Below are 57,671 nucleotides of genomic sequence, written 5' to 3'. Positions count from 1 at the left end.
CGCTCCATGCACGTTTGCCCCAGACTTCCTGTTCGAGGCGCGCCATGGCTTGGACGACGGTTTCTCGATTGATGCGATTAGCGTTAAGAATGATCATCGTTCCGCCTTGGTGGCGCCGGCATGACCGAGGACATGTTTGAGCGGATTGGGGACGGACACGTCGGGGCGACGCAGGTACAGCGGCTCGATCGGCGCGCTCGAATCGCCGTGTTCGCTGAGCTGCACGAATGTGGCGAGGCCTGCCGCTCCTGCGTCGAGCAGGGATTGATCGATGATGCTACCGTATGCGGCCAACGCGTCCCATGCAGCGGCGTATTTGCGCGCACCATGGCCTGCGACGTCGATGATGATGTGCCGGTCAGGATTGACTGCGCTCAGACGTTCTACGACTTCGTTGACACGGGTTGCGATGCTGTCGGGATAGTCGATGTCCATGTCGATCAGCGTTGTCGGCTGCCGATATGGGTCGTCGGCAGCGTCAGCGTCGTCATACAGTGCAAAATACAGTTGTTTGCGACGCGCATCATTGACGGCGAGCGTCAGATGGCGATTCTCACCCGGTTCCACGCTATCGGCATCATCGCAATGCAGCCCCTTAAGGAATGCGCATTCCGACAAAGGGCCGTTTTCCTGTCGTGCAAGGCGAAGCATCACCGCTTGCGGTGCAAGAACGTCCTGCCCGATCAATGTGGCTCCGGTTGCGAAAGCGAGCGCTTTCGCCGCGACGATGCCGGCTCGCAGTCCGGTGAAGGGAGCCGGTCCTGTGCCCACGACGATGCGGTCGAGGTCGGCTGGGGTGAGGCCGGCCTGCTGTACTACCGTGGCGATGTTGCTTTGCAGTCGTTCCACGTGGGTTCGTGAATCGGTTTCGATGATGGGCTCATGCCCGACAATGCCGACTGCCGAACCGTATGAGGTGTCGATGACCAGCGTATGCATGTGAGAAGCTCCTTCGTAAAATCTGCTAGCCACTGTACATCGTGGGCTTGCATGTTGTTTCGAACCGGATTTTCAAGACAGGGTCAGCGTGTGCCGTTCTCATAGTCGAAGCCTTGCCAGGCTTCGCCGACGCCGATAACCGTGACGATGCGATCACCGTCGCCGGTCAGCGTGCCGTCGGCGTCCGTGGCGCTGTGATCATGCGGACGGTCGATATGGATTTCAAGACGTTCCGGCGCAAGTGCCGCGGCCATTTGTTCGCCCCATTCCATCAGGATGATGGTGTTGGCTCCCGGATCGTCAAGTTCTTCATCCAATCCCAAGGATTCAAGTTCGTCGAGCAAGCGTTCGGCCGCATCCTGTCCAGGCGCGTAATCGTTGCCTCCCAAGCGGTATGCGTCGACGTGCACAAGATGGGCGGGCCGCCCGTTCGGGAAACGTCCGTCGAGTTCGCGGGCGATGGTGAATGTCGGAGACACGATGGGCTCGTCAATGCCGAGTCCAGCGCCGAAGCCTTGCGCGAACGTGGTTTTGCCGGCGCCGAGCGAACCAGAAAGCAGAAGCACGTCGCCGCCGCGGGTCATGCGTGCAATGCGCTCGCCGATGGTGCGCATGTCTTGGGCCGTTGCTGCGATGATGGTGTATTTCACGAGTGTTCCTTATGTGTTTGTATGCGTATCGGGTCAGGCGACGCGGCCTTTTTGGCTGATGAGCGTGATGGAGCGTTCCAAAGCGTAGACGGGGTCGCCGCCGTTGGTTTTGTTCTGTTCGTCGGCCCATGCGAGCGTTTGGATGCATTGCGACAGGCCGTCAGAGGTCCATCCGGAAAGTTGCCGCATGGCGTTTTTCAGAACCCATGGGTTGGTTTTCGCTTCGGCTCGGGAGATTTTTCCGCTTCTGACCGCGGAGGCTTTGGCAAGCGTGCGTAGTTTCATGGCGAGCGCACCAATCAGCGCGATGGGCTCGTTGCCTTGTTCGATGGCTGAACGCATGGCGATGATCGCTTCGGCTGTTTTTCCCTCGAGCGCTTTGTCCGCGATGAAGAATCCGTTGACTTGCGGGTTTGCGGTCAGGTACTGGTTGACTCGTTCTAAGCCGATTGGATCGTCGTCGAAGTCGAAGCATAGTTGTTTGGCCATGGCTGCGAGTTCGCCGGTTTTGTCGCCGAGTACTGCGATAAGCTGTTGGGCCGCCGCGGGGTCGACGCGGCGGTGTTCGCGTTCGAAGCATTGGTAGACGAAATTGAGTTTCGCCTCCGGCTTTTTCAGGTCGGGAACGTCCTGTTTGCCGGCGCCTGCTTTGACGAGTTGTTCGACGAGTTTCTTGCCTTTGACGCCGCCTTCGTGCTTGCAGATGACGATGCTGGAGTCGGCGGGATTCTTTTGGGCCTGTTTGCAGTATTCAAGTATGGCTTCGCCGAGTTTCTCGTCCGCGTTCTGCAGGTTGGAGATGATGACGATTGCCATGTCGCTGAGCAGGGATGGGCTGACCGCTTCGTCGAATGCGTACCGGTCGATACTGCCTGCGTCCAGTTCGATGATTTCCGCGTCGGGATGCGTTTGACCGGCTTTGGAGCACAGGTCGCGTGCCATCATATCGCTCAGATACGCGTCAGCGCCGGATACGATGCGTACCGGAGATTTCGTCGAGGCTGTTCTTGGCATGTACTCAATTTCGCCGTATCGGTGGACAAGCCCAGTCCATGTCGTGCAACCATCGCATGGTGTATTTCCACCATTGGCGCACGCCTGTCATAGGAGCGTCCACCCACGCTTCGCCGTCGGCATCGTCGGCATCGGCGGCATCTTCCTCCGCGCGGCCATGTTGTGCCGTGTATGTGGCGTCACGGTTCCCGGCTGCGTTTTCATCGAACAGGTGAACGATGCGTCGTCGTGCAGTGGCGTGCAGCCATTTGCCAATCATGCGACAGATGAACCATATCCCCGCCTCGGCCAGAACCATGATGACGGCTCCCCGCCAGCCGTCAGACCAAGGCAATACGGCATGGCTGTCTGAACCCAACATGTTCGCGCAATATTCCATAACGGCCGTGCCTAATGATGCTATGCGTGCGAGCGCATATCCGATATCCGCATTCAACCACGAGACGGCGAGCGCGCCCAATCCGCATATGGTGGCGAATCCTACGAACGGAGATACGAGCAGATTGGCGGGGACTGAGAGAACCGGCAGTTCGGGTTCCATCAGCACTTGTATCGGCAAGGTTGTCGTTTGCGCTGCGACGGTCATGCCGGCGGCTTGTGCGACAGTGGACGGCGTCACCGTTTCGAGGCGTTGCGCTATAGGCTCGGCGAAAAACATGATGCCGAATACCGCCGCGCATGATAGCGCGAATCCGTAACTGTATGCCATATCCGGTTTCAGAATCAGCGTGCCGATGATGGTCCAACTCAATGTGGAGCATATCTGCTGTCGTCTACCCAACCATAGGCATGCAGCGCCGAATAGACTGGATACCAGTGCGCGATGCACCGAATCCGCGGGATACATGCCGACCGATAGTACAATCGCTCCTGCCGCCATGCATATGGCCGTCGGATGTCTTGGCAACAGTACGTGAGCACACAGGCGACGTATACCTGCGACGACCAGTACGAAATGCCCTCCGGATACGGCCATGAGATGCATGATGCCGGATCTGCGGAATCGGTTTTCCAAGAGTCCCGCATACGTGTCATTGATGGGTTGCGCCCGTTCCCCTTCTTGCGTGATTGTCACATGGTCTTGCCCAAGAATGCCTAATGTGAGGCCTGGAACCAGTACACGCCCCTGTTCGGGCAGTCGTTGGCTGACCGCGAAGAAGGATTCCTGTGCCGCCGTGACCATGCGACGTAGCGAATTAGCCGCTTTGACGGTATGTATGCCGGTTTCCGGATATGCGATAAGCCACAGTGGCTCACTGCCGTAGTCTGCCGGCTGGAGTCTGCCTGTTATGGTTTGTACCGCGCCGTATTCGATGGTCGAACAATCGTCGCCGTCCGCATATATGCGAATGCTTTCATGCGAGGGACTGACTGTCAGTCCGTCGGAGACGGTATGTAATACGGCGTCCGCCTGGCAGTCGCGCTGTCGACTATCCGACGCGGTTACCGGCGTTCGGATACCGGCCGTAACGATTGCGTAGCCGGCATTGTTGTGGGCTTGCAACGTTGCGGCATCATGCTGCCGCCTCATATCATGCACAATCGTCACGCTAACGCCGACCAGCATCGCGCCAATCATTATCGTCAATCCCGCAAGCGTGCAGTATCGGGCGAAATCACGAACCGCGGTGCCATGGTTGCGCTTATCACGATTTCTGCATGAGCGAATCCGACCGTGCATGCGGCCAGCCAGCGTAAAAGCGACAAAAACCATCAACAGCAGCGCGACAAGTCCGACGGCAATCCAGACGGCGACAGGCGTCGCCAGATGCGCCAGCAAACAAGAGCCCCACATAATCGCAGCAACCGGCAGCATGCGCAGGTCACGACTCCCCTGTTCACGTTGCGTATATGCGAATATGGAAGGCATTGCGATCATTGGACCGTCACCTGCGCTCGCATCTTGTCCAAGGTTTTCTCGCCTATGCCTTTGACGTCCAGTAATTGTTCGACGCTGACGAAACGTCTAATTTGCGCGCGATGATCGATTATGCGCTGTGCGATAACCGGGCCGATTCCTTTGATGGAATCCAATTCGGCCAAGCTGGCCGTGTTCAGGTTTATTGGCGACGGTTGCGTAATTGCAGTGCCGTCTGATGAGATGGCATCGGACGAAACGGGTGGTGACGCCCCATCTGACATGGCGGCGTCTGATGATGAATCATCTGATGCCGCACTATCGGTTTGTGAGCCGTTCACTGACGTCGCGTCTTGATTCTCCGTGGCGGCAGTGCTTGTTTCGGTCACGGATGCCATCATCGAATAATTGGAGGCCTGCCGTATCAGCATGGTCAGGCTGGCGCATAACGCGGCGACAAGCAGCATCATCGCCACTATCGCGTGCATGGGGCGGAACACGAGGCGAGGCCTGTTTCTTCGGACTTGCTTACCCTCTTGCAGTCTGGCTTCCACGCTATCGCAATCGTGCACGCCGGTCAGATTCGATAATGTCGTTTTGGCTTCGCGCCGATGTTTGCCGGCGGACGCTAAGGGAGATGATTCCGAAGAAGAGGAAAACGAGGAAAAAGCCGGCACGGATTCAGACTTTGTCATTGCTGATTGTCGGTTCGCCATTCCCGGTGGCGGCGGGGGCGGAAGCATGACAGGATACGCGTCGCCTTGTAATGATATCGACAACGAGCCATCCGACAGTTCCATACCGTTCCGCGCATCCATCGTCCCACTATGGGCGATGCTCATGTACGTGTCCAGTCGAACCGGGCTCTGTGGACGAAGAGATGAGGTTATCCACAGGCTCCGGGTGTGTCGCGGCATCATATAAAGTGGACGCCACCATGCAGGTGACGTCCACTTCACAACGTGTCGCGTACGATGCCGCTTGCGACATTACGGTCAGCGTCGCGAGCCGTTACCGCTTATTCAGCCGGAACGATGGACACGATCTTCGGAGCCTTGACGATGACCTTGCGCGGCGCCTTGCCGCCCAGACGGTCGGCGACGGCTTCCAATGCCATCTTCTCAAGCTCGGCCGGGTCGATGTCCGGGGAGACCTCAAGCTTGGCGCGTACCTTGCCCTTGATCTGCACAACGGCGGTGACGGTGTCCTGCCCGACGTAACGTTCGTCGGCGACCGGCCACGGTTCGTGAGCCAGGGATTCGGCGTGTCCCAGACGGTTCCACAGTTCCTCGCAGATATGCGGGGCAATCGGAGACAGCATCAGGATCAGCGGTTCGACGGCGGCACGCGGCACGGCGTCGAGGCCGGTCAGATGGTTGTTGAGTACGATGAGCTTGGCGATGGCGGTGTTCGGCCGCATGCCTTCCATTTCCACGGTCACATCGGCGATCGTGTTGTTGAGGAGCTTCAGCGTCTTCTCGTCCATGTCGGTGTCGACGACGCGCACCTCACCCGTATTTTCGTCGATGACGTTACGCCACAAGCGCTGCAGGAAACGCATGCTGCCCACGACGTTGCGCGTGTTCCACGGGCGGGATTCGGCAAGCGGCCCCATGCCCATCTCGTACAGGCGGAACGTGTCGGCGCCGTAGTTCTCGTACATGTCGTCCGGCGTGATGATGTTCTTCAGGCTCTTGCCCATCTTGCCGAATTCACGGTTGGCGTGTTCGCCGTTCCAGGTGAACGTCGGTTCGCCGTTCTCGTCCGGAGCGCCTTCGACCACTTCAGCGGCCGGCACATACTGGCCACGGTCGTCGGTGTAGGCGTAGGCCTGGATCATGCCCTGGTTGAACAGCTTGTGGAACGGCTCGGCCGAATCCACATAGCCTAGGTCGAACAGCACCTTGTGCCAGAAGCGCGAATACAGCAAATGCAGCACCGCATGTTCAACGCCGCCGATGTACAGGTCGACGCCGCCGGACTTGCCGGCGGTGGCGTTGTGGTTCGGGCCCATCCAATAGTCGAATTCGTCGGATTCGACCATGTTCGCGGTGTCGTTCGGGTCGATGTAACGCATGTAGTACCAGCAGGAGCCGGCCCAGTTCGGCATCGTGTTCGTGTCACGATAATAGGTCTTCACACCGTCGCCCAAGTCAAGTTCAACCTTGACCCAGTCTTCGTTGCGGCTCAGCGGAGCTTCCGGATTGGATTCGGCGTCCATCGGGTCAAAAGTGCGCGGGCTGTAGTCCGGCACGTCCGGCAAGTTGATCGGCAACGCGGAATCCGGCAGCAGATGCGGGGTGCCTTCCTCGTCATAGACGATCGGGAACGGTTCGCCCCAGTAGCGCTGACGGCTGAACAACCAGTCGCGCAGACGGTAGCTGACGGTGCCCTTGCCGACACCGGCCGATTCCAGCCACGCGTTGACTGCAGCGATGGCGTCATCGACGCGCAGGCCGTTGATGGACAATGCGTCGCCCTTGGCATGCGTGGATTCGACGGAGGAATTGATAACGATACCGTCGTGGGAAACGAACGGAGCCTTGCCCTCATAGTTGGACAGGTCGTCGCCGGATTCCGGCAGAGGCTTGACGGTGTAGATGACCGGTAGGCCGAACTTGACGGCGAAATCGTAATCGCGCTGATCGCCGCCCGGTACGGCCATGATGGCACCGGTTCCATAATCCATCAACACGTAGTCGGCGGTGAACAGCGGCAGCTTGACGCCGGTGATCGGGTTGACGGCGTACAGGCCAGTGAACAAGCCGGTCTTTTCCCCGGCTTCTTCGACGCGGTCCTTGGCGGTTTTCGCTTCGGCGGCCTTACGATAGGCGGCGACGGCTTCGACCGGATTGGCGTAGCCGCCCTTCCAGGATTCCGGAACGTCGGCGGGCCATTCGGCCGGCACGTTCTCCAACAGGTGGTGTTCCGGGGAGACGACGGCGAATGTGGTGCCGAACAGGGTGTCGGGACGGGTGGTATACACTTCCATGTCCTTGACGCCGTTCGAAGTCTCCACTTCGAAATGGACGGAAGCGCCGTGGGATTCGCCGATCCAGTTGCGCTGCATCAGCTTGACCTTCTCCGGCCAGTCGATGCTGTCAAGATCTTCGATCAGACGATGGCCATAAGCGGTGATGCGCATCGACCACTGGCGCAGTTCACGCTGGAACACCGGGAAGTTGCCGCGTTCGGACTTGCCTTCGGCGGTGACTTCCTCGTTGGCGAGCACGGTGCCCAGGCCCGGGCACCAGTTGACCGGGGACTTGGAGATATAGGCCAGACGGAAATCGTTGAGCACGTCGGCCTGTTCGGCTTCGGAAAGATTACCCCAAGTTTTGCCTTCAAAACCCGGGATGGCACGTTCGCCGGATTCGAACTGGGCGACCAGCTCGCCGATCGGGCGCGCGGAGCCCTTGGTACCGGACGGGTTGGTGGCCTCCGGATCGTACCAGGCGTCATAGATACGGGAGAAGATCCACTGGGTCCAACGCACATAGCCCGGATCGATGGTGGCGAAGGAACGACGGTTGTCGAAGCTCAGACCCATACGATGCAGCTGGCGTCGCATGTTGGCGATGTTCTGTTCGGTGGTGATGCGCGGATGCTGGCCGGTCTGCACCGCATACTGCTCAGCCGGCAGGCCGAAGGCGTCATAGCCCATGGCATGCAGCACGTTCTCGCCCTTCATACGGTGATAACGGCTCACCACATCGGTGGCAAGGTAACCCAGCGGGTGGCCGACGTGCAGGCCCTTGCCTGACGGATACGGGAACATGTCCATCGCGAAATAGGACGGACGGCCTTCGGCATTGCGGCCTTTGCCGTCCTTCAAATCGCCATGGACGTTGGCGGCCCAGAACGTGCCTTCATCGTCCCACGTCTTCTGCCACTTGGTTTCAATGTCCTGCGCCATCGCCGCATTGTAGCGGAACGAGGGCTCAGCGGGTTCGGTCGACTGCGCCTGCGCGCTCTTCTCAATGTCACTCATAATCATGCAAAGTAGCCGCGCAACTGGACACGACACAAGTCAGTATTCGCATGTCGGGAAGCATTGCGCATCCCGCTTCCCGACATGCCATCAAACAGGCCATCCGGCAAGGCAGCAGGCAATCTGGCAGACGGCTCATCCAACGAGCGAATCGACAGATGTTCCATCCGATGCCCCGGCCAACGAGGGATCCGTCATCATCGCGTGCAAATCGTCAACCATCCGCGTAAACCATGCGGAATGCACATCACGAGGACGCGCGACGTCAATCGCGATATCAGCAACGATCCGGCCGGGATTCGCTCCAAGCACGACAATCCGGTCTGCCATTTCCACGGCTTCCGCGATATTGTGCGTCACCATCACCACCGAACGGACGCCACAATGCTCCCCGCATACACGCAGCACCTGCTGGCGCAGGCTCTCCGCCGTCATCACATCAAGCGCGGAGAACGGCTCATCCATGAACAACGCCTTCGGCTTCAGCACCAAAGCCCGTGCAATGCCGACTCTTTGACGCATGCCGCCGGACAATTCGCGAGGATACGACCGTTCGAAACCATGCAGACCGATCATGTCAATCGCATCCGCCGCCAGACGGCGACGTTCCGCACGCGGCACTCCCCTGGCTTCCAGTCCCAATTCGACGTTCGCCTGTACGGTCAGCCACGGCATCAACGCGAATGACTGGAACACCATGGCCACATCCGGATTCGGACCGACAACAGGACTCCCCTGATACAGCACGTCGCCGCCGTCCGGCGTGATCAAACCGGCCAGCACGCGCAAAAACGTGCTTTTCCCGCTTCCGGAACGACCCAGTATCGCCACGATCTGTCCTTCGTGCAAGGTCAGACTCATGTCATGGAACACCGTTTTGCGTTCTCCCGCATCGGTGCGGAACATCTTGGAAACATGGCGTGCTTCGATAAAGCTCATAATCAATTCCCTTACATACTGACGATTTCAACGTTGGGCAAACAACAAAAAAACAAACCGAAGATGGCCGGACACGGCCGGAGGGCTCGCCGGTACGAATCATGCGAGCGCGAAACGCTTCGACGCGAAACGCTGCAACGGCTGCCATAGCAGGCGGTTCAGCGCCACGACGAACAACGACATCACCAGCACGCCGATCAGAATATGGCCTCCGTCACCTGTTTCCGTCGCGTTCGCGATATAGGCGCCGAGCCCGTGCGCGGTGAATGTCACGGAACCGTAGGTGACGATCTCCGACACGATGGAGGCGTTCCATGCGCCGCCGGCCGCGGTGATCGCGCCTGTGCACCATGCGCCGAATACAGAGGGCAGAATCAGCGTGCGCCACTGCTGCCATCGGCTTAATGCCAAGCTGCGGCAGGCTTCGCGCAGGTCATCGGGGATGGCGGACGCGCCTGCGATCACGTTGAACAGGATATACCATTGCGTGCCGAGCGCCATCAGCAGGACACTGCCCCAGTCAAGATCGATATGCCAGGCAATGAACCACAATGCCACGAACGGGAAGGTGAAATTCGCGGGGAAACTTGCGCATACCTGCACCAACGGCTGCATGATACGCGCCAGTTTCGCGTTCATGCCGATACGCACGCCGACCGGTACCCAAATAATCGAGCAGACCAACGTCAATGCGAGCACACGTGTGAAAGTGAGCAGGCCCAAAACCATCACGTTGCGTACTTCCGTCAGCCCTCCGTCCGCGCGGATATCCGCCACCACAATGAAAACTCCCCATGTGAGCGCCGCGGCGAGCGTCGTGCCGAACAGCAGGTCTCCTATGCGACGTCGCCTTGCGGATGTGCTATGCACCGTTCCGGTGACACCCAACGGGCGCATGCACCGGTCGAACAGGTCTGCGATCGGCCTTGCGCAGGCCGACAGCCATTCGTTGAGGTGCGAGCGGCGGATGATGGCCAATACAAGGCTGCGTCGCGGCTGCACATCACCGGCCGTGACGGTGGTGACACGGAATTTGTCGGCCCACACGGTGACCGGCTTGAACAGGAGCGTGTCGACAAGGATGATGACGATAATCATAGTGCCGATGGCGTATGTGACGTTGCGCAGCTCCTCGTTTTGGATGGCGGCTCCGACGAAGCTGCCGATGCCGGGCAACACGTAGGTTTCGTTATTGACGGAGATCATTTCGGATGCGGTCAGGAAGAACCAGCCGCCACCGACGCTCATCATGGTGTTCCACAGCAGCGGAATCATGGCATGGGGCACATCGAGTTTCCAGAAACGCTGCCATTTGGTCATGCGCAGGGAGATGGCCGCTTCCACAAGGTCGGCGGGCTCCTCGATCAGCGACTGGTAGAACGAGAATGCCATGTTCCAAGCCTGCGAGGTGAAGATCGCGAAAATCGAGGCCGCTTCCACACCCAGCATGCTTCCTGGGAACAGTACCATCCAGATGGTGATGGTCGCTGAGAGAAAACCAAGAATCGGCACCGATTGCAGCACGTCCAGCAAGGGCACGAGCACGAGGCGCAGACGGCGCGAACGTGCTGCGGCCAGCCCATAGACGAAGCTGAAAATCAGCGAGAACAGCAGCGCCACCAGCATGCGCAGCATGGAACACAGCGCGTAATATGGTAGCTTCGCCGGATCAGTGACGATGCCTGTCGGAACGCCGTCGACGCCGATGGGCGCGATGAATTCGGGAATCAGCCACGATAGCAGGCCGAATATCGTGATGGCGCCGCCGGCGACGATAGCGTCACAGATCATGCGAATATGCGGATTTGTCGGAGAACACCAGGATGCCGGCATGACGGTCGTGGTGTGTGACGGCGACGCTTCGCCGCCGGCAGCGCGAGTCTGCATGTTGAAGAAGGTACGGATGGTCCACGTCATATTCGGGTTGCCCCCTGCACGAATCGGGCACGACGACGAGACCGATCATCATGTGGTTACTCGTTACTCGATGTGGTCTCTCGCGTGCGACGAACGATTTCAGGCGACCGCAACAATCATAAATATCAGGAACGCTTCACCATGCTGGAAATCAGCGATAACACAATCAGCAATACCGAAAATCAGCAACGCCGCGCATCAGCAAAATCGTAAGCAGACGATACCGAAACGGCTGCAATCAGCAATGCATATCGCAATATGTATGGGAAGCGCCCATCATGGGTCGCCGTTGGCGTCGGGCATGCACGGCCCGACGCGTAAGCCGCCGCTCATCGGCGGCGCAACATAACACGCCTGTACTACAACAATCGTCTCCCATGACGTTCACCTCCTTACATCACACGAAAAACAGCGAAAAAATACGACAGAACACGGCACAATCATCCGCGTCACATACACGGACAAGACGCCACCGATTTACTTGAACATTCGGGTACGTGTCAGGAACCACGTGACGACGGCGGCGAGCGCCACCGACACAATCACAACGAACGCGAAGCCCCACGACTGGCCCGTCAACGGCATCACGTCGAAATTCATGCCATACAGGGAGAAAATCAACGTCGGAATCGAAATCGAAATCGAAATGATCGTGAAGATGCGCATTACGTTATTCAGATTATTCGATACGATCGAAGCGAATGCGTCCGTCATATTCGCCAAAACGCCGGAGTAGATGTTGGCCATCTCGATGGCCTGCTTGTTTTCAATAATGACGTCTTCCAGCAGGTCCTCGTCTTCCGGATACTGTTTGATGCGCGGCAGCGTGGTCAGCTTTTCCATCACGATTTCATTCGATTTGAGCGACGTCGTGAAATAGACCAAGGTTTTGCTCAGCTCAAGCAGCATCAGGATTTCGCGATTCTGCATGGAATGGCGCAGTTTCATTTCCAGTCGGTCGCTTTCGCGGTCGATGATACGCAGGTAACGCAAATACATGGTGGCGTTGCGATACAGGATCTGCAGAATGAAACGCGTTTTCATGAACGTGTTGAAACCGCGGATGGTACCTTCCATGAACGGATGCAGTACAGGTGTATCCTGCATGCACACGGTGATGATCAGGCTTTGTGTGATGATAATCGACAACGGGATCGTCTCATACCAGTTGCGACCGTCACGTTCTTCAACCGTCGGGATGTCGACGATGATCATCGTGTAATCATCTTCGACGTCGACGCGCGAACGTTCCTCGTCGTCCAAAGGCGCGCGCAGGTCGGCGAGTTCAACGCCCGTCTCTTGGGCGACCGTAGCCAATTCCACGTCGGTAGGTTGGGTAAGACATAACCATGATCCGTTTTCCGGTTTTTCGATCTGCTCCACCTGGCTATTGATGGTTCGGAACATTCTCAACATGACTGTCACCCGCCTTCCGCGCTGTCTTACGTTCTATCGCTGTACGGTATCGATCGGCGGTGTCTGTGCTCGTAAAACATTGCTCAAACCCTACTTGGTTGAGGCATGCCAGACGTACCGCGCGTGTAAACCTTACCTAGGATAATCCCAGGCTAGGAATTCGGCCAGCGGCGAGTCATAAGGGATTCTGAACACATGGCGAACGCGGATTGAACGCGCTTCAAATCCTTCACACAGACACCGCAGGACTGCAACCTCAGCCTTGCAATACACGCCACTTCGGCATATCCGGATTACGCAGATAATCCGGACCGTTCTCCCAATCCGTCATCGCCGCCGCTTGCGGCCTGCAATTGAACTCCTCCAACAACCATTGCACGCCGTCCTCCTTATATACAGGAGTCAAGCGTGACCAACAAGCGTTGCCCACCGCACCCAAATTGCTCAAGGAATCAGGATCCATGTTCAACAGCGTTTCGATTGTGGCGACGATCCACGAGCCATGACCGACGAGCATCAGTGTCTGCTGCGTAGGATCGGACTGCGAGCGAGCGATCATGTCATGCACCGCTGCGGCACCACGCGTACCGACCTCCACACGTGTTTCCACGCCATGCCGCGTTTCACCGCCCGTATGTGCACGCCAAGACGCGTAATCTTCAGGCCAACGCTCGCATACCTCTTCACGAGTCATGCCCTCCCATTCACCGAAACTGCGCTCACGCAAACGTGCATCCGATTCCACGGGAAGTCCCATAATATCCGCGAACGCATGCGCGGTCTGCTGCGCACGATACAAATCGGACGACACAATATGCATCACATGCTTTGCCGCAGAGCATTCACGCACATCCGCAACGCCACGCTCAGACAGTTGTTCCGTGCAATCTTTGGCCTGCATATCCTGCAGCATTTCAGGATGCGCCGCAATATGCGACGCCTTCGCCCAATAATATCGACCTGCCAATTCATAGGCACTCTGGTCCACCTGCCATCGGCCGATGATATCGAGCGGAATGTCGATCTGTCCCTGCAATCGACGCAGCAAATTGTATGCAGTGCGCCCGTGACGCAGCATCACCACTTCATTGATCATGCATCCGCTTTCTTGTTAACGCTTCCAATACTCCAAACTATACTGGCATCCCCCACCGAGCGGCCTTGTTATGCATCCATGTCATGCCTCTGGACGCCCTGTGACAAACCAATATGCGAGTGCTACGAACACCGTTCCGCCGATGACATTGCCCAGCGTCGCAGCCGACAGATTGATGATAATGCTTGGGAACGTGATGGCCGCAGCCTGCGTGGCGTCTCCGTAGCCAAGCATTCCACCGACCATGCCGATGGGAAGGAAGAACATGTTGGCCACGCAGTGTTCGAAGCCCATGGCGACGAATCCCGCGATGGGCAACAGGATGCCAATGACCTTATCTGCAACTGATCGTGCCGCGAACCCGATACGCACAGCGAGGCAGACAAGGATGTTGCATAGGATGCCGCGTACGAAAAGCGTGCCCCATCCAGTGCCGACCTTTGCCGAAGCGGTGGCCACCGCGACCGCACCCACCGCGCCATCGTTCAGTCCCAAGGTTCCGGCAAGCGCGATCAACATTACCAGCATGAGGGCTCCGGCGAGATTACCGCCCCATACGATCGCCCAATTCTTCAGCATGGCCGTCCACGCGATGCGTCGCCGAGGAAGGTCGGACGCCATCAGCGAATTGCCCGTGAACAATTCAGCGCCGCAACATAGGACCAGTATGAGCCCCATGCAAAATGCAAGACCTCCCATGAAGCGTTGCGGCCCCCATGGCAAGGAGGAGTCCGAAGTGACAATGAGGAAGAACAATGCGCCAAAGCCAATGAACATGCCGGCGAACATGGCTGAAAGAAAGGTTCTTGCGCTGGATAACCGCGTCTTGTTCTCCCCCGCGCGCTCCACGGCTTCCTCGGTCTGCGCCGGTGTCAAAGCGTCGATGTTGATGACCGTCGGCGCACCGTTGCCGGCACCTGTCTGTGCAATTTTGGATGGTGTGGATTCACGCATGTGCGACATCGTCGTCCCCCTATGGATATGCTCACGTCATTGTCAGTGCGGATTTCAGCCCTCCGTAATGGGCCGTTCCGACAGCGCACAAGCATAGCTGGAACGATGACGGTTCAACGCAAAACGGCGCTTCACCGGCATGTCGATACATGCTCGAATGAAACGCCGCCTCAGATTGCCCCGTTAGATAACGCACCACGCATGGACGTCATCTGACGGCTTATGAAACGTCGGTCAGTCCTTTTCGATGGTCTTGCCGGCGGTGGCGCCGGAAGTCAGATCCTGGATTTCGGTGATTTCCATGACCGGAATGGCGACCGGCTTCTTCGTGCCCTTTTCTTCGGCGATCTTGACCTGCTCGTCGTAGATGGCGTCATCGGTGTGCAGGGTCACGGTGCCGCGGAAACGGTAGCCTTTTTTTTCGGCCAGGTTGGCAACGGCGATGACCAGCGGGCTGCCGTCGACCAAATTGCGATAATGCTGGCCTGCGGTGCGCTCGTGGTATGCGAGATGATTGTCGTCCAGCACGAACATCGACATCTTCGGACCGAGGTCGAGTTCGCCGTCCTTGTTGATGGTGGTAATCCAAACGAGATTGTTTTCGATGAAGGTCTTCATCTCAGCGGTGAGTGTTGCCATAGCGTCCATCCTTTCAAATTGGTGCTGTTTCAAGGGTACTTCACTTTTGCCGCATTCACGCGCGGACTCGCTGTGAGCAATGTCACGCCGCAGCCGACGAACGCTGCAGGCGCGGCGTGCTCTACTCGTTGACGCGCAAGCTGCACAATCTCGGTTTTTTCATCACCCAACGCGGTTCCCGTTATCGGATTCGCTGAATTTGTTCCGTCCCGTCCCGTGATGCGATGCTATAGTCACGTTTTATGACCGATTTAGTTACTGAACGCATGATTTTGCGCCCCTGGCATGTTGACGATGACGCTGATGCGCGTGCGCTGTTCCGCTATGCAAGCAGTCCGAATGTCGGCCCAGCAGCCGCTTGGCCGGCGCATCGCAGCGTTGCGGATAGTGCACGGATTATTCGCGATACGCTAAGCGCGCCGGAGACGTATGCCGTTGTGTTGAAGGAAAGCGGAGAGCCTGTTGGCAGTGTCGGATTGAAACCGCTGTCGTCGGATATTGCAGGTGATTACGCCGATGGGCCCCGCCCCCAAACCAAACATGCGCTGGAGCTTGGATATTGGATTGGCGAACCCTATTGGGGGCAGGGGCTGATTCCTGAAGCGTGCCGCGAATTGCTGCGCCACGGTTTTGAAGATCTTCAATTGGATGCGGTTTGGGGCACACACGATGTTGAAAACATTAAATCTTCCCGTGTGATGGACAAGCTTGGCCTGAAACGAATCGGAATCGCCGAACATGTGCATATGGAACTGCTCGGCGATGTCTACCGGGACGAGGTCATCCGCCGCATCACCCGTAACGAATGGAAGGCTTCCGTATAAATCGGAATCCCAACGACATACGGGAATCCCGTTGCAAACTAGTTTGTTTTGGTTTGCAGGACACTCTTGCGGGTGTCCGCTCCAAGCCTTATGCGTTTCTCGCTGCCTGGTTCGTGTTTCCTTCCCGTGTTTGAGGACGGGTCTTTCGGATGTCCGCCGGGGTTCCCCGGTCTTACGCATCCTCCGCACGCGTTTAGAGTCTCCGGGGCACTCCCGGCGACGTCGATGTTGATGGCCGCGTTATGGTCGCGGTCGATGACCAGTCCGCATTGGTCGCACACGTACACGCGTTCCTTAAGGGACAGTTTGGCTTTCACCGCCCCGCAGTTCGAGCATGTCCTGCTGCTTGGATACCAACGGTTGACGATATGGAGTCGTGCGCCGGTTCGGACGCACTTGTATTCGAGCATGCGACGGAACATGCCGAAGCCCGCGTCTAGAATCTCCCGGTTCAATCCTGCCTTGGCCTTGCGTCCGTTGGGAAGGTATCGTCCGGGGTTGTTCGTGTCCGCTTTCGCTTTCGGTCGTTTCGTCATGCCTTTGACGTTCAGGTCCTCGACGCTGATGTCCGCGTAGGTCGTGGCGAGCATGGTGGTCAGCTTGTCCATGCGGTCGCGGCGTTGACGGGCGACGCGGGCCGCGACCTTCTGCAATTCCCGTTTGGCCTCCAGCCACCGTCTAGACCCTTTCCTGCGCCGGTTCAGCTTGCGTTGGATTCGGCGTTGCCGTCGCATGCTCGTCTTCAGGGTGTGCGGGTTCTCGACCATGGCGCCGTCGCTGAACGTGGCGATGCGTTTGACGCCCAGATCCACGCCCACATGGCCTTGCAATGTGGTGGACGGCTGCGGGTCGGGGACTTCGATGAGCAGGCTCGCGTACCAGCGTCCGTCATGCCTGCTGATGGTCATGCGTGAGGGTTGGATGCCGCCGGTCAGCTTCCCGACGTTCTCCATGCAGTGCACGCGGCCGATGCGCGGCAGTTTCAACCCATATGGGTCGGCGACGCCGAACGAGCCGGTCGTGTACGTGAACTTCGGGGTCGTCCTGCGTTTGCTGCGAGGCTTCGGCCAGCCCATCCGCTCCCCTTTGCGGTCGCCGTCACGGGACGCGAAGTAGTTGGAGAACGCGTCGGACAGTGATTGCAGTCCGCTGGTGTACGCCTCCTTGCTGTTCTCCCGCCACCACGGGGCGATTTCGTCCTTCCATTCGTTCCACCAGCGTCGCAGCGCGGGCATGCTCCAGTCCGCCTTGCCTTTGCCTTCGCAGGAGGTGAGTCCGTTCAACTGGCTGGCAACGTGCATCAGACCGAGGTTGAACACGAAGCGGGCCGCGCCCGCATTGGACGCGAGCATCCGGGTCTGTCTCGGCGTCGGGTCGAGCGCCACTTTGACTCCCTTACGCATCACGCACCGCCCTTAACGCGGCCTCCGCCTTATGCTTGGCCGCGCGACGCCCATACAGCCGCGCGCAGAACGAGGTGAGGACTTCGGTCATATCGCGCACCAGATCATCATCCGGCTCAGCGTCGTCCACCACGATTATCCGCCGCCCCTGCGCCTTCAGCGCGCTCTCCACCAGTCCGGCGTTCATGCGGGCGAGACGGTCACGATGCTCCACGATGATACGGGTCACGGTCGGGTCGGCGAGCAGACGATTCAGCTTGCGCCGACGGTCGTTCATGCCGGAACCGGTCTCCGTGACCACCTCCGGGTTCTCGACGCCCATGTTGACGGCGAACGCCTTCAACCTATCCGCCTGCCGTTGCAGGTCGGCCTTCTGGTCGGCGGACGACACGCGAGCGTAGCAGACCGTCCGGCCCTCGCCTCCGACCGGCGCGGAGGTCTCGTACTTGGGGTCGTGAACGAGCCACATGCCCGAAGGCGTATGCTCCACGGGCACGGGCATTCTCCCGGTGCGGCACCATTTCCACACCGTCTGGGGATTCAGACCCTCACGGGCAGCCCATTCACGAACCAACATGATATCAATTATAACAAACTAAACAGTAATAAAACAAACAAGAAGTGCAGCAGATTACAACCCCTCTTTAGGAATCAGGCAGGCCGTATCAGCGCCATTCCCTCCGCAGGATGGCGTACTGATACGTATTTTCATACAGTGGGTTGCCATTCGAATCGTTCACGAAAGAGATGAAGTCCAGAAACAGTCCTTCCCTGCGCATGCCCAGCCTTTCGCACAACCGTTGGGACGAAATGTTATAGTCCTCGGTGTAGGCGTATATGCACCGCGCGTCCTTTTCCTTGAAGAGGTATTCAAAAACGCGTGAGCGGCCTCACATGCGTATCCCTCGCCTTGACATATCTCATTCAGCATCCAGCATGGGCTGAACGTGTCCATCTCTGCATCATTCCGGTCAGGCGAGACGAACTCCGGCGCCGCATCGATTTCGCCGATGACCTTTCCCGTCTCCTTAAGCACAATGGGCGAATGTATATTCCTCATCTTTGCCGCGTTCCAAAGCCACCCCTCGCTTCTTCCAACGAATTCAGCTTCATGCAGGCAAAGCAGTTCACGACGGGCTCCCTCAAATACTCATATATGTCCGCCGCGTCGGATTCTTGAAATGGGCGAAGGATCAACCGCTGTGTTTCGATCATTTGTTTATGGCTCCTTTATCCGCAACAATTGCGACGCTTCATGGCATCCGGACCGTTACGTTACAGATCCCCTTAAGACCGCATCTGCCGACTTCGAGAGACATTATTCCGTCCCGTCCGTTCGGCAAAAGCTTACTGCCTTTCAACGCCCGCCCGCGAATCCAGTTCCAACCTTCACTCATACGATAATTCACGGATGACGATATTCGGTAAAGTCCGCTATAAAAACCAGACCCGATGCAGGGAACGGTTGTTCAGGATGTCATGAAACGCACCGATCGCGTACCCGGATGAAATGCACTTCTGTTTTCTATCCCAGAATGCCGGGGTCTCCCTTAACAAAAAACCTTGGACAGTGTCCAAGGCTTAATGCGTGGAGCTAAGGGGATTCGAACCCCTGACCCCCTCCATGCCATGGAGGTGCGCTACCAGCTGCGCTATAGCCCCAATTAGCTACCAGCGTTCGTCGTCGTCATAAAATCACACGACCAACAACAACGACTATCGCCGTAAAGACTTCCGAAAACCGGAATGCCTTCGTGGAGCTAAGGGGATTCGAACCCCTGACCCCCTCCATGCCATGGAGGTGCGCTACCAGCTGCGCTATAGCCCCGTTACAACACTTCCGTGTCGAACCTGAGATAGGTTACAACGGGACCCTGATTTACGCAAGTTTCGGCATGTCGCAACAAGCAACCAGCGAGCGCACTAGCATCCACATCGCCTTATAGGCCGGTACCTGAGCCACTTGTGGAAGACGACGAAGAGCTGCCCGAACCGCCGCTGCCGGCGGTTCCACCGCTGGCACTGCTGTCTGTTGTTCCGGAAGACGCATCGTTCCCGTCACTGGTCGATCCGCTTGGCAGTGAACCGTCCGTGCTATCTCCAGTGTTTCCGGTCCCGTTATTCGCCGCGCCTGAATTATCGGTTGTTGAATCCGAACCATCCGTGCCGGTGCTTCCCGAGGTGTTGCCTTGTGTTGCATCGTTTGTGGAATCCGCCGACTCCCCCGTGCCGCCGGAATTGTTGTCCGAGTCCTTAGATGCATCCTGATTGGCATTGTCGGCATTCTCGTCACTGGTGCCGGACGGATCTTCCTCTGATGGAGACGACGGATATTCCGTTCCTGACATATCCTCCGATCCAGGCGCCGGCACGACCACGCTGGTGTTTGGATGAACAATATCGCGCACCACACTGTCGGTGCCTTCACCACCGGTGACAAGCAGAATCACTCCCGCCGTGGCGCCGACAGCGACCAAGGCGCTGACGACGGCAACGATAATCGCAAGACGCTTGCTGCGACGCTCCACCGCCAGTTGGGCCGAAGTCGGGCTCATATGTGCGCGGGCACTGTTCTTCGACACCTTCGAAACCTTTGGCGACGCCCCCGCCGAGTCCCCCGTCGTTTCATCCGCGCGTCCGACGGCCGAACGAATGCTTCTACCTTCTGCGTCGCGAATCACACTCGTCTCATCGGATGCAGGCATAGCGACCGTATCATCAGACAGCCCGTCCTTATTCAAATCCGCATTCGCCACATCGTCATTGGCGATGGCGTCAGCGCCAATGACGATGGTCTCATCCACCGCGGCGTCCCGCGTCTTCTGCGCACCGTCCGAATTGGCTTCGGCCTTAGAGTCCGACCCATCCAGACCGCCGATTGACAGCGGCGATGTTTCCCGCAGTTTCGCTTTCGACGCTTCCAACATATTCTTATAGATCTGCGACGCCGCCGCGGATACGACAGAACCGACGGCAACGCCAATCACAGATCCCGCTATGCCGATTTTCGCAGACAGCAGGAATGATGTGACGGCCGCCAACGCGCCGGCACACAACTGCGAAAATGATAATCCCTTGAAAAAATTCCTCACATGTCCGAACTTAGCGGCAATCGTTGTACCCCAGCTGTGCTGACAGTGAAAATTGCTTAATCCGCACATCTTCGTCAAATATCGCCCTGCAATGACGTCCCTTCACAGGATTCCGCCAAACGACATGCCAACGAGTATCGCGATATGCTTATGGCGGTACGCGAGCGAGAGGATACCCAATGAACGATTTTCCAACGCGGGATGGCTATGCAAGAAATAATGCGGCGCGGCATGCCACGACGCGAATTCGCCGTCGCCGTTATCCGCTTGTTATCATCGTCGCAGTGGCTGCGGTGATGATTGCGTCGATTATTGCTGTCGTCGTCGCTGCGCCGCATCTGCAGTCATCCGGCATTGTTTCCGGCCCGTCGCCGTCGGAGGAAACAAGCCAAGCGTATCCGAAAATCACGAGTACGATTGATTTCGATGGCGACGGCATCGATGATTACACGGATTTGCTGGAGGGCGCACGCCAGGATGCTGAGAATCATCCAACGTATGATGACGGCTATTATCAGGGCGGTTACCCTCCGGAGGATCGCGGCGCCTGTACGGATGTGATTTGGCGGGCTTTTCGCAACGCCGGATACGATTTGAAGGCGATGGTGGATGCCGATATCGCCGCCGACCCCGCTTCATACGCGCAGGTTGTTTCCGTGCCCGATCCGAATATTGATTTTCGCAGGACGGGCGTATTGAATGTGTTCTTTTCAAAATATGCGACGTCGCTGACGACGGACACTTCAGCCAAGGAGGAATGGCAGCGCGGCGATATCGTCGTGTTCGAATCAACACGGCATATCGGCATGGTGTCGGATAAGCGCGACGCGGACGGCAACGCGTTTATCATTCACAATATGGGCCAGAAGGAGCGCGAAAACGACTATCTGGCGTTCAAAACGCATATGACGGTAACCGCGCATTATCGATTTGACGCGTCGAAGATCGATCGGAATATTCTGATCAAGTGGACGGATTAGTCTGCCGTCATTCGTGATTGTTCAATAGCAGATTGCCGCAATCAACGCGCCATGCATGCTGCGATTTCGCCGCGGAATAGCATGAAAAATATTTGCCGCTGGCGATTAATGCGATTCCTGTGAACGCGCGGACAATATCATGGCGACGAAAATCATGGCGAAGCCGATAAGCGCGTTCCATCCGGGGATTTCGCCCCAGAAGATTGCGGCGAAGACGACGGAGAACAGGCTTTCCGTGCACATGATGATTGACGCACTGTCGGCGGGCACATGTGCGAGACCAATGTTTTGCATGATTTGCGCGGCCGTTGTCGCTCCGAACAGCAAGTACAGGAAGCTTGCGATAACACCCGGCTCAAGCCATGCGGCGGTCGGCGCGGGCTCCGTCAACAATGCGCCGGCGAAGAACAGGACGCCGGCGACGGCGAATTGCACGAAAGTCACAGCAATCGGATTGTGTGCACGCGAGTAGACGCCGAGCAGCGTCAAGTTAAAGGAGAACACCACTGCGCACAGCAAGGTCAGCCAATCTCCCGACGACAATGCCAATCCGCCGGAACCCGGCTTCAACGCGACGAAGCCGACGCCGGCCAGACAGATGACTCCGGCGACCAGATTGATGGCGCGTGGCTTATTTTTGGAAATAAGCCACGCCGCGAACGGCGTCAGCACGCAGTATGCGGCGGTCAGGAAAGCACTTCGACCTGGATCGATGGTTTGCAGACCGATGTTCTGCGGTACCAGCGTACCCCAGTAGGTCACGCCCGTGAGCAATGCCGGCACGATGATGGAACGATTCAGACTCGGCAGAATGCTTTTGCGAAACAAAATCAGCATCACGATGCAAGCGCCGAACATGCGCAGGGCCATCAGTGATTGCGGCGCGATAGTGCGCATCGCCATTTTGGATACCAGATAGCTGCCGCCCCATAATGCGGCGCAGCATAGCAGCATCAGGCGTGCAAGATTGGGCGGGAACGAACGGGAAGCCTTGCTTCGCAAATTCTGAAAGAAACGCATCTCACCTACGCATATCAAATGTGTGAATCAGCCTGTAAACATTCGGCGAACAATTCAAAGATTCATATGTTCCCATTGCGGGGTGTCTGCTTCGGCCGGACCATGATTGTAATCCGTCAAACGCCAACGCAGCGTGCCATCATCCATTTCCAATGGCACCAAACGCGCCCAATGCGCGTTGCGCATCGACATCATCGATGCATAATCCGAATGCGCCAGATTCATACCAAGCAACGTCTGCAAGGTCAGTGAAATCCACGCTCCATGCGAAAACACATACAGGTCGGTGTCGGTGTCGTAACGGGTCGACCAATCGTTTAAAGCCTCCACGCCGCGACGACCGACCTCCGAAGCTGGTTCAGCACCGTATTTAAGCTCGCCGCCTGCAAACTGCGTCCAGGAATAGTAATCCTCCGGATACCGTTCGGCCAATTCCTCTACGGAAACGCCCTCCCATTCGCCAAAACTGCGTTCGCGCACGCGCTCATCGGTGGCCACATCCAGCGAAAGCCTGTCTGCGAACGCGTGAGCCGTGGCCAATGCACGCCCCAAATCCGAACTGACGACAACCGGATGCGTGGCGGGCCTTTGGTCGACATATAACGTTTTCAGGGCTTCGCCTGTGCGGGTAACCTGCCACTGGCCTGTCTGGTCAAGCGGAATATCAATCTGGCCTTGCAGACGATGTGCGGCGTTATATGCGGTACGGCCGTGACGAACCAGCGTCATCGAACGGACGTGCATTGGCGTGGTCCTTTTCTTCGAGTCTGTAGTGATTTACTGTTACGCTTGTTCGGCCTGCGGCACGCTGGTTTCAGGATGTTCCAACTGCAGGTCGATGGTTGGGCAATCGCGCCACAGGCGTTCAATGCCGTAGAAATCGCGGGATTCCTGGTGCATGACGTGGATGAGGAAATCACCGTAGTCAAGAAGCACCCACTGGCCTTCGGCGAGGCCGTCGCGCGAACGCGGTTGGCGCTTGTTGTCCTTCAGGTACAGGTCCTTTTCGATTTCCTCGGCCACTGCGAGCACCTGACGCTCGTTCGAAGCGGAGGCGATCAGCATGATGTCGGTGATGGCGAGCGGTTCGCTCACATCAATGGCGACGATGTCGGTGGCCTTGACTCGGTCGGCCGCTGCTGCGGCGATACGTACGGAATCGATGGATTCTTGCAATGCGGTCATATTTCAGCGCTCCCAGGCGGGCTTCCAGCCCTCGATATTGTGCTGCGTGTTTTCGGAATACACCATGGTATCAGCAGGCACGTCGTGACGGACCACGGATCCTGCGCCGGTGGTGACGCCGTCACCGACGGTGACAGGTGCGACGAACAGGTTTCCGGCTCCCACGTGCACGTCGGAGCCGATGGTGGTGTGGTGCTTGTGCACGCCGTCATAGTTGGCGGTGATGGTGCCGCCGCCGATATTCGTATGCTCTCCCAGATCGGCGTCGCCGACATAGCTCAAATGCGGCACCTTGGTGCCGTTGCCGATGTGGGCCTTCTTCATTTCCACGAAAGCGCCGGCCTTGCTTCCCTCGCCTAAGTCGTTGCCGGGGCGCAGATACGTCCACGGGCCGATATTCGCGGCGCGTCCGATATGCGTTTCCTGTACGCGGGAGCGTTCCACGACGGCTTCTTCATCGATGGTTGCGTCGATAAGCGTCGTGTACGGGCCGACGACGGCGTTTTCGCCGATGACGGTGTGCCCCTGCAGAAAGCAGCCCGGCAGAATCGTCGCGTCACGAGCGATTTCCACTTCGTCTTCAATCCACGTGGTAGCGGGGTCGAGAATGGTGACGCCTTCGCGCATCCAATATTCGCAGATGCGTGTGTTGTGGGCTTTGGCGAGGGCCGCGAGCTGCACGCGGTCGTTGACGCCTTCCACGCTCAAGGGATCCGGAGCCGCGAACGCACCAACCTTGCCTGTGGCCTTGGCCATTTCCAGCGCATCGGTCAGATAGAACTCACCCTGCGCATTATTGGATTTCAGATCGCGGATTGCGGCAGTCAACACCTTCGCGTCGAACACGTATACGGAAGTATTCACTTCCTGTACAGCCAATTCGCTACGATTGGCGTCCTTCTGTTCAACGATACGCAGCACATCACCGTCACGATCGCGAATGATGCGACCATAACCGTTGGGATCGTCCAACACGGTGGTCAACACGGTGGCGCCATTACCGCTATCGTTATGGAACTCGAGCAGCTTGCTCAACGTATCGCCGTCCAACAACGGCATATCGGAAGCCGCGATCAACACAGCACCTTCCGCTTCCCCCTGCCCCTGCAGCTGTGCCATCGCGCACTGCACGGCGCGACCGGTACCGGGAATGTCGTCCTGATTGACGATGACGGCCTGTGGATTGTATGACAGAGCGGCCTTCGCGACGCGTTCCGCCTGATAATGTACAACCACGGCAAGCGTCTGCGGATTAAGCGAGGCGACGGAACGCATAACCCGTTCGAGGAAAGTGCGTCCGGCAAATGTGTGCAGCACTTTCGGCTTCGAGGAACGCATGCGGGTGCCTTCACCTGCGGCAAGAATAATCGCGGCTGATAATGCCATGGATGTCTCTCCAATTCAATTCTTTGGATAACACAAAGGCGTTCGTTTCGCGTAAGCCGCGTAACGAACGCCCTAACGAGCTCCCCCACCTGGACTCGAACCAAGACAAAGGGTTCCAAAGACCCGTGTGCTGCCATTACACCATGGGGGAACGGCGGAACGAATTCCGCCAAGTGTTAATTATGCCATAGGTCGGGACTTTACGCGCCCGCCGTGTCGTTGGAGCATGCCATCGTCAGGCGAACAGGAATCCCTGGCCGTGATGTTCCGGATACGTATCGAACAGTTCGGCCACCGAACCGTCTTCGAACACCGCACGGATGGCGCTTGCCAGCAGCGGAGCGATGGACAGCACGGTCAGACCGCTCCAACGCTTCGATTCCGGAATCGGCACGGTGTCGGTCAACACGACTTCCTTCGCACCGCAGGCACGCAGACGCTCTACCGCCGGGTCGGACAACACGCCATGCGTGGCGACAACGGTAACGGACTTCGCGCCGGAATTCTTCAATACGGTACATGCGCCGGCGATCGTGCCAGCGGTATCGATCAAATCGTCGACCAGCACGCAGTCCTTGCCTTCGACGTCGCCGACGACACGGTTGGCTACAGCCTGGTTCGGACGGGTGATGTCGCGCGTCTTGTGCACGAAGGCCAAGGGGCCGCCGCCGAGACGCTGTGCCCACTGTTCAGCCACGCGAATACGGCCGGCATCCGGGGAGACGACGGTGACATTGTCGAGCTGATTGGAGAAACGGTCACGAATATAGTCGACCAGCACCGGCATGGCGATCAGATGATCGACCGGGCCGTCGAAGAAGCCTTGGGACTGAGCGGCATGCAGGTCGACGCTCATGATACGGTCGGCGCCTGCGGTTTTCAGCAGGTCAAAAATCAGGCGGCAGGAAATGGGCTCGCGGCCGCGATGCTTCTTATCCTGACGAGAATAGCCGAGCAACGGGCAGACTGCGGTGATGGATCGTGCGGAAGCGCGCTTCAACGCATCAATCATAATCAGCTGTTCCATGATCGACTGGTTGACGGGATTGCTGTGGCTCTGCAGGACGAACACGTCGGCGCCACGCACCGATTCGGTGTAGCGCACGTACATCTCGCCGTTGGCGAAGTCGTACGCCGTCGTTTCCAACACATCAATACCGAGCTGCTTTGCAACGTCCCCGGCCAGCTTAGGGTGCGCCCTGCCGGTGACGAGGATGAGATTCTTATCTGGCTTTCCTTCAAGGATTGCGCTCACCGTGTCTCCAAACGTTCGTTTCGCCAAAGTGGACTTGACTCATTTTAACCGCCCGCGCAGACCGCTCCATGCCGAGCGTTGCACCGTGAAACGAATCAGCGATACAAGCCGTGCTTGCCGATATACTGCACAACGCCATCAGGAACGAGGTACCATACCGGTTCTCCCTCACTGGCACGACGACGCACGTCCGTCGACGAAATCGCCAATGCGGGAATCTCCAACGTATCCACTTTGCCTTCAGGCAAACGCACGCCATTGGGCGATGAATAGCCAGGACGCGTGACGGCGACGAAATGCGCCAGGTCCCACATCAGATCGGCGTCCTTCCACTCCATGATCTCCGCGACCGCGTCGGCGCCGGTAATGAAGAACAATTCGGCATCCGGATGTTGTGCACGAACGTCACGCAAAGTATCAATCGTGTACGTCACTCCAGGGCGATCGATATCGACGCGGGACACCGTGAATTTCGGATTCGAAGCCGTGGCAATCACCGTCATCAAATAGCGGTCTTCGGCATTCGTGACTTTCTTGTCCAATTTGAAGACCGGCCGACCCGTCGGCACGAAAATCACTTCGTCAAGGTCATACACCCAAGCGACTTCGGAAGCGGCCACCAAATGCCCGTTATGAATCGGATCGAACGTGCCGCCCATAATGCCGATACGCGGTCGGCTGTGCCAATTGCCGCGCGCCGAACGCCTGCCGCTGCTCACAGCATCCGAATGCGTCTCATCCAACGACAAATCGGACATGCGACGTTCTTCGTCGTTCATGCATTCCTCCCCTGCTGCGCGGAATTATCGACAGCGTCCGACGAGCCATGCGTTGTAGCGGACACATCGGCATCAGCATTCACCGCGACGTCCACATTCGTGTCATGCGAATCAATCTCATCCATGTCGGCATCCCATTCGTCCTGCACGACCCGGCGGATCTCAGCGAATGTCGGCAGCGGGAAACCAGGCTGATATGCGCTGCGCACTTCAGCCGCACGCTCGGTAACGCGAATCAGCGTGTCGGTCATGCCATCAAGATCATGGTCATGTTCCATCGCCGAAAAGCGGGCAATGTACTGTTCCATCATCGTGATCTGTTCACGAATCTGCTTACGCTGATCCTCATCCAACTCAACGACTTCATCGGAATCGTTATCGGGCCAGCCGATTAGTACAGCGTCGGCGTATTCCAGCGAAGCGCGCTGTGCGGCGGATGCGATGCCGTCTTCGACCTGTACAAGAAATACGTAGCGAACGATGCTCAAACGCTCGGCCGCGATTCCGAGCCAAACACGCTCGTCATCCAAATCCACGTTCCACGGATTGTCTTCAACGCTTATGCCGTCCTTGGCACCAACGGAACTAACGTTGGAATCAGTCATAACGGTTTTGTCATTCATTTCACTCATATCGCTCATTCTCGCACCTGACCCATTCCGTAGCCAATCCATTTCGTCGTGGTCATTTCACGCAATCCCATCGGGCCACGCGCATGCATTTTCTGCGTCGAAATGCCAAGCTCAGCACCAAAACCGAATATGCCGCCGTCGGTGAAACGCGTGGACGCATTGACCATGACCACCGCCGAGTCGATTTGAGAAGTAAATCGTTCAATACGCGAATAATCCTCCGCCACAATCGACTCGGTATGCCCGGTGGAATGCGCGTTGATATGCGCAATGGCGTCATTGATGGAATCGACGACCATAATGCCCATACGCAGCGCAAGATATTCGGTGTCCCAATCCTCAGGCTCAGCCAGACGCATATTGAGGTGCTGGATATTCGCGCCTGAAATAATCGACTGCGCCCTCTCATCGACGATCAATTCCACGCCCGCAGTGGTCAACGCCTGCGCGATAATCGGCAGGAACGCTTCCGCCACATCGCGGTGGATAATCAGCTTTTCTGCGGCATTGCACACGCCGACGCGCTGCGTTTTAGAGTTAAGAATAATCGGAATCGCCTTTTCCGGATCACCCGTACGGTCGACGTAAATATGCACATTGCCGGCCCCCGTTTCGATGACGGGAACCCTCGATTCACACACAACCGCTTGGATTAATCCAGCGCCGCCACGTGGAATCAGCACATCGATATGCCCACGTGCCCGCATCATCGCGGTCGCGCCATCGCGGCCGAATTCATCAACCGTTTCGACCAGTTCACGCGCGAATCCCTGGTTTTCAAGCACGTCGCCGATAACAGCCAGAGTCGCCGCATTCGTGCGTTCCGCCGCATGTCCTCCGCGCAGAATCGCGCCATTGCCGGATTTCAGACACAGCGACGCCACGTCAACGGTCACATTCGGGCGAGCCTCATAAATCATGCCGATGACACCGAGCGGCACACGCGTCTGCTGCAGGCGCAGACCATTGTCCAGTGTGTACCCGCGCACGATTTCACCGATCGGATCGGGCAGAGAGGCCACATGGCGCACGCCTTGCGCGGAAGTGATGACACGCGACGCATCGAAGCACAGACGGTCGAGTTTCCCCGCGTCCATGCCTGCACGTTCCGCCTGCGTCAGATCTTCCGCATTCGCGGCGGCGATATCGTAGGCATGGTCTTCCAATGCCTGCGCGATGGCCAACAACAGCCTATTTTTGGCTTGGGCGTTGGCTTGGGCAAGAGCATGCTGCGCCCGCGCGCAGGCGTCGGCCTTATCGCATACCGCTTCGAACACAGCGGCGCTGAGGTTGTCCTGCGGCATCTCGGTATTCGTCATAGTTGTTCAGCGTACCATCAGGAAGCCGTGATATGTGGCTTTCGTCCATAGTTATGCCGCGAACGCATTTCATACGATGTATTCGTCGCGTATTCGCAATCATGATTCGTCATCGAGTTCGCTGTTATATTCATCGTAGTCGTCATGTGTGTTCGTTTTACGTTCCGTTGCTTGGACGGGCATCGAACATCAGCGCGCCCGACCGCTACACTGAAAGGGCAATTACCATTCGTTTCAAGCTTTCAAAGGATGTTCCCGTGACCACATTCCATAGCACGCGAAGCACTACTGATTCCCTGACATCCAAGCAGGCCATTCGCAAGGGCATCGCCGATGACGGCGGCCTGTTCGTCACCGATTCGCTTGGTGAGGTGAAGGTCGATATCGCACACCTTGCGGGCAAGTCGTATCAGCAGATCGCCTTCGACGTATTGAGCGTGTTGCTACCGGACTTCAACGAGAAGGAGTTGGAATCCTGCATCGCCGAAGCGTATGGTGAGCAGTGGTCGGATGAACGCATCACGCCGTTGAAGCCGCTTGGCGACGATTACATTTTGGAATTGTTCAATGGTCCGACCTCCGCGTTCAAGGATGTCGCTTTGCAGATTCTGCCGCGTTTCATGGCGCGCACAACGCCGACGGACGGCGCCGAGGACGAGACGATCATGATTCTGACGGCCACGTCGGGCGACACCGGCAAGGCCGCATTGGCTGGTTTCGCGGATGCGCCGGGCACCGCCATTACGGTGTTCTACCCGGAAGGCAAGGTCAGCCAGGTGCAGGAACTGCAGATGACCACGCAACAAGGCGCCAATGTTCAGGTGTGCGCGGTGAAGGGCAATTTCGATGATGCGCAGTCCGCAGTCAAGAAGATCTTCGCTGACCGCGGGCTTGCCGAACGCTTGGCCAGCAACGAACATGTGGTGCTGTCTTCGGCGAATTCGATTAATGTGGGCCGTCTGGTGCCGCAGGTCGTGTACTACTTCTCCGCTTATGCGCAGCTGGTCGAGCGTCAGGTCATCAACGTCGGCGACGAAGTCGAATTCTGTGTGCCGACCGGCAATTTCGGAGATATTCTCGCCGGTTATTATGCGAAGATGCTCGGCCTGCCGGTCAAACATCTGATCGTCGCCTCAGACAAAAACAACGTGCTGTTCGAGTTCCTCAACACGGGTACGTATAACCGTCAGCGTCCGTTCTTCCAGACGATCTCCCCGTCGATGGACATTCTGATCTCCTCGAATCTGGAACGCATGCTGTATTACATGTCCGACAAGGACACGCGACTGATCGCCATGCTGATGAACGATCTGAAGCAGTGGGGCGCATATGAGATTCCGGAAACCATGCTGGCGAAGATCCGTTCATTGTTCGGATGCGGATGGGCCGATGAGGACCAGGTGCGCGAGATGATCGCCGATTGCTGGCAACGCAACCGCTACGTGATCGATCCGCACACCGCCTGCGGCTACTTCGTGCTGCAGCAGATGCCCCGTGATCCCCTGACCCCGCGCGTACTGCTGTCGACCGCCAGCCCGTACAAGTTCCCTCGCGTCGTGAACGAATCGCTGGGCCTTGACGCGACCGGCACGGATTTCGAATGCATGGACGTGCTGTCCGAAGCGACCGGCACGACCGCTCCCGCCGCGCTGCGAGGCTTGGAAGCCGCCGACGTGCGATTCGACGATGTCATCGGCATCGATGACATGACGCTCTTTGTGGAGCAGGCCGCCCGCAGCGTCTGATACAGGCCCTTGCGATGTGGGGGTGTCCTACGGACGTACCCCCCCACATCGCGTCACAATGCATCCTAGAATTCCTTCGCGGTCCAGATCCGCATCGACAGCAGCTACGACACGGTCACCGCCAAGACGCCCGCGACGGCACCGCCGGCATATCCCGCCGCGGGCGGCAGCGACGTCACCGCAGCCGCGACGCGCTGCACCACCTCGTCCGGCAGTATGATTCCGATGCAACTGGCGGCGCAGACCACCATGCTGCAGGAGACGACGAACACCTGCGTGGCCCACGTATATTCATGGGCGAAGTAGAACGGGATCTCGAAGGCCATGATGACGCATAGCGCCACGGCCGAGCCGAACAGCAGCGTCGCGAGCGCATCGGCCTTCAGGCCCTCGAATCCGAACAGCACCGTCGCCGACATGATTTCGCATGCCAATTCCACGACGGCCAGCAGTATGAGCAGCCCGGCGACCGCATAGCGCGCCGTCACCTGAGTATGCCTGCGGATCGGTATCACCGAGATCAGTCTGCCCGCCGATTCGCCGCCGCCCGACACGAACAGGGCTTCCACCGTCAACACCCAATATCCCAGGGTGAACACCACCATCAAAACGAAGGCCACCGATCGGATCGTTTCGACCCACATGATCAGGACGAAGAACATCGGCAGCAGGAAGCCGATCAGGGTTCCCATCGGCCCGTTGCCGCTGACCAGATCGAATTCGAAACGGAGGCAGCGCAGCCATTCCCGGCGACGGTTTCCTTTCTGCAGGTCCATCACAGCTCCTTCCCTTCGACGATACGAGTCGAGACCGATGCCGACAGGACGAGGATCAGGACGAATACGGCCGTTTCGAGGTCGATGGCGAGCGGCACCGTGCCCATCGCGTCGGACACCGCCTCGATGACGCCGTCCACGACGGATTCAGGCAGCGTCGTCGCCAGTCCGATTCCGCCGAACACCAGCAGGAACATGACCGTCAGCACGGCCATCATGGCCTTGCGCGCCGGGAAACGGTACAGCAGCGGGAAATACAACGATTCAGCGGCTCCCATGCCGAACATCAGCGAGGCCACCTTCGCGCTGTCGTTCTACGACCATGGCGCATCGCCCGATGCGATATTGGCGATCAGCGTGCACACGACCAGTTCCACCATGATCACCACCAGGAGAACCAGCAGGAAGACATATCTTCCCATCACCTGATGCCGGCGGCTGAGCGGCACCATGTCTCCGAGCCAATGGCCGGCCGGTTGGTCCTCATAGACGAACAGGTTCATCGGCAGCACGGCGAACATTCCGACCAGGCCTCCCTGGATGCCGGGCATCATCGCCCCCGTACCCGTGGAAAACGACATCAGCAACGTCAACGCCGGGAAGAACGCCAGCATGAACGCCACATCGTTGCCGCGGCCGGTTATCCGATGCCAGTCAAGGCGAAAGGCGCCAAACATCCGCATCATACCGCCTCCGGGACGCTGCCGCGCATGGTCGCCGGGCCGTGATCCGCATTGGTCAGTCGGATGATGTCGTCGATCGAGGACGGTTCCACGGCCAACGCGACGCCCGTGTTGCTTTCGCTTCCGTCGCCCGCGGACCGTCCGGCGACGATTCCCGGCAGTTCTTCGCTGCGGATCAAGGCGTCGAAGCCCGTCGCATAACGGTGTACGCCCAACGCCGCACGTTCCAGCGCAGGGGTCAGGTCGTCGGGACCGCCTTTGACCAGGCGGAAGGAATCCTCGAATTCGTCCTTCGGACCGGTGAAATACAGGCTGCCGTGGGTGATGTAGGTGATGAAGTCGGCGGCGCGTTCCAGGTCGGCGGTGATATGCGTCGAAAACAGCACGCTATGTTCGCCGTCCGCGATGTATTCGGACAGCAGGTCCATCAACTCGTCGCGGGCCAGCACGTCCAGACCGCTGGTCGGCTCGTCGAGGATCAGCAGCTTCGCGTCATGGCTCAGCGCCACGGCGAGCATCAGCTTCATCTGCATGCCTCGGGACAGCTCCTTGACCTGCTTGCCGCGGTCTAGGCAGAAGCGTGTGAGATAGGAGTCGAACAATGCGTGAGTTTATTGTTCAGATTGGTCAGCCGTCGTAATCATTGCTATTTCAACGTTTCTTCGACGTATCTCGTGACACAAATTTGTGTTACCATCGTTTGAGGTCGGCACTTGTGTCAAGTCTATGTCATCTACTTGTGTCATCGATCGTCATCAATCGCGATAGTTCTATTCAGATGAACGAGCGATTCCCTATGCTCCGGACGGCATCTGCCCATGCGCACCCGTGCCCCTTAGCCCGTGAATCCGCAGCATCGCGCCAACATCTGAAAACGGAAACCAATCACACGCAATCCATTCGATTGAGGCACAGCCAGCAGCGACAGCAATGAGATTACCATGGGGACAGTTGATGTGATTCATGCCGTAGTTGGAGCGGCTATTTCTACCTCAAGCCGTTGAACAACGGCCCCAATCACGACCTGAACGGATCAACCGCTCCAAAGACAACATCAATCGCCGAATGCGGCTGCCACGCGGAACAACACAAGCGATGAAGTCAGCATGTGATCACGGTAGAAGAAAAACCCACGTTACAACGACTACCATAACCTCGTAGGATGTCAGTAGTCGCACGAGCAATGGAGATGAATCCTCATGGAAACAGGGATCATCATGGTCGGCCCTCGAGCAGGCCAGCGCACCGAGTGCAATAGCGGAGAGCACACCTGTCTGGTGCACAAAAAAGGTTCTCATCGTGAGATGTCCCCAAAAACCTGGACCGTTTCAACCGTTCAGTGGCTGCCCGCAACAAGACCTCGAACCAAGGCAACGACCCGGGAACACATGACGACGAATCCAACGGCAAAGCCGTCAACGGTGCCATACCGAGCACAGGCGAACCAAGCAGCATCATTGACGTGGCTCACCTCGCGAACGAGCTCGACCAGGCTCCGGTAATGACCCCACGCACCGCAGCCGAACTGCAGAATTCTCGGCGGGCATATGACAAAGCCGTAGATATTGTCCTTCATTCCCGGGGCGTGTACCACGGACAGCGCGCACTGAACCGACTCGTCAAGCAGAATGAATCAACCAAGCGACAGACCACACATCTGTTCACCACCAACCACGGAGACTGGCTCACCGATCAGGAAATAGGACCGCTTGCCGCCATGCCCGGCGACGAAGTGCAACTCACATCGGCTGACGGCACGACGATCACCATCCAACTGCAGGCTGGTTTCGTTGCAGGAGAACTTACCGACGATAACGGCAACCCCATCTTCAAGAACGGCCAACTCGTCAAGCCGAATTGCGAATTCGTGCGCATTTCCTCCCTCAACGGTTATCGATATAGCACCATCAACGACCCTTCTTCCCCCTCGTCTGCCATGGAAGCCTCACAAGAGCTTCCCGCCGGAGCCGAGATGTACGCACAGGTACCGGGAAGCTCGAAGTCGGGAATAGTGATGATTGATGGCAATGGAGGCGCAATAGACGAGACCACGAAAGAACTTCACCGAATCTGTGATTTGAAAAGCCTGAACATAATCCAATGGCGCTACCCCGCAAGCTATGAAGACAGGCAACTGCAAATCGAAGAGAATATGAAGCGTATGGCCTTCCCCGAGTACATAGCCGACATCACGAGGGAGAACGAGAACCGGACCGTCGCATGGGAGTCCCGTTCGAGAGCACGAAAACTGATCGATAACGCACGGCACAACGAGCTCACACTGATCCCCATCCCCTCCGAGCAGCATATACAGGAGTTGTCACCTGAGTTATTACTGGTATTTGCCAGCAATCATCCACAGCTTACGGAACGCATTGGCAATCTGAACACGCACAGGAACAAGTCTCCAATGAAAAAGGTTTCCCGATAACGCGGAGCACGCTACGAAGCAATGGACCAAGACAATGTTGGTGATGATACTCCAATCATTGACGGTAATGAGCCGGATTTGCTTCGCATTCTCGCCAAACCGTTGTTCGGCCGGTTCATCGATGCAGCCGAGTGTTCGAAAATCTATTCGCTCAGGAATCTGACCGGTAAGCTGCCGCCATTGTTCACCTTTTTTCGTCAGATCGAAGACAGCATTTCGAAAACGTCATCATCCTCGACGACGAGGCTATCGATTTTGCGGCGGCCGAGTTCGCGCAGCCATTCGTCGGGTTCCGTGTCGGCGAGCGCACGGATATTGAGATGCAACGGCTTGTGACTTCCGGCCACCGCCTCGTTCGCATCCACAGCTTGAACCGGCCCGTCGAAATAGGCAAAGGCACCGTCCGAAACATCCAGCCGATCCGTCCAGTCTGGAAAGCGTGCGGCACTTCCCGCCGACCCTTCCGTACCGCTCGAATCACCCGGGGCACCCGCACGGTCACCAGTCGAACATGTGCCCAACACCGCCGCATACGTGGCATATAGCCCGCGTCGACGTACAGCGTATTCGGCATCAGATTCCTCCGCATGTTTTCTGCCGTCCACAATGTACGGCATTCCTGTGGTGATGTAGTGGAAGAAATGGCGATTGATGGCGTCGCATTCCGCCCGCATCACGTCATATACCACTTCTACACCGGTTTCCTCAAGAATGCGAAGTCCTTTGCCGGCCACGATGGGATTCGGATCGATCGAACCGACCACGACGCGCGTTATGCCGTGCGAAAGAATTAAATCGGTGCATGCCGGCTGCGATCCGACATGGCAGCAAGGCTCGAGAGTGTCGATGACCGTGGCTCCATGCATGTCGATACCATGCTCGTCGGCGTAGTCGAAAGCCATGCGTTCCGCATGCGGTCCGCGGTAGCGGTCGTGGTATCCGGCTGCGAGAATCTCGCTGTCGCGGACCACCACCGTGCCGACCAACGGATTCGGATTCACCCAACCGGCTCCCCTATGGGCCAGTTCCAGCGCCTGCGTCATGTATTCCCGATATTGAGGCATGTCATCCATGGTTCCAAGCATATTGCGTCGATTGCGGTCCCACATTCCAAAATCGCCACGAGACATTCCGTAAATGGATAGGCGCGAACCGATCATCCGTTCCATCGCCGTACGGCGTCGCACAATAACGCCATACAATGTTGGCAGACCAGCAAAGGAACCAGCGAGAGGAAACATCACATGCAGCGTGAAATCATGACGTCTATCCCATTTCTGAGCCAACCGTCCGTCGAGGCCGAAAACACCGAAGCGGATTTAGCCGTGGCACAGGACTTGAAGGACACGCTTGACGCGCATCGCAATGGCTGCGTGGGCATGGCGGCCAATATGATCGGCGTGCCCAAACGCATCATCGCGTTTGTGGACGAGGATTTGGGTGGCCGTATCACCGTCATGTTCAATCCTCACATCACCGCGCAGGACGGCGCCTACGACGCTTCCGAAGGCTGCCTGTCCCTCAATGGCGAGCGTCATACATTGCGATACCAGCGCATCGAGGTGACGTATGAGGACCGCAGGTTCCGCGAACGCCATGCCACGTTCACTGGCTTCACCGCGCAGATCATCCAACATGAGATCGACCACTGCGATGGCGTGATCATCTGAAGCTCAGCGTGCAATGCCTCGGCAAGATGTACTGTGGCAAGGATCTTTTCCTGTAACTTAGGCAGTGGCCGGAGTGTCGATGCGCGTGAAATACTCAGTGTCCGACTCGTGATCGATACGGGCGCCGAGATGACGCTGCACCGCCAACGAGGCGGGATTGTTCTTATGCACGGACAGGTACGCCTCCGTGATGCCGAACTCGTCACGCGCCTTGATAAGCAATAGCCTTAATCCCTCGGTAGCATATCCGCGTCCACGCCATTCGGGAGCGATTCCGTATCCGATATGGCCCGCGCCTTCCATCAATGCATCGTTGAGCTCATGACGCAGGTTGAAGATGCCGACATATTCGCCTTGATCGTTCACAAGGATGTATTTGGTGGCCGGCACCCAACCGGGCTTGAGTCCGATGCCTGCGGCCTCGTTTTCAAGATCGTGCACATATTCCCCGAAAGCGGCCTTGTCCATGCCGGACGCCGGATTCTCGAATCCGTTTTCATCCGCGGGGAACTTATTGAACAGCGCATAAGTCCGTTCCGGTTCTCCCGACCACACCTCAATCAAACGCATGGCAGGAGCATAGAGGCTTCTGCTGACAACGATTGTTTTACGATGAGTCCGTCATGCATTCAAAAACCAAGGCCAAACTAACGCCGACGCTATTGGTCTGTAACGATGCAACGAACGTTCATCCGCCCGTCATTTCATTCCACAAAACCATTGTCCGGACGAAGCGTCTGAAAGACGAGATGCCTGAACTGCACAGGATATAAGCGCCCCTGGAATCAGCGCAGAGATTCGTATACGTCCGGATCCACCGGCTCAAGCCACTCGTTGTCGATTGGCTTGCCACTGCCGTCAGGCATCATGAACGCCAGATGGCTGAATGATTCGCTCGGAGCCGCGCCATGCCAGTGTTTGGTATCCGGTGGAATGCGTACAGCCTGCCCGGCCTTCAGCTCCTTTGGCACTTCATTTTCAAGTTGATAGTAACCACGGCCTCCAACGGCAATGAGAATTTGCGATCCGTGATGATGGATATGCCAGTGATTACGGCATCCTGGTTCGAAGGTCACATTGTGAATCGAGGTCTCCGACGAGCCGAGCACCGATGCTAGGTAGCTCTGCCCGTCGAAGTATTGCGCGAACCCGTCGTTGGGTTCTCCAAGTGGAAACGGGCTGGGATTGCTGATTGTCATAATATTCTCCTTTTTGTGATTGGTTCAACGACTCACGAATCAGACAGATTCCCGAACCGCATCCAGCATCCGCCGACAGCGGCGGAACGCCGCAGCAAATATCATAGACCTCGCATCGTGGCCGACGATTTCAATCTTAAATCTTGATTTTCCAAATGATTATCGATTGAAGAGCCAGCCCATGATATCCGAATCGTTGGCAAAAAGATAACCGCCCCGACCATGCTGATCACTAATGTCTTGCGAGCTGAAGTATGAGTCGGGTCTGACATCGAGCACAAGGATTCGATCAATCTGGATGTCCGTCAGCCCTTGGTCACGGTACAGGGCATGCAATCGATCATACGTTTCTCGCGATGGTTGAGCCCTGTAATATTCGTCGTGTGCTCCGACCACCAGCCGAACCGGCGTGCGAGCCTTGGCAAGCACCTCGATATCGCCGTCGAATTGCGAAGCGCATTGCAGATAGGCCGAGAACAGCTCGGGACGCATGCCCATCACGCGGGACATCGTCTCACCACCACCGGAATACCCCTCGCCGTACACCTTGTTTCGGTCGATGTTGTATACGTCAAGCAGATATTCGGTCAATTCGATGGTCTGCTTGGCGCTCGTGTCACCCCAATCGTCAAGCTGCGGCGCCGCAATGATCATGTTCCTGTTGTAGTCTTGCGCCACGAATCCGAATTCCTCTGTTCGCAAGTTGATTCCCACTCCTTGAAAATGCAGTCCTTGATAGCCGGGAAGCGTGACGAACAGCGCATAGGGCTTCGCTCCGTCGTACGAATCGGGCACGTACAGGTTGAAATGGATATTGCCTTGCGTGGACGAGCGCAATACGTTGTCGAGCACGAATCCTCTGTATTCGCCGGTTCCTTCACTGAAGGTCCAGCCTGAGGACGCGCCATGGTCGCGCGTCGTGACTTCCCTACCGCTCCCAGATGCCGACAAACCTTTTTTCTCGGAAGCCGTGGAGAAACCGGAAAGCACACTGACACCGCATATCATAAGCGCGAGCGCGCAGACGAAACCGGTGATCGCAATCAATATACGTTTCATGACACTCCTTTGCTGTAGCAATCGCAATACCCACGCTGAAGAAAAAGACAAGGATGAGGGACGGCCTGTTACGCAACACGACATGCAGCGGAATAATCGCTTCAGCGATAGCCACCCCGCATCTTAGCTATTCGGCGGTGCCGTTCCTGGTCTGGCTCAGCCAATCGGTCACGTCCTTCTCGGAAACCGAACCCGAGAATCGATGCCCGGTGAGCCATGTGCCGGCACCGGCCATCTTCTGAAGCGTGGACGCGCTGTCATCGATGCCGGAGCTGGTTGAAGTGCAGAAAGGAATGATCGTCTTGCCTGTGAAATCGTTGGACTTGACGAAGTCGTTCACCGGCCAGGCGGGCGTCATCCACCAAATCGGAAAGCCAAGGTATACGGTGTTGTAGGTATCCCAATCGGGCACCTTCGTATCGGCGAGCTTGACGTCCTGCAGGGATTCGTTCTCGTGTTCTCTGATGACGCGGCTATCCGGATCGGTCCAATCAAGGTCATCATCGGTGTATGGCTGCTGCGGGGTGAGCTCGAACGTTGGAGCGTTAAGTTCCTCGGCGATGGCCTCGGCAGCTCTTTTGGTGTTGCCGGATGCCGAGAAATACACCACAACGGCCTTGCCATTCGACGCGGACGACGAGCTCGATGAAGATCCGCCCTTGGCCGACGAAGAGGAATTACTCGTCGAGGAGCCGCCGGCGCCACCGCCGCATGCGGCAAGACCCATCATGCCCAACCCGACGACGCATGCCAGCACTTTTTTGATCAATACGCTTGCACTACGCATCAGTTGTCCCTCCTATTCCCTTACCGAATTCAATGCATTTGCCAGCTTCTTGGCCTCCGCGGCATTGTGGGCCACGCCCTCGTAGGTCATGCCGTACATTCCGGCGAAACGCTCGACGGAATATACGCCGGCATCAAGCATCCACTGTTCCGGACCTGCACCTTGGAAAACCAAGAACAATCTGCCTCCGAGCTGATCCACTTGGGGATTCAGATAGCAGCGTTCCATAAGGGTACGTACCGAGGCGCACAGGTTGTGCCAGTAAACGGGAGAACCGAGCACTACGACGTCGGCCTGTTTGATGCGTTCGATGACCTCGTCGAACTGATCGCCGGGCAGCGTCTGTCCAAAGGCGTTGATGCGGTAATCAGTAAGATTCAGGGTTCCGTAATCATGGCCGGCAAGCAGCGTTGCAGCCAGATGCGCGGTGTTGCCGTTGCCATTTGGGCTGCCGTTGACGAAAAGAATGGTCATGATCGTATTCCTTTCCGGAAAAGGGGTATTCACAGGCTGCGATCACTCACGGCCGGCACGATCCTTGACGTAGCCAACGAAGCGGTCGACTGCATCGGGGGTGTCGTGGCGGAAGAACATGCTGGTCTTGGTGTCAAGACCCGCGATGGTTGCCATCTCATCGTCAGAGAGCTGGAAATCGAAGATGTTCAGGTTTTCCTCCATGCGTTCCTTGTGCGTGGACTTGGGCAGGGCGATGATGTCACGCTGGGTGAGCCAGCGCAGAATCACCTGCGCGACGGACTTGCCGTGCGCCTCGCCGATCTTGCCCAGAGTGGGATTGGAGAACATGTTCTGCATGCCCTCCCCGAACGGCGCCCATGCTTCCTGCGCCACTCCGCGCTTGACCATGTTCTCGTGGGCCTCAATCTGCTGGTTGATCGGATTGGTCTCGACCTGATTGACCATCGGGGCGATCTCGTTGAAAGCAACCATGTCGGCCAGACGGTCCGGATAGAAGTTGCTCACGCCGATTGCGCGAATCACGCCGTCCCTGTAGAGCTTTTCGAGAGCACGCCATGCACCGTAGGTATCGGAGAACGGCTGGTGCAGCAATATCAGGTCGAGATAATCGGTACCAAGCTTCTTCAAGGACACATCGACGGACTTCAGCGTATTCTCATAGCCATAATTGCTAATCCAGATCTTGGTGGTGAGGAACAGTTCCTTGCGATCGATGCCGGAATCCTTGATGCCTTGGCCGACTTCCGCCTCGTTGAAGTACGACTGTGCGGTGTCTATATGGCGGTACCCGGTCTCGATGGCCTCACGCACGCAGCGCTGGGCATCGTCCTTGCTGATCTGGAAGACGCCGTACCCGATCTTCGGGATTTCGACGCCGTTGACGAGCTTCACATATTCCATGTTTTGCCTTCCGTGAATTCGTTGATATGAGATGTCGGCATATATGCCATCCATAGCCCCAAAGATAAAATCCGGTAGCTGCTACCGGTCAAATTGCGACACGCCGGTACTATCTACCGGTAAATACCACCGGAATCATGCCATGATGGACACGAGCAACAACAACGCGGCCAGGCCCAATTTCTCTCCAGCCATGCCACAGAACATCCCGCCGCGTAGCATCTACAAGGAGACCATATATGGCAATCACTGCGATATCACCCCATGCGAGCATGAAGACCTATACGATGAAGCAGGCATGCGAATTGACCGGCATGAACTATGAAGCACTGAAGTTCTACTGCAATTCCGGACTCGTGCCGGGAGTTGAGCGAGACCAGAACAACCGCCGCATCTTCGATGAGCGGAGCATCGCGTGGATCAACGGATTGACTTGTCTCAAGCAATGTGGCCTCGGAATCAAGGAGATGCAGCATTACACGCAACTCTGTCTTGAAGGCGAATCGTCAATACCGGAACGCAAGGAGATCCTCGCTATCAAACGGCGCGCGCTCGAGAAAAAACTGTCCGAAGTCCAAGACGCCATCGACTATATCGACCGTAAGCAGACCTTCTACGACGATGTGCTTGCCGGAAAAATCGATTATTATTCCAACCTCATCAACCCTGCAGACAACTGCGAATAGCCATCATCATGACACGTCGAGCCTGCGATTACGCCAGCAATGCCCACGGTCCCGTTCGCCGATTGGACGCGACACCTTGCACGGCGCATCCACGGCAACCACATCGGCGGTAATGTCACGCGCGATAACCAGCCCGGTACCGATCATGCTATTGTCTCCGATGGTCACGTCAAGCAGGATGGCAAGATTCCTCAACGTATCAGCATCGGGAACCAAATAGGACCATACGATGCCGGAAGATACGTCATACCACATCTAATTTCATAGTGCCAACAGGTGCGGGCCATCAACTCGGCCAAATCGATCGGCCCCTCGCATAATCCCCAGCCTCATCCATAAAGGCAGCTGAAACGGCGCCGCCGCCCATCCTCGTGGAATGAGCTGGACAATCAAGGTAACATTTCAGAATGAATATAATCACCATATGCGCAATGCCTATACTCTTTGCTTGTGAACTGGTTTTGCGCTCATAACAATTTCGCCAATAGTGCTCTGGACGCAACTGTCCTCGTATCCATAACCGGCCTCGTGAGCGCTCGACTTTGTTGCATTGCCCGAATCTCAGTTCGACATCCCAATGATGTTCATGGTATTGGACTGATATTGCTACCGATTTCCATGACATTGCGTATGCGGGCCAGCGCGCAACCGAATCACGTCGCGCTTACGCGAACTCCTGACGAGGCAAAAAGGGACCGATTGACCAATATGCACTAAAAGCACCCCAAGCCCAACTCAATTAAGCATCACCGCACCGATGCGGCATGACGATGGGATATGGGATAATCCGCAAGGTGCTTTTGCGTAGGACCAAGGCGCCGGCGATGACACGGGACAACCACAACAGCGAATGACGCACAACGGGCCGTCCGGGACACCCCCGTAAACGGTCGCGTCATTTTCCATTGGTGTCATTGCGGGGTCCGGGTCCCGCAAAACGTTGGAAAATCAGCGTTTCTTGAACGATAAGGTAACATATGGCTGATTCCATTTTCCGTACATCGGCGCCATCACGCGTTCGACCTTGCCCACGCTCCAGGTCTCGACGAAAATAGCTGGAGTCGAACACCACGCCGAGCTGCTCTTTCACCGTCTCCTCCGCGGCGAGGACGTCGTGTCCCAGGATCCGGATATCCCCCGCATCCCGATGAAGCATGTTGAGCATCAGCTTGATCAGTGTCGACTTGCCTGCGCCGTTCGGCCCGATCAGGCCCATGATGTATCCGACCGGCAGGTCGAACGTGATGTCGTCAAGCCTGAATCCGGAATCATAGTGTTTGGTCAGACCTGTGACGGACAGCGCCGTCGCCGTCTCCTGCATTGTGTTCATCGTTGCCCTCCTGGCATACGCCCGGACATGACGGCCTATCGGGCCGCTTCGTCGGCGTCGCCATACGCTTCCTCGAGCAGAGCGTGCAATTCGTCCAGAGGGATGTCAGCGGCCTTGGCCGCGACCGACGTCTGTGCGAAAAGCTCCCGTATACGACCGCGGGCACGTCGCTTCATCAGCTCGTTGCCGCGATTCATCACGAAAGTGCCCTTGCCTTGGATGTTCTGCACTATGCCGTCCTCGGCAAGCTCGTTGTACGCTCTCGTGATCGTCAGCATGGACACGCGCAGCTCCTTGGCGAGCCTGCGCAGGGAGGGCAGTGCCTCCCCCGGCGCGAGTTCGCCGGAAAGCACGGCCGCGCGAATCTGGTTTTTGATCTGCTCGTAGATCGGTTCTCCGGACACGGACGAGATGATCAGTCTCATGCCGTTGCCCCTTTCTGTTTCATAGCGCTAGAACAGCTGTATAACTGTTCTATATAACAGAAACACAGTGAAGAACCGACTGCATTAGCGTGTCGTATAACAGTTCACAATATTCGCGGCGCGTCATGAAAATCAAAAAGCACGCCGTCCGCGACCTCGCAGATCGCCGGCCAATCACAGGCAGAGGAATCGTCATGCATGGCCCACACGCGCATGCCTGCCGATTTCGCGGACTTCATGGCGACCAGCAGATCCTCGAACACCGTGCAGCACTCCGGCTCGACGCCCAATCGGGAGGCCGCCAACAAATACACATCCGGCTGGTCCTTGCCGACATCGCCGGCATCGTCCACACTGACCACCTGATCGAAATACCGGTCGATGCCGACATGCCTCATCGCGGGCTCGCGCAGATGCGGGGGCAACGACGTGGCGACCGCCAATGCCGCACCCGATTCCTTCAACGCCCGCAGATAGTCATGCGCGTACGGCTTCGCCTCGACCACCGTACCGTAGGCGACAGAGGCCATCTCATCCCACTCGGCCATCAGATCTTCCGGCGTGTCCGGCAAATCAAAACGCGCGATTGTATATTCGGCGATCTGACGGAACTGCATCGAAGCGACTTTGGTCATATAGTCGTCCGGCACGGCGATGCCGCGCTTGGCAAGGAAATCGATATCAACCTGATCCCACACGCCCATCGAATCCAGCAGCGTGCCGTCAAGATCGAAAATGGCGGCCTTACCGGTATTGACGTCCATCACTTGCTCCTATCCCATGGTTCACGCAATGCAACCGCTTATCCAAGATGCGATTCGTCCAGCAGTTCCCGCGCATGGCCAAGAGAGGCTTCGGATTCCGTGCCCGACAGCATACGCGCGATCTCATTGACGCGATCCTCGCCGGACACCGGCATCACCGTGGTTTCCACGCTTTCCCCGTCATCCGCCTCTCGTTTACGCACAACGAATTGGCTGTCCGCCCAAGACGCCACCTGAGGCAGATGCGTCACGACAATCACCTGCGCGCTTCGGGCGAGACGGGCCAGACGACGGCCCAATTCTGCAGCGGCCTTGCCACCGACACCGGCGTCGACTTCGTCGAAAATGAACGTCATCGAAGACATGGCATCTCTCGAACCGGCATCGATCCGCCGACCTGCCGTGCACAATTCCAGAGCGAGCATCAGACGGCTCAGTTCACCGCCAGACGCGCTTTTCCCCATAGGCAGCGGTGCGGAACCGGGGAAAGGCGTGAACAGGAATTCAATGTCATCACAGCCGTTCGCATCCAACATCCCCTCCCCGATGCGCGGCGTCACCCGAATGCACAGCGACGAACCCGCCATGGCCAGCGACTCCAATTCGCCGGTCACGCTGTCGCTCAATTCGACGGCGGCAGCCCGACGTTGTTCGCTCAGCACCGCAGCCTTCCGTACGGCTTCGGTACGCAACCGGTCACGCTGCGCGCATAATTCGCCGATACGCTCATCGGAGGCATCAAGATCCTCAAGGTCGAAAACGGCTTTGTCCCGCCAGGCAATCACATCAGCCAAGGTCGGCCCCCAGCGGCGAGTCAGCTCGCGCAATTCATGAATGCGGTTATTGATGGCATCCAGGCTTTCGGTTTCAGAGTCGTCGTCAATCTGCCGCGACAACGTGAAGACGACGTCCTCGAGATCGGCATTCATCGATTCCAAACGTTGGACAGCCTGATCGAACACGCCATCCATATGTATGCCCCGCAACGCATGCACCGCGGTTTCAATCAACGCGATCGCGCCCGCACCTTCATCCCGCACGCCCAGCTGGGAAGCGTCCAACGCGGCCAGCGCTCCGGAGACGCCTTCAGTGATCCTCGCCGAGTTTTCGATGCGGTCGCGGCGTTCCCTCAGATCGTCGTCCTCCCCCGGCTTGGGATCGACTCGAGCGATGCGTTCAATGGATTCACGCAGATAATCCGCCTGCTGCCGCGCCGAAGCTTCCTGATTGGTGACGCGCCGGATTCGTTCCTCCACCGACTGCAGCTCGTTCCATACGGCGCGATACGACAGCAACGCCTCATCATCATCGGCGTATGAATCGAGCAGATCGCGCTGGCGCGTCGTCGAAACGATGCGTAGCTGATCAGCTTGACCATGGACAGTGACCAAATGCTCCGCCACGGCATTCAGCACCGAACGGGGAACGCTGCGCCCACACAGCGTCGCACGGGAACGGCCGGATGAGGGAATCGTTCGGGCCAGGAACAGCTCATCATCCTGTATATCAACGCCGACGTCCTCCGTCACAGCCACAACGTCGCGATCACGTGCGGCATCAACCCGAAAGACGCCCTGCGCCCAAGCCTTATCCGCACCGGGCGCGACACGCCCGGAATCAGCGGAACCGCCGGAAATCAGGCGAATCGCACTGAGCAACATCGACTTGCCCGCACCCGTTTCGCCAGTGATCGCGGTCATGCCCCGCGCCGGTTCCAGCATCGCCGAACGGATAGGGCCTAAATCATGAATCTCGAGCTCTTCAAGCATGTATGTCCATCTCACCTGTCAGGGGACGCGCATCAGCGTCGTTCTTCATCCGGCATCACGGTTGCGTCCGCGCACCGCTCGTGGCGCAACTGGTCCTGCCGCGCATGCTCACGCCATCCCACGACGGGCAAATCGAACTTCGTGACCAGGCGATGCGTGAACGGAACGCCGGACAGGCGCGCCAACTGCAACGTATCTTTCGACTGGCGGACCTCCATGCGTGTGCCCCTCGGCAGGGCACGCTGACGGCGGCCATCGCAGCAAATCCACCCATCCGACATGGAATCCTCCAAAATATCCACGGCAAACGTCGAACCGGCACCAATGATCAAAGGGCGCGCGAACAACGCATGCGCGGCCAACGGCACCAACTGCAACGCTTTGACGTTCGGCCAGATCACCGGTCCGCCGGCGGAAAACGCGTATGCGGTGGAGCCTGTCGGCGTGGATACAATAACGCCGTCGGCCGCGAATGAACTCATCTCAACACCATCAACCTGAATCGCCATTTCGATCATTTTGCCACGATCGACGCGTTCCAGCGTGATGTCGTTCAGCGCCCAATCCTCAATCGGTTCATCCGCTCCGGGCAGCCACACGTCGGCGTGCGCGATCATGCGCTCATCAATGTAGTAGTCATGCTCGGCGATGCGCCGAATGGCCTCACTCATCTGGAAGCTCTCGAACTCGGCCAAAAATCCAACATGTCCCAGGTTGACGCCAAGGATCGGCACGCGTGTGCAATGCACCAGTTCGGCGGCGCGCAGAATGGTGCCGTCACCGCCCAGTACCACGACGATTTCCGTATCGTCCGGCACCCGCGGGGAGGCCATGCCGAATTCCGGCGCTTCAGCATTGTCGATAATCGATACGCTGAAACCGGCATGACGTAGCTGATCCACAGCCTCATTCACGATAGTGCCGCCCTGTCGGATTCTGCTATGCGTCACCACCACCGCGTGACGAGTGTCTGCCATCCGTCAACCTCCTGGTCGAATCAACTCACCACTTACAGTGTAATCGAACAAATGAACGAATGGAGACACGACGCTTCACACATCACATCGAAAAACAAAAATTCATCCAAGTCGTTACCCGTCTTCACCCGTTTTTCTCCGACAATGGGAAATAGGACAGTGACGCCCTACAACTGAAGGCGGGAACGATGGATATCACAATCCGCACCGGCCTTGTACAGGCTGGTCAATACGGAATAATTCATGTCAAAGGCGACGTGGAATTCGATTGCGGCGTACGCTTCCGCTTACTTGAATTACACGGCTCCGTGTACACGCCGGAACTTATCGGGCATCGTGTGCAATGTAACGGCGACATCATGTGCGACGGCAATATGCAAGTCGGCGGCATTCATGGTCATGGATCGCTGCGCATCGACGGCGACGGATGGTGCGATACGCTGCAATTCACCGGACTACTGGATGTCGCCGGAATTCTACATTGCAATGAAAGACTTGAAATCAATGGAAAATTGATTAACAAGCGTCTGATTCGCGCAGATACGGCGCATCTTAACGGCGTGCTGCACGGCAAGGAGCTTCGTACGCGTGATCTTCGTTTGCGTCCTTTGGATTCAGCGTTGCTTACATGCCTGGCGATTCGACGATACGCCGGCTCAAGCAGCGCATTGAATGTCCGAGGCGAATCGGTGGAAGTGCATCGGCTGAGCTGCCACAGCATCAACGCATCTTCCGTGCGTGTCGGCGCGGAATGTTGGGTGGAGAAAATCGTGTACGATAAGAGTCTGGACATATCACCCACCGCACATGTAATCAGCGTTCACGACAGCAGCAAACGTCAAGCACAGGCAGGCAGCGTCGCGTAAAGCAGAAATTCGACGTTGCCGTATGTTCCTTCAATCGGAGAGACACAGGTCGATTGAACCGCAAAACCATGTTCGGTTGCGCATCGCATTACATCATGCAAGGCCTGTTCGCGTATGGCCTGGTCTTCGACGATGCCATTGCGATTGAGGTGCGCTCTACCGACTTCGAACTGCGGTTTGACCAGCAGCACGATATGCGCGCCCGGTGCCGCGATGCGCGCGATGACGGGAATGACATACGTCAGTGAGATGAAGGATACGTCGGAAACGATCATCTGCGGCAAGAACGGCAGATCCGACGCTTCGACGTCGCGAATATTGACGCCACTCATTTCGATAACGCGACCATCATTGGCGATGCGAGAATCCAACTGGCCGTGGCCGACGTCCAGTGCGATGACTTGTGCGGCGCCGTGGCGCAACAACACTTCGGTGAAGCCGCCTGTCGACGCGCCGATATCCAAACATTGCAGGCCTTGGGCGAATGGCAGGCCGTCTTTTGAAAACGCGTCAAATGCGCCGACCAGTTTGTAGGCGCCACGGGAAACGTAATCGTCGCCTTTGTCGACGGTGATGCCGTCGACGTCGGACACTTGTGCTGCCGTCTTGGTGACGGTTATGCCGTTGACTTGCACATGTCCGTCTTTGATGAGACGTTGCGCCTTCGACCGGGTTGCGACGATGCCGGTATCCGACAAATATGCGTCCAGACGAAATGTGCGATGGCCGATATTATTCATGATGACGTCCGTCGAGATCGTGTTGCAATGCGTTGAGAATATCGGAGAACAATTCGACGCATTGCGCGTCGTCCAAGTCGTCGATGTGCTGCAATGCGGTGAAGCGTTCCGATATTGCCATATGCTTGGTTTCTTGCGGTTGGCGCTCGGATTGTTCCATCATGTTCTTCCCCTACCACTTCTTGTCGGCATGTGAAAACCCGCATAGCTCCTTTGAATCGGAGGTATGCGGGTCCGTAACGATCAGTCGGCTTCGATTTCGAAGCGAGGCAATTCGAGGCTTTGCACGTCCACGCCTTGATCGGCCGCATTCCACAGCATGCTGCAGGCCGCACGCAAGGCGTTCATCGAATGCACGTCGCTGACCTGCACCTGAGAGCCTTCGATGCGGGCGAAATCTTCGGCGCAGGCCCAGGTTTCTCCGTTGCGGATGGTGGCCTGCTGCGCTTCGTTCAGACCACGGAGATCCTTGGCAATGAAGCTCGGGCGCAAATGCTGCGGTGCGGTCATCAATTCGTTCGGATTCGTCACGCCGGTCAGTACGGCCAAGGAATCGTAGCCGCCGCGGGTACCGGCTTCGATATCGGTGTCAAGACGATCGCCGATGGCCAAACACAGCTCCTTGGCGACCGGGGTGGCTCCATCGTGGGCAGCCAATAGTCGGGCTTCGTCGTACATGGCGGATTCCGGCTTGCCTGCCGAGGAAACCGGTTCGACGCCGGTCGCGTTGATAACGGCCATGATCATCGATCCGCAGCCGGGGGCGATGCCCAATTCGCGTGGAATCGTCAAATCGCGGTTGGTGACGAAATATACGGCCCCATGTTCGACCGCGTACGCCGCCTGTGCCATCTGGTTCCATGTCATTTCGGGATACCAACCTTGGATAACCGCTGCAGGTTCATCCTGCGTGGATTCCACGACGACGAGTCCCTGCTTGGCGACTTCCTGACGAAGATGTTCGGCGCCTACTACCAGCACTTTGGCTCCGGCGGGAACGGCACGGGCCACCATGCGGGCGGCCACAACCGATGACGTGATGATCTGCCAGGGTTCGACATCCAAGTCGAAACCGCGCAGCTGTTCGGCCACCACGGACTGTAGGCGGGACGAATTATTCGTCGTATATTCCACCGTCATACCCGCCGATTCGGCGGCACGGATGCTGTCCGCAGCGTATTCGACCGGATTCTTGCCTCGGTACACCACACCGTCAAGGTCAAGCAAAGCAAGCCGATAGGCTTCGCTTAACGGCTTATCGGTGGATTTAAGCATACCTGTCATCGTTTGTGGTCATTCCCTTCCAAGGTCGGTATCGAAATGGTTCAGCCTTCAGACTTCACTCTGCGGATTCTTCCGAAACGACTTCTTCGGTTTCGCCCTCTTCGGCCGGATCATGCTCGGTCAGTTCGCCTTCGTCGAATGCCTGAGCAGGCTCTTCGTTGGACCGGGCGCCTTCCTCCGCCTCTTCGGCAGGAAGTTCCGTTTCATCTTCGGATTCCTCCGCTTCTTCCGATTCGTCATCCGAATTTTCGACGTCCTCAGCGTCTTCTTCCTGCGGATCTTCCGGAGCGTACTGAGCATCCTCTTCGGTGATGCCGAGCTGGTCCATCAGCTCTTCGGACATCTGGTGCATATCGTATTCGATGACCAGATCGTCGGGGGTTTCATCCTCATCGGCGTCAGCGTACTGCAATTCGAGACGATCAAGCATCACGTCAAGGTCGACGGCTTCATCGGTGCGGCCAGCCTCTTCCAGGAAGTACTGTTCGGCCTGAATGGCGCGCATACGGTAGGCGCCGGCCAAGCCCTTGGAACGGCCCAGCATGTGCACGATTTCGATGGCCTTGTCCCACAGCTTCAGATCGCCCAGCGCGCCTGCGTAGACCAGCAGCATTTCCGCCTTGGCTTCGCCGCGCAACTGACGCGCTTCATCGGACATTGCGATTTCGATGGCCTTCTTCGGATTGCCGACGCCACGCTCGCAATCAGCGATGAACGGCAGGTAGTCCAGGAAGCCGTTCATACGGTAGGCGGTGCGGAATTCGCGCATGGCCAGCTTATAGTCGCCCTGACGGTATGCGACGAAAGCCAGGGTTTCGCGGGCGAAATCGATGCGGGAAGCCTGATGGGCCACCCACTTCGCATGTTCGAGAGCCGCCTTTGGATCGCTTTCCTCAAGCGTATAGGCGGCAAGAATGTGATAACCGATGTTGTCGGCGTGTTCCTTGCTCAGACCGCGCAGACGTTCCTTCTCATCCTTGCTGAGCATCTTCAGATCGATGCCGCGTGGCATCTTCGGCTCGTTCGGACGACGGTCGGTATACGGGTTCTGCGACGGATAGCTGATTGTGCCGTCGGAATTGCGATGCGGCTTCGACAGGTAGTCGCGACGTTTCTCTTCGCGATATGCGGCCTTTTCCTCGCGTGTGAACTCGCGGTGCTCGTCACGACCATTGCGGTCATCACGACGGAAGCCACGGCGGTCGTCACCGCGGAAGCCACCGGAACGACGATCGTCACGACGGTCGCCGTGGTGGAAATCACGCTGGCCGTCACGACGATTATCACGACGGTCATCACGACGGAAGCCGCCGTCATGGCGATTGTCGTCATCGCGATGGAACGGACGGTCGCCACCCTCACGGAAACCGCCCTTGCGGGAATCGCTTTGGCGGAAATCGTCATGGTCACGACGCTGATAGCGCTGATTGTCTCCGCGAGAACCACGGAAATCACGAGATTCACCGTCGCGACGGAAGCCACCGGAACGACGGTCGCCGTTGGATCCGCGATTCTGGAACTTACGGTCGCCGCCACGATATTCGCGACGCTCGCCGCCCTCGGAGTCACGACGGAATTCGCCATCGCGGCGGAATTCGCCGTTACCCTTGCGATAGCCGTCACGACGGTCACCATCCTTATGGAAACCGCTGGATTTGTGTCCATAGGACTTGCCGCCATTGCCGGAACGCGGCTTGAATCCCTTGTCGCCGCGGGATCCCGGCTTGCCGGAATTGTAGGACCTGCGATCGCCGTGGAAGTTGCCGCGTGAACCGTGCTGTTCTTCTGCCATGAATGTCCTTTGTTAACCATGCAGGGACGCATATGCGCCTCTGTTGTTCAGATACAGGGAAAATGAATAATGGAAAATGGTCAGCCTATTGGCTTTATGGGCGTGGCCGGAGCATCGTCACGGCCACGCGACAAGTAATCGATATGCGATCAGTGCTTCGTCACAACGCCGAGGGCCTTCTTGCCTCGACGAATCAGAGCGAAGCGTCCATGCAGAAAATCATCCTCGCCAAGCAGCTGTTCCTCGTCTTCGACACGCACGTTATTCAAATACATGCCGCCGGACTTGATGGTCTTGCGTGCTTCGGAAAGCGACTTGAACAGCCCGGCCTTCACGCCGGCTTCGCAGACGCGGTCTCCCGCTGCGGCTTCGGCGAAAGCCTTGGAGCCGTCTTCCTGATCGATTTTCAGACCTTCCAGAGCACCTTCCAACGTGGCTTCGTCAATGGAAGCGAGGTCCCCGCCGCGGCCGAACAATGCGCCGGCGGCGTCGATGGCCTGCTGGGTGGCCTGCTCGCCATGCACGAAGCTGGTGATCTCCCAAGCCAATGCGCGTTGTGCTTCGCGTGCGCCCGGATTGGTCTTCGATTCCTCGATCAGACGTTCGATTTCTGCCTTCGGCAGGAAGGTGAACGCCTTGAGCAGGTTCTCCATTTCCGCGTCCGGACGGTTGAACCAGAACTGGTAGAACTTGTAGGGGCTGAGCATCGTGCCGTCCAGCCACACGGCATTGCCTTCGGACTTGCCGAACTTCTTGCCCTGCGCGTCGGTGATGATCGGGCTGGTGAACACGTTGACATCGTAGCCGCGAACCTTATGGATCAGATCAAGGCCGGAAGTGAGGTTGCCCCACTGGTCGCTGCCGCCGATCTGCAGCACGCAATGGTATTCATCGAACAGATGCAGGTAATCGTTGCCCTGCAGCACCTGATAGCTGAATTCGGTGAAGGAGATGCCTTCCTCGGAGTTCAGACGACGGGCGACGGTGTCTTTGGAAAGCATCGTTCCCAAGCGGAAGTTCTTACCGACGTCACGCAGGAAATCGATGACGCTCATGCCGGCGGTCCAGTCGTAGTTGCTGACGAAACGGACCGGGTTGCTGCCTTCGGTTTCCAGAATGCCGCCGATCTGCTTCTTCAGTCGTTCGGCCCAACCGGCCACGACATCCTTCGGGTTCAGCGTGCGTTCGCCGGACTGACGAGGATCTCCGATCAGACCGGTTGCACCACCGACCAAAGCGATCGGATGGTGGCCGGCGGACTGAAGGTGACGCATGTTGATCAGCTGTACAAGATTGCCGATATGCAGGGAAGCGGCGGTCGGGTCGAAACCGCAATAATACGTGATCGGCTCCCCGTTCAGCACTTGTGCGAGTCGTTCCCTGTCGGTGGACTGGGAAATCAACCCGCGCCATTCCAGCTCATCGAGGACGGAATCGAATCCGGCCTCCCTGAAGTCGATGACGTGAGCCATATCTATTGTCACTCCCCTATCAAATTGTGAGTTTTCCTATGCTTTTCAGCCTTATAAGTCTCTCAGGACAGGCAGACAGGAAGGATCGCGCACAAAAACAGCTACAGTGGAGCATACGGCGAAACGAAGGGAAACACCATGGACAGGCAGGGCATGAAGTACACGGCCAGACGTCACATGCGGTCGCACTACTGGTTGCTCGTTGCGGTGTGCCTATGCGCCTCCTTCCTTGGCGTGCAATACGGATCGTCGCTCTGGGCCATCAACTATCAGAACGGCCCCTCATTGATCGACGTCAATATGGATATCGCCATCGACGTCATGACATCCGACAATGACGTCTCGGCTCGCAATCAGGTGGAGCGCAACGAATCGGCGATACGCGAGGGCGATGACGTCTCCGCCTTGGGACGGTCCCGCGGCATGCTGGCTTCCGCGATCAACGCCGTCTCGTCCGGCAGCCTCACACTGTCGATATTACAGACGCTGCAATCCATCATGCGATCGCGCAGCATGGCCATGATGACGCTGATCGCGGCAAGCTTCATCGTCTATGCATCCTTTTGGCTGTTCATCCGACAGGTCTATCTGATCGTCTCCCGAAGAATGATTCTAGAGGGGCGCACCTATGACATCGTGCCGGCGGCGCGGTTCCTGTACCCGCTGCACAACGGATCGTGGGCACACATGGCGTGGGTGATGCTCGCCATGAACGCATACCGTCTGCTATGGATGCTCACTCTGATCGGCGGTGTCGTCGCGACCTACTCCTGCATGCTTGTTCCCTACATCGTAGCCGAGAATCCCAGCATCTCGGCAAAAGAGGCCATCCTGCTGTCCCGACGGATGATGCACGGCCATAAGTGGGAATGGTTCCTGGCACAGATGTCGTTCATCGGATGGCACCTGCTGAACCTGGTCACGCTGGGATTGTCCGGCATCCTTTATTCCAACGTCTACCAAGCCGCCTTTTTCGCCGAGTACTATGTCCGTCTGCGTTCCATCGCGAAACGGACAGGTCTGCCGGGAAGCGAGGCATTGAACGACGAATGGCTGTACCGTCACGCCGACCGCGCACTGCTTGATGCGACGTACCACGACGTCACCCGGCAAATCGACATCATCGCCGCAAGGGAATCGCAGATCGAGAAGCCCGACGGTCTCGCCGGTCTGCTTGCCGAGCGCTTCGGCGTCATGGTCGTGTCATCTCCACAAATCAAACGATACGAAACATACCGTGCGCAACGCTACCAGGCGGAGAAAGGACGTGCGATGCTCGAAGGACGGACCTATCCGATACGGCTCGCCTCCGTTCCCATGCCGTTCCGAGTACGAGGCGACGTCGCGTCGGGCGCCACGCGGAGCTACACCGTGCTGCATCTGGTCGTCATGTTCTTCATTTTCGGCTTCATAGGCTGGGTTTGGGAGGTCGCCATCGCCTTCATCAATGAAGGCATGTTCATCAATCGAGGAACCATGTACGGCCCATGGCTGCCTATCTATGGCGTTGGAGGCATGTTGATCCTCATCCTGCTCAGGCGGCTTCGTGAACGACCGACCTTGGAGTTCCTGGCCACCATCGCGCTCTGCGGCACACTGGAATACGTCACGTCATGGGGCCTTGAGCTGATTCATGACGGTCGGCGATGGTGGGATTACACAGGGTATTTCCTCAACCTCAACGGTCGGATCTGCGCGGAGGGGCTGCTGGCGTTCGGCATCGGAGGCCTTGCCATCGTCTATCTGCTGGCTCCCGCGGTCGACGACCTGCTCAACCACGTCGCCGACATGCCACTGACCCTGCTCGCGACAGCGTTGTCCATTCTGTTCCTGATCGACCTGGCCTATTCGATGACGAATCCGAATACCGGCACCGGCGTCACCGATTACCGCGCCCCATCTTCCGCAGTAGCGTCCGGAGCTGATCCAACGTCTCCTTATTGCGTGCAGTGCGCAGTTTCGGGAACGCCGAGATCATGCGTAGCTGCTGCCGATTCAACATCGAAGCGGCGGTGTCACGGACACGCGCTTTGAATTCGTAGGATATGCGTTTGCTGGATTCCATCGATTCGCCGAATCGCACCGCAACATCCAGAACAGCGTCGTCCACGGTCTGCCGTATGGCGATGCCATAACTCGCCAACGTATCCCGGACCTTGTCGAGATTGTTTTCAAGACCGATCATGCCGCAAGCCGTGATCACGCAATCGACAATCATCGACGCCATGCCGATAATGCAGATCGCGTGCAATACGACGACAGGTATCGCACCGGTCCAACGCTGGACGGCAGGATGGATCAAATCATTAATCACGATGGCAAATACGCCGAATACCAACGCGCCCATCAGACATACACGCCCGTTGAGATTGAAACGCATATCCGAATAATCCCACCAACGTGCGTGAAACAGGCGCTCCAGCAGCCATGAGGTGAAGTATTCCAGAACGCAGGCGCCGAGCGCGCCTGCAATGAACAGCGCCACAGGATCGGTGATGCCGCCCAGCACCGTAACCGAGCCAACCGCGCCGATGCCGTAGATCGGACACAATGGACCGTTCAAAAATCCGCGATTGACAATGCAACGCTGTTGAACCGACACCACAATCGACTCATACAGCCATCCCAGAAATCCGTATAGCAAAAACCAGAGTATGCAATGTTCAATCATGTCGTATATCGCGAAAAATCAAATAATCCAACAGCTTCCGGCAGATTCAAACCTGTTGGCCATCCGTGTGCGTCCGCTTCCGCCCGTGTTACGCATGAATCCGTGCACTGCCGGACGATTTCGTGGCTTTCACAGGCCTCTTACGCGCCAACGTCTTCAGATTCGGACGATTGAACCGGTCGAACGACAACGTTTCACGCGTCGCGCTGATTTTGTCGGCGACGGTTACCAAATAACCTTCAACATAGCGAGGCGGCAGCGGCGTCAGCGGGAACATGTGACGCGAAATGCTGTCGCGCTCGATGTCATTCAAATCAAAATCGTCCAAAGCGTTCAACAAAGCGGCGCCGCCATGCGTGAAACCGTGCAGACGATGCTCTCCGTTATCCCAATCATGCCAATCGTAAAGAAAATAATCATGCAACAAGGCCGAACGCACCAGCGCTTTCGTATCAACCCTGTTCCACAGACGCAGACGATCGGCCAGCCATACGGACAGACAGGCGACGCGTATGGAATGCGCGAATGTAGTCACCGAACCATGTTGATAGCAACGTTTTTCAATCTGCATGCGTTCATGGTTGATGACCTCACTGCCGTAATGATGGACCAATGCACGGATCTGCTGTTTCGTCAGCACATTTCCTCCCATACGCACAACATTCGCCACCGACGAACATGCCGGCGCACCGACTTCGATTGTAAGCCAGCGCACCGGCATGAATCAATCATTTTCGCCTATATCAGGCAAGCAACGATTCCGGGCTCTTATATGCCGAGCCGTCGCTGACGGAGGTCGCGAACGCGCGCAGACGTTCCGTTTCGTTCACAGCGGCTTCGATCTGTTCGGCGACTCGGTTCGGAGCGGTTCCGCCCTTGCCGTTACGGGCAGCGACAGAGCCCCTGGTGGACAGCACCTCGCGCACCTGCGGTGCCTTGTCTGCGGACAGGAATCCTTCGAACACCGATCGGAAGTCTTCATCGGTCAGGTCCCACAATTCCTGGGAACGGGATTCCGCGACCTTCACACAGGCGCCGGAAAGCTCATGCGCGTGGCGGAACGGAACACCATTGCGCACCAGCCATTCGGCGATGTCGGTGGCCAACGCGAAACCGGTGGGGGCTTCGGCTTCGAGACGATCCAAATCGAAGGTCATCGTGGCGATCATACCGGTGAAGGCGGGCAGCAGCACTTCAAGAGTGTCGACCTGATCGAACACCGCTTCCTTGTCTTCCTGCAGGTCACGGGCGTATGCGGTGGGCAGGCCCTTAAGCGTCGCCAGCAGGCCGGTCAGATCGCCGATCAGACGGCCCGACTTGCCGCGGGCCAATTCGGCGATATCCGGATTCTTCTTCTGCGGCATAATCGAGGAACCGGTCGAATAGGCATCGTCAAGGCGGACGAACGCGAATTCCTGAGTATTCCAGATGATGATTTCTTCGCTCAGACGACTGATGTCGACACCCGCCATGGCGGCGACGAAAGCGAATTCGGCGACCAGATCACGGCTGGCGGTACCGTCGATGGAATTGGCGGTGACGTCGGAAAAGCCCAGTTCGACGGCCACGGCCTGCGGGTCGAGGCCAAGCGTGTTGCCGGCAAGCGCGCCGGAACCGTACGGGCTGGCATTGACACGGGCATCCCAATCGGTCAAACGCTGCACGTCACGCAGCAACGGCCATGCGTGCGCCATCAGCTGATGAGCGAGCAGCACCGGCTGAGCGTGCTGCATATGGGTGCGCCCCGGCATGACGGCGTCGCCGGCTTCCTTGGATTTGACGATCAGGGACGCGACGAGGTCGAGCAGCTCGCCTGCGATGATGCGGCTGTGACGACGCAACCACATGCGAATCAGCGCGGCGATCTGATCATTACGGGA

General features: G+C 57.4%; 53 protein-coding genes, 3 tRNA genes and 4 pseudogenes (2 of these 60 running past the window's edge). 8 read left to right on the top strand and 52 right to left on the bottom strand.

From position 1 onward, the window contains the following. From rimI to AC1AWD_RS02955, 13 genes and pseudogenes are all read right to left on the bottom strand, one after another. Positions 1-94, bottom strand: partial view of a ribosomal protein S18-alanine N-acetyltransferase gene (gene rimI / locus AC1AWD_RS03015; RefSeq protein ID WP_476564561.1) — the beginning only. The gene continues 476 nt to the left of window position 1, outside the view; the window shows 94 of its 570 coding nt (coding positions 1-94); it begins with the start codon at positions 92-94; the stop codon falls past the left edge of the window. After that, the gene (tsaB, locus tag AC1AWD_RS03010; protein ID WP_476563579.1) at positions 94-939 is read right to left on the bottom strand and encodes a tRNA (adenosine(37)-N6)-threonylcarbamoyltransferase complex dimerization subunit type 1 TsaB; all 846 of its coding nucleotides are present in this window, start codon (positions 937-939) and stop codon (positions 94-96) included. The genes rimI and tsaB overlap by 1 nt, the downstream gene beginning before the upstream one ends. An 83-nt stretch (positions 940-1,022) precedes the next feature. Next, positions 1,023-1,553 (bottom strand): tRNA (adenosine(37)-N6)-threonylcarbamoyltransferase complex ATPase subunit type 1 TsaE, encoded by a 531-nt coding sequence (gene tsaE / locus AC1AWD_RS03005; protein WP_476564559.1) that lies wholly within the window; start codon positions 1,551-1,553, stop codon positions 1,023-1,025. Between the two features lie 69 nt (positions 1,554-1,622). Next, a complete protein-coding gene (gene holA / locus AC1AWD_RS03000; protein ID WP_476563577.1) occupies positions 1,623-2,603 on the bottom strand; it encodes a DNA polymerase III subunit delta in 981 nt (326 codons plus the stop codon). A 4-nt stretch (positions 2,604-2,607) separates the two neighbouring features. Further along, positions 2,608-4,482 carry a ComEC/Rec2 family competence protein gene (locus tag AC1AWD_RS02995; RefSeq protein WP_476563575.1) on the bottom strand — a complete coding sequence of 625 codons (1,875 nt, stop codon included), beginning with the start codon at positions 4,480-4,482 and terminating at the stop codon, positions 2,608-2,610. Beyond that, a complete protein-coding gene (locus AC1AWD_RS02990) occupies positions 4,479-5,303 on the bottom strand; it encodes a ComEA family DNA-binding protein (protein WP_476563573.1) in 825 nt (274 codons plus the stop codon). Before AC1AWD_RS02990 ends, AC1AWD_RS02995 begins: the two co-directional genes overlap by 4 nt. 176 nt (positions 5,304-5,479) lie before the next feature. After that, a complete protein-coding gene (leuS, locus tag AC1AWD_RS02985) occupies positions 5,480-8,452 on the bottom strand; it encodes a leucine--tRNA ligase (RefSeq protein WP_476563571.1) in 2,973 nt (990 codons plus the stop codon). A gap of 156 nt (positions 8,453-8,608) precedes the next feature. Beyond that, positions 8,609-9,391: pseudogene (locus AC1AWD_RS02980) on the bottom strand (ABC transporter ATP-binding protein); the annotation flags it as partial. 99 nt (positions 9,392-9,490) lie between these two features. Further along, positions 9,491-11,224 carry an ABC transporter permease gene (locus AC1AWD_RS02975; protein ID WP_476564557.1) on the bottom strand — a complete coding sequence of 578 codons (1,734 nt, stop codon included), beginning with the start codon at positions 11,222-11,224 and terminating at the stop codon, positions 9,491-9,493. A gap of 561 nt (positions 11,225-11,785) precedes the next feature. Further along, complete coding sequence (locus tag AC1AWD_RS02970; RefSeq protein ID WP_476563569.1) at positions 11,786-12,724, bottom strand: magnesium transporter CorA family protein; 939 nt, start codon at positions 12,722-12,724, stop codon at positions 11,786-11,788. Positions 12,725-12,980: 256 nt separating this feature from the next. Continuing rightward, the gene (locus tag AC1AWD_RS02965; protein WP_476563567.1) at positions 12,981-13,820 is read right to left on the bottom strand and encodes a histidine phosphatase family protein; all 840 of its coding nucleotides are present in this window, start codon (positions 13,818-13,820) and stop codon (positions 12,981-12,983) included. Between the two features lie 81 nt (positions 13,821-13,901). Further along, the gene (locus AC1AWD_RS02960; RefSeq protein ID WP_476563565.1) at positions 13,902-14,774 is read right to left on the bottom strand and encodes a formate/nitrite transporter family protein; all 873 of its coding nucleotides are present in this window, start codon (positions 14,772-14,774) and stop codon (positions 13,902-13,904) included. Between the two features lie 234 nt (positions 14,775-15,008). Then, on the bottom strand, positions 15,009-15,413 hold the full coding sequence (locus AC1AWD_RS02955) for a pyridoxamine 5'-phosphate oxidase family protein (RefSeq protein WP_476563563.1): 405 nt from the start codon (positions 15,411-15,413) through the stop codon (positions 15,009-15,011). 242 nt (positions 15,414-15,655) lie between these two features. On the opposite strand from AC1AWD_RS02955, the gene AC1AWD_RS02950 reads away from it, so the two are divergent. Continuing rightward, positions 15,656-16,237: a GNAT family N-acetyltransferase gene (locus AC1AWD_RS02950; protein ID WP_476563561.1), complete on the top strand. Its 582-nt coding sequence runs from the start codon at positions 15,656-15,658 to the stop codon at positions 16,235-16,237. Positions 16,238-16,275: 38 nt separating this feature from the next. Here the strand turns inward: AC1AWD_RS02950 and tnpB are convergent, their stop codons facing one another. The 5 genes from tnpB to AC1AWD_RS02925 all read right to left on the bottom strand — a co-directional run bounded on the left by tnpB (position 16,276) and on the right by AC1AWD_RS02925 (position 20,732). Next, positions 16,276-17,640, bottom strand: a complete 1,365-nt coding sequence (tnpB, locus tag AC1AWD_RS02945; protein WP_476563559.1) for an IS607 family element RNA-guided endonuclease TnpB — start codon at positions 17,638-17,640, stop codon at positions 16,276-16,278. Then, positions 17,633-18,217 (bottom strand): IS607 family transposase, encoded by a 585-nt coding sequence (locus AC1AWD_RS02940; RefSeq protein ID WP_476563557.1) that lies wholly within the window; start codon positions 18,215-18,217, stop codon positions 17,633-17,635. Before AC1AWD_RS02940 ends, tnpB begins: the two co-directional genes overlap by 8 nt. Before the next feature lie 1,012 nt (positions 18,218-19,229). Continuing rightward, positions 19,230-19,302: transfer RNA gene (locus AC1AWD_RS02935), tRNA-Ala, on the bottom strand. A gap of 93 nt (positions 19,303-19,395) precedes the next feature. Beyond that, positions 19,396-19,468 (bottom strand) — tRNA-Ala (locus AC1AWD_RS02930). A gap of 112 nt (positions 19,469-19,580) precedes the next feature. After that, positions 19,581-20,732, bottom strand: coding sequence for a hypothetical protein (locus AC1AWD_RS02925; protein WP_476563555.1), 1,152 nt, complete (start codon positions 20,730-20,732; stop codon positions 19,581-19,583). A gap of 179 nt (positions 20,733-20,911) precedes the next feature. Here AC1AWD_RS02925 and AC1AWD_RS02920 point away from each other — a divergent pair, with 179 nt between their 5' ends. Beyond that, positions 20,912-21,712, top strand: coding sequence for a DUF1287 domain-containing protein (locus AC1AWD_RS02920; protein ID WP_476563553.1), 801 nt, complete (start codon positions 20,912-20,914; stop codon positions 21,710-21,712). Positions 21,713-21,817: 105 nt separating this feature from the next. On the opposite strand, the gene AC1AWD_RS02915 is transcribed toward AC1AWD_RS02920, so the two are convergent. The 9 genes from AC1AWD_RS02915 to AC1AWD_RS02875 form a co-directional block, all read right to left on the bottom strand. Next, entirely contained in the window at positions 21,818-22,732 is a 915-nt protein-coding gene (locus AC1AWD_RS02915; protein ID WP_476563551.1) for a DMT family transporter, read from the bottom strand. A gap of 54 nt (positions 22,733-22,786) precedes the next feature. Next, complete coding sequence (locus AC1AWD_RS02910) at positions 22,787-23,476, bottom strand: histidine phosphatase family protein (RefSeq protein WP_476563549.1); 690 nt, start codon at positions 23,474-23,476, stop codon at positions 22,787-22,789. Positions 23,477-23,515: 39 nt separating this feature from the next. Beyond that, the gene (rsfS, locus tag AC1AWD_RS02905) at positions 23,516-23,917 is read right to left on the bottom strand and encodes a ribosome silencing factor (RefSeq protein ID WP_476563547.1); all 402 of its coding nucleotides are present in this window, start codon (positions 23,915-23,917) and stop codon (positions 23,516-23,518) included. 3 nt (positions 23,918-23,920) lie between these two features. Continuing rightward, positions 23,921-25,303, bottom strand: coding sequence for a bifunctional UDP-N-acetylglucosamine diphosphorylase/glucosamine-1-phosphate N-acetyltransferase GlmU (gene glmU, locus AC1AWD_RS02900; protein ID WP_476563545.1), 1,383 nt, complete (start codon positions 25,301-25,303; stop codon positions 23,921-23,923). 80 nt (positions 25,304-25,383) lie between these two features. Next, positions 25,384-25,454: transfer RNA gene (locus AC1AWD_RS02895), tRNA-Gln, on the bottom strand. An 84-nt stretch (positions 25,455-25,538) separates the two neighbouring features. Continuing rightward, on the bottom strand, positions 25,539-26,558 hold the full coding sequence (locus AC1AWD_RS02890; protein ID WP_476563543.1) for a ribose-phosphate diphosphokinase: 1,020 nt from the start codon (positions 26,556-26,558) through the stop codon (positions 25,539-25,541). A gap of 95 nt (positions 26,559-26,653) precedes the next feature. Continuing rightward, complete coding sequence (nadD, locus tag AC1AWD_RS02885) at positions 26,654-27,337, bottom strand: nicotinate-nucleotide adenylyltransferase (protein ID WP_476563541.1); 684 nt, start codon at positions 27,335-27,337, stop codon at positions 26,654-26,656. Beyond that, the gene (locus tag AC1AWD_RS02880) at positions 27,334-27,942 is read right to left on the bottom strand and encodes a phosphoribosylglycinamide synthetase (protein WP_476564555.1); all 609 of its coding nucleotides are present in this window, start codon (positions 27,940-27,942) and stop codon (positions 27,334-27,336) included. Before AC1AWD_RS02880 ends, nadD begins: the two co-directional genes overlap by 4 nt. A gap of 32 nt (positions 27,943-27,974) precedes the next feature. Beyond that, positions 27,975-29,288 carry a glutamate-5-semialdehyde dehydrogenase gene (locus tag AC1AWD_RS02875; protein ID WP_476563539.1) on the bottom strand — a complete coding sequence of 438 codons (1,314 nt, stop codon included), beginning with the start codon at positions 29,286-29,288 and terminating at the stop codon, positions 27,975-27,977. A gap of 257 nt (positions 29,289-29,545) precedes the next feature. On the opposite strand from AC1AWD_RS02875, the gene thrC reads away from it, so the two are divergent. Then, positions 29,546-31,033, top strand: coding sequence for a threonine synthase (thrC, locus tag AC1AWD_RS02870; RefSeq protein ID WP_476563537.1), 1,488 nt, complete (start codon positions 29,546-29,548; stop codon positions 31,031-31,033). A gap of 104 nt (positions 31,034-31,137) precedes the next feature. Here the strand turns inward: thrC and AC1AWD_RS02865 are convergent, their stop codons facing one another. The 4 genes and pseudogenes from AC1AWD_RS02865 to AC1AWD_RS02850 form a co-directional block, all read right to left on the bottom strand. Further along, a complete protein-coding gene (locus AC1AWD_RS02865; RefSeq protein ID WP_476563535.1) occupies positions 31,138-31,809 on the bottom strand; it encodes a hypothetical protein in 672 nt (223 codons plus the stop codon). Further along, positions 31,809-32,096, bottom strand: coding sequence for a hypothetical protein (locus AC1AWD_RS02860; RefSeq protein ID WP_476563534.1), 288 nt, complete (start codon positions 32,094-32,096; stop codon positions 31,809-31,811). Before AC1AWD_RS02860 ends, AC1AWD_RS02865 begins: the two co-directional genes overlap by 1 nt. Positions 32,097-32,123: 27 nt before the next feature. After that, positions 32,124-32,495 (bottom strand): hypothetical protein, encoded by a 372-nt coding sequence (locus AC1AWD_RS02855; RefSeq protein ID WP_476563532.1) that lies wholly within the window; start codon positions 32,493-32,495, stop codon positions 32,124-32,126. Further along, a pseudogene (locus AC1AWD_RS02850) lies at positions 32,492-33,052 on the bottom strand (AAA family ATPase); the annotation flags it as partial. The pseudogene AC1AWD_RS02850 and the gene AC1AWD_RS02855, both read right to left, overlap by 4 nt. Before the next feature lie 779 nt (positions 33,053-33,831). On the opposite strand from AC1AWD_RS02850, the gene AC1AWD_RS02845 reads away from it, so the two are divergent. Then, positions 33,832-34,923, top strand: a complete 1,092-nt coding sequence (locus AC1AWD_RS02845; protein WP_476563530.1) for a hypothetical protein — start codon at positions 33,832-33,834, stop codon at positions 34,921-34,923. A 197-nt stretch (positions 34,924-35,120) separates the two neighbouring features. On the opposite strand, the gene AC1AWD_RS02840 is transcribed toward AC1AWD_RS02845, so the two are convergent. Beyond that, positions 35,121-35,996 carry a bifunctional diaminohydroxyphosphoribosylaminopyrimidine deaminase/5-amino-6-(5-phosphoribosylamino)uracil reductase RibD gene (locus AC1AWD_RS02840; RefSeq protein ID WP_476563528.1) on the bottom strand — a complete coding sequence of 292 codons (876 nt, stop codon included), beginning with the start codon at positions 35,994-35,996 and terminating at the stop codon, positions 35,121-35,123. A 171-nt stretch (positions 35,997-36,167) separates the two neighbouring features. Between AC1AWD_RS02840 and AC1AWD_RS02835 the strand changes: the two genes are divergently transcribed. Then, positions 36,168-36,593 carry a peptide deformylase gene (locus AC1AWD_RS02835; protein WP_007052397.1) on the top strand — a complete coding sequence of 142 codons (426 nt, stop codon included), beginning with the start codon at positions 36,168-36,170 and terminating at the stop codon, positions 36,591-36,593. A gap of 57 nt (positions 36,594-36,650) precedes the next feature. Here AC1AWD_RS02835 and AC1AWD_RS02830 read toward each other — a convergent pair whose 3' ends face one another. The 6 genes from AC1AWD_RS02830 to AC1AWD_RS02805 all read right to left on the bottom strand — a co-directional run bounded on the left by AC1AWD_RS02830 (position 36,651) and on the right by AC1AWD_RS02805 (position 41,015). After that, positions 36,651-37,163 (bottom strand): GNAT family N-acetyltransferase, encoded by a 513-nt coding sequence (locus tag AC1AWD_RS02830; protein ID WP_476563526.1) that lies wholly within the window; start codon positions 37,161-37,163, stop codon positions 36,651-36,653. 215 nt (positions 37,164-37,378) lie between these two features. Then, positions 37,379-37,792: a cupin domain-containing protein gene (locus AC1AWD_RS02825; protein ID WP_476563524.1), complete on the bottom strand. Its 414-nt coding sequence runs from the start codon at positions 37,790-37,792 to the stop codon at positions 37,379-37,381. Positions 37,793-37,951: 159 nt separating this feature from the next. Next, positions 37,952-38,782 carry a prolyl oligopeptidase family serine peptidase gene (locus tag AC1AWD_RS02820; RefSeq protein ID WP_476563522.1) on the bottom strand — a complete coding sequence of 277 codons (831 nt, stop codon included), beginning with the start codon at positions 38,780-38,782 and terminating at the stop codon, positions 37,952-37,954. 196 nt (positions 38,783-38,978) lie between these two features. Next, positions 38,979-39,638, bottom strand: a complete 660-nt coding sequence (locus AC1AWD_RS02815; protein ID WP_329778967.1) for a flavodoxin — start codon at positions 39,636-39,638, stop codon at positions 38,979-38,981. 12 nt (positions 39,639-39,650) lie between these two features. Beyond that, positions 39,651-40,112 carry a flavodoxin family protein gene (locus AC1AWD_RS02810; RefSeq protein ID WP_007052391.1) on the bottom strand — a complete coding sequence of 154 codons (462 nt, stop codon included), beginning with the start codon at positions 40,110-40,112 and terminating at the stop codon, positions 39,651-39,653. Positions 40,113-40,154: 42 nt separating this feature from the next. After that, complete coding sequence (locus AC1AWD_RS02805; protein WP_032684300.1) at positions 40,155-41,015, bottom strand: aldo/keto reductase; 861 nt, start codon at positions 41,013-41,015, stop codon at positions 40,155-40,157. Positions 41,016-41,254: 239 nt separating this feature from the next. On the opposite strand from AC1AWD_RS02805, the gene AC1AWD_RS02800 reads away from it, so the two are divergent. Further along, positions 41,255-41,701 (top strand): MerR family transcriptional regulator, encoded by a 447-nt coding sequence (locus AC1AWD_RS02800; RefSeq protein WP_003827715.1) that lies wholly within the window; start codon positions 41,255-41,257, stop codon positions 41,699-41,701. Positions 41,702-41,707: 6 nt separating this feature from the next. Here AC1AWD_RS02800 and AC1AWD_RS02795 read toward each other — a convergent pair whose 3' ends face one another. From AC1AWD_RS02795 to AC1AWD_RS02770, 6 genes and pseudogenes are all read right to left on the bottom strand, one after another. Further along, entirely contained in the window at positions 41,708-41,956 is a 249-nt protein-coding gene (locus tag AC1AWD_RS02795) for a hypothetical protein (RefSeq protein WP_476563518.1), read from the bottom strand. A 729-nt stretch (positions 41,957-42,685) separates the two neighbouring features. Beyond that, positions 42,686-43,031: pseudogene (locus tag AC1AWD_RS02790) on the bottom strand (ATP-binding cassette domain-containing protein); the annotation flags it as partial. A gap of 35 nt (positions 43,032-43,066) precedes the next feature. Further along, positions 43,067-43,456 (bottom strand): GntR family transcriptional regulator, encoded by a 390-nt coding sequence (locus AC1AWD_RS02785; RefSeq protein WP_476563516.1) that lies wholly within the window; start codon positions 43,454-43,456, stop codon positions 43,067-43,069. Between the two features lie 104 nt (positions 43,457-43,560). Further along, complete coding sequence (locus tag AC1AWD_RS02780) at positions 43,561-44,220, bottom strand: HAD family hydrolase (protein WP_476563514.1); 660 nt, start codon at positions 44,218-44,220, stop codon at positions 43,561-43,563. 38 nt (positions 44,221-44,258) lie between these two features. Further along, a complete protein-coding gene (recN, locus tag AC1AWD_RS02775; protein WP_476563512.1) occupies positions 44,259-45,989 on the bottom strand; it encodes a DNA repair protein RecN in 1,731 nt (576 codons plus the stop codon). Between the two features lie 32 nt (positions 45,990-46,021). Beyond that, positions 46,022-46,966 (bottom strand): NAD kinase, encoded by a 945-nt coding sequence (locus AC1AWD_RS02770; protein ID WP_476563510.1) that lies wholly within the window; start codon positions 46,964-46,966, stop codon positions 46,022-46,024. Positions 46,967-47,154: 188 nt separating this feature from the next. Here AC1AWD_RS02770 and AC1AWD_RS02765 point away from each other — a divergent pair, with 188 nt between their 5' ends. Continuing rightward, complete coding sequence (locus AC1AWD_RS02765) at positions 47,155-47,832, top strand: hypothetical protein (RefSeq protein WP_476563509.1); 678 nt, start codon at positions 47,155-47,157, stop codon at positions 47,830-47,832. Here the strand turns inward: AC1AWD_RS02765 and AC1AWD_RS02760 are convergent. The 5 genes from AC1AWD_RS02760 to tyrS form a co-directional block, all read right to left on the bottom strand. Next, on the bottom strand, positions 47,805-48,572 hold the full coding sequence (locus tag AC1AWD_RS02760) for a TlyA family RNA methyltransferase (protein WP_476563508.1): 768 nt from the start codon (positions 48,570-48,572) through the stop codon (positions 47,805-47,807). The genes AC1AWD_RS02765 and AC1AWD_RS02760 overlap by 28 nt on opposite strands. Then, positions 48,565-48,735, bottom strand: coding sequence for a hypothetical protein (locus AC1AWD_RS02755; RefSeq protein ID WP_476563507.1), 171 nt, complete (start codon positions 48,733-48,735; stop codon positions 48,565-48,567). Before AC1AWD_RS02755 ends, AC1AWD_RS02760 begins: the two co-directional genes overlap by 8 nt. An 80-nt stretch (positions 48,736-48,815) precedes the next feature. Further along, on the bottom strand, positions 48,816-49,856 hold the full coding sequence (locus AC1AWD_RS02750; RefSeq protein ID WP_476563506.1) for an HAD-IIA family hydrolase: 1,041 nt from the start codon (positions 49,854-49,856) through the stop codon (positions 48,816-48,818). A gap of 55 nt (positions 49,857-49,911) precedes the next feature. Beyond that, on the bottom strand, positions 49,912-51,648 hold the full coding sequence (locus tag AC1AWD_RS02745) for a tetratricopeptide repeat protein (protein ID WP_476563505.1): 1,737 nt from the start codon (positions 51,646-51,648) through the stop codon (positions 49,912-49,914). Positions 51,649-51,797: 149 nt separating this feature from the next. Continuing rightward, on the bottom strand, positions 51,798-53,120 hold the full coding sequence (gene tyrS / locus AC1AWD_RS02740) for a tyrosine--tRNA ligase (protein ID WP_476563504.1): 1,323 nt from the start codon (positions 53,118-53,120) through the stop codon (positions 51,798-51,800). 138 nt (positions 53,121-53,258) lie between these two features. Between tyrS and AC1AWD_RS02735 the strand changes: the two are divergent. After that, positions 53,259-54,959, top strand: a pseudogene (locus AC1AWD_RS02735) (DUF975 family protein); the annotation flags it as partial. Positions 54,960-54,999: 40 nt separating this feature from the next. On the opposite strand, the gene AC1AWD_RS02730 reads toward AC1AWD_RS02735, so the two are convergent. From AC1AWD_RS02730 to argH, 3 genes are all read right to left on the bottom strand, one after another. Further along, entirely contained in the window at positions 55,000-55,764 is a 765-nt protein-coding gene (locus AC1AWD_RS02730; RefSeq protein ID WP_476563503.1) for a putative ABC transporter permease, read from the bottom strand. 115 nt (positions 55,765-55,879) lie between these two features. Continuing rightward, on the bottom strand, positions 55,880-56,443 hold the full coding sequence (locus AC1AWD_RS02725) for an HD domain-containing protein (RefSeq protein ID WP_476563502.1): 564 nt from the start codon (positions 56,441-56,443) through the stop codon (positions 55,880-55,882). A 91-nt stretch (positions 56,444-56,534) separates the two neighbouring features. Continuing rightward, positions 56,535-57,671: the 3' portion of an argininosuccinate lyase gene (argH, locus tag AC1AWD_RS02720; protein WP_476563501.1), read on the bottom strand. The gene runs 360 nt beyond the window's last position; 1,137 of the gene's 1,497 nt are visible here — the last part of the coding sequence; its start codon lies beyond the right edge, outside the window; it ends in the stop codon at positions 56,535-56,537.

It is taken from the genome of Bifidobacterium sp. LH_512 (genome assembly GCF_056356435.1).
This window is presented reverse-complemented; position numbering and strand designations above follow the sequence as displayed.

Excerpts from the sequence above, each read along its gene's own strand:
- tsaB (WP_476563579.1), bottom strand. The coding sequence starts at position 939 with ATGCATACGCTGGTCATCGACACCTCATACGGTTCGGCAGTCGGCATT.
- tsaE (WP_476564559.1), bottom strand. The coding sequence starts at position 1,553 with ATGCGCACCATCGGCGAGCGCATTGCACGCATGACCCGCGGCGGCGAC.
- holA (WP_476563577.1), bottom strand. The coding sequence starts at position 2,603 with ATGCCAAGAACAGCCTCGACGAAATCTCCGGTACGCATCGTATCCGGC.
- AC1AWD_RS02995 (WP_476563575.1), bottom strand. The coding sequence starts at position 4,482 with ATGATCGCAATGCCTTCCATATTCGCATATACGCAACGTGAACAGGGG.
- AC1AWD_RS02990 (WP_476563573.1), bottom strand. The coding sequence starts at position 5,303 with ATGAGCATCGCCCATAGTGGGACGATGGATGCGCGGAACGGTATGGAA.
- leuS (WP_476563571.1), bottom strand. The coding sequence starts at position 8,452 with ATGAGTGACATTGAGAAGAGCGCGCAGGCGCAGTCGACCGAACCCGCT.
- AC1AWD_RS02975 (WP_476564557.1), bottom strand. The coding sequence starts at position 11,224 with ATGCCGGCATCCTGGTGTTCTCCGACAAATCCGCATATTCGCATGATC.
- AC1AWD_RS02970 (WP_476563569.1), bottom strand. The coding sequence starts at position 12,724 with ATGTTGAGAATGTTCCGAACCATCAATAGCCAGGTGGAGCAGATCGAA.
- AC1AWD_RS02965 (WP_476563567.1), bottom strand. The coding sequence starts at position 13,820 with ATGATCAATGAAGTGGTGATGCTGCGTCACGGGCGCACTGCATACAAT.
- AC1AWD_RS02960 (WP_476563565.1), bottom strand. The coding sequence starts at position 14,774 with ATGCGTGAATCCACACCATCCAAAATTGCACAGACAGGTGCCGGCAAC.
- AC1AWD_RS02955 (WP_476563563.1), bottom strand. The coding sequence starts at position 15,413 with ATGGCAACACTCACCGCTGAGATGAAGACCTTCATCGAAAACAATCTC.
- AC1AWD_RS02950 (WP_476563561.1), top strand. The coding sequence starts at position 15,656 with ATGACCGATTTAGTTACTGAACGCATGATTTTGCGCCCCTGGCATGTT.
- tnpB (WP_476563559.1), bottom strand. The coding sequence starts at position 17,640 with ATGCGTAAGGGAGTCAAAGTGGCGCTCGACCCGACGCCGAGACAGACC.
- AC1AWD_RS02940 (WP_476563557.1), bottom strand. The coding sequence starts at position 18,217 with ATGTTGGTTCGTGAATGGGCTGCCCGTGAGGGTCTGAATCCCCAGACG.
- AC1AWD_RS02920 (WP_476563553.1), top strand. The coding sequence starts at position 20,912 with ATGAACGATTTTCCAACGCGGGATGGCTATGCAAGAAATAATGCGGCG.
- AC1AWD_RS02915 (WP_476563551.1), bottom strand. The coding sequence starts at position 22,732 with ATGCGTTTCTTTCAGAATTTGCGAAGCAAGGCTTCCCGTTCGTTCCCG.
- AC1AWD_RS02910 (WP_476563549.1), bottom strand. The coding sequence starts at position 23,476 with ATGCACGTCCGTTCGATGACGCTGGTTCGTCACGGCCGTACCGCATAT.
- rsfS (WP_476563547.1), bottom strand. The coding sequence starts at position 23,917 with ATGACCGCATTGCAAGAATCCATCGATTCCGTACGTATCGCCGCAGCA.
- glmU (WP_476563545.1), bottom strand. The coding sequence starts at position 25,303 with ATGGCATTATCAGCCGCGATTATTCTTGCCGCAGGTGAAGGCACCCGC.
- nadD (WP_476563541.1), bottom strand. The coding sequence starts at position 27,337 with ATGAACGACGAAGAACGTCGCATGTCCGATTTGTCGTTGGATGAGACG.
- AC1AWD_RS02880 (WP_476564555.1), bottom strand. The coding sequence starts at position 27,942 with ATGACTGATTCCAACGTTAGTTCCGTTGGTGCCAAGGACGGCATAAGC.
- AC1AWD_RS02875 (WP_476563539.1), bottom strand. The coding sequence starts at position 29,288 with ATGACGAATACCGAGATGCCGCAGGACAACCTCAGCGCCGCTGTGTTC.
- AC1AWD_RS02865 (WP_476563535.1), bottom strand. The coding sequence starts at position 31,809 with ATGGACCTGCAGAAAGGAAACCGTCGCCGGGAATGGCTGCGCTGCCTC.
- AC1AWD_RS02860 (WP_476563534.1), bottom strand. The coding sequence starts at position 32,096 with ATGTTCGGCATGGGAGCCGCTGAATCGTTGTATTTCCCGCTGCTGTAC.
- AC1AWD_RS02855 (WP_476563532.1), bottom strand. The coding sequence starts at position 32,495 with ATGATGCGGATGTTTGGCGCCTTTCGCCTTGACTGGCATCGGATAACC.
- AC1AWD_RS02840 (WP_476563528.1), bottom strand. The coding sequence starts at position 35,996 with ATGGATGACATGCCTCAATATCGGGAATACATGACGCAGGCGCTGGAA.
- AC1AWD_RS02835 (WP_007052397.1), top strand. The coding sequence starts at position 36,168 with ATGCAGCGTGAAATCATGACGTCTATCCCATTTCTGAGCCAACCGTCC.
- AC1AWD_RS02830 (WP_476563526.1), bottom strand. The coding sequence starts at position 37,163 with ATGCGTTTGATTGAGGTGTGGTCGGGAGAACCGGAACGGACTTATGCG.
- AC1AWD_RS02825 (WP_476563524.1), bottom strand. The coding sequence starts at position 37,792 with ATGACAATCAGCAATCCCAGCCCGTTTCCACTTGGAGAACCCAACGAC.
- AC1AWD_RS02815 (WP_329778967.1), bottom strand. The coding sequence starts at position 39,638 with ATGCGTAGTGCAAGCGTATTGATCAAAAAAGTGCTGGCATGCGTCGTC.
- AC1AWD_RS02810 (WP_007052391.1), bottom strand. The coding sequence starts at position 40,112 with ATGACCATTCTTTTCGTCAACGGCAGCCCAAATGGCAACGGCAACACC.
- AC1AWD_RS02805 (WP_032684300.1), bottom strand. The coding sequence starts at position 41,015 with ATGGAATATGTGAAGCTCGTCAACGGCGTCGAAATCCCGAAGATCGGG.
- AC1AWD_RS02800 (WP_003827715.1), top strand. The coding sequence starts at position 41,255 with ATGGCAATCACTGCGATATCACCCCATGCGAGCATGAAGACCTATACG.
- AC1AWD_RS02795 (WP_476563518.1), bottom strand. The coding sequence starts at position 41,956 with ATGTGGTATGACGTATCTTCCGGCATCGTATGGTCCTATTTGGTTCCC.
- AC1AWD_RS02785 (WP_476563516.1), bottom strand. The coding sequence starts at position 43,456 with ATGAGACTGATCATCTCGTCCGTGTCCGGAGAACCGATCTACGAGCAG.
- AC1AWD_RS02780 (WP_476563514.1), bottom strand. The coding sequence starts at position 44,220 with ATGGACGTCAATACCGGTAAGGCCGCCATTTTCGATCTTGACGGCACG.
- recN (WP_476563512.1), bottom strand. The coding sequence starts at position 45,989 with ATGCTTGAAGAGCTCGAGATTCATGATTTAGGCCCTATCCGTTCGGCG.
- AC1AWD_RS02770 (WP_476563510.1), bottom strand. The coding sequence starts at position 46,966 with ATGGCAGACACTCGTCACGCGGTGGTGGTGACGCATAGCAGAATCCGA.
- AC1AWD_RS02765 (WP_476563509.1), top strand. The coding sequence starts at position 47,155 with ATGGATATCACAATCCGCACCGGCCTTGTACAGGCTGGTCAATACGGA.
- AC1AWD_RS02760 (WP_476563508.1), bottom strand. The coding sequence starts at position 48,572 with ATGAATAATATCGGCCATCGCACATTTCGTCTGGACGCATATTTGTCG.
- AC1AWD_RS02755 (WP_476563507.1), bottom strand. The coding sequence starts at position 48,735 with ATGATGGAACAATCCGAGCGCCAACCGCAAGAAACCAAGCATATGGCA.
- AC1AWD_RS02750 (WP_476563506.1), bottom strand. The coding sequence starts at position 49,856 with ATGACAGGTATGCTTAAATCCACCGATAAGCCGTTAAGCGAAGCCTAT.
- AC1AWD_RS02745 (WP_476563505.1), bottom strand. The coding sequence starts at position 51,648 with ATGGCAGAAGAACAGCACGGTTCACGCGGCAACTTCCACGGCGATCGC.
- tyrS (WP_476563504.1), bottom strand. The coding sequence starts at position 53,120 with ATGGCTCACGTCATCGACTTCAGGGAGGCCGGATTCGATTCCGTCCTC.
- AC1AWD_RS02725 (WP_476563502.1), bottom strand. The coding sequence starts at position 56,443 with ATGGGAGGAAATGTGCTGACGAAACAGCAGATCCGTGCATTGGTCCAT.